The 47,460-nt window shown below is 73.9% G+C and carries 45 protein-coding genes; 19 read left to right on the forward strand and 26 right to left on the reverse strand.

Features of this window, described 5'->3' with window-relative positions; translation table 11 throughout:
- Window positions 1-385: 385 nt before the first annotated feature.
- From tyrS to argC, 10 genes are read right to left on the reverse strand one after another with little or no spacing between them, the layout of a single operon-like run.
- Window positions 386-1,660, reverse strand: coding sequence for a tyrosine--tRNA ligase (tyrS, locus tag FVA95_RS15690; protein ID WP_161992323.1), 1,275 nt, complete (start codon window positions 1,658-1,660; stop codon window positions 386-388).
- A 46-nt stretch (window positions 1,661-1,706) separates the two neighbouring features.
- Window positions 1,707-2,378, reverse strand: a complete 672-nt coding sequence (locus FVA95_RS15695; protein WP_149664902.1) for a DNA-3-methyladenine glycosylase — start codon at window positions 2,376-2,378, stop codon at window positions 1,707-1,709.
- Window positions 2,378-3,601 carry an aminotransferase class I/II-fold pyridoxal phosphate-dependent enzyme gene (locus tag FVA95_RS15700; protein WP_149664903.1) on the reverse strand — a complete coding sequence of 408 codons (1,224 nt, stop codon included), beginning with the start codon at window positions 3,599-3,601 and terminating at the stop codon, window positions 2,378-2,380. Before FVA95_RS15700 ends, FVA95_RS15695 begins: the two co-directional genes overlap by 1 nt.
- Window positions 3,598-5,043: an argininosuccinate lyase gene (argH, locus tag FVA95_RS15705; RefSeq protein WP_149664904.1), complete on the reverse strand. Its 1,446-nt coding sequence runs from the start codon at window positions 5,041-5,043 to the stop codon at window positions 3,598-3,600. Before argH ends, FVA95_RS15700 begins: the two co-directional genes overlap by 4 nt.
- Complete coding sequence (locus tag FVA95_RS15710; protein WP_020623717.1) at window positions 5,040-5,597, reverse strand: arginine repressor; 558 nt, start codon at window positions 5,595-5,597, stop codon at window positions 5,040-5,042. Before FVA95_RS15710 ends, argH begins: the two co-directional genes overlap by 4 nt.
- Window positions 5,590-6,513 (reverse strand): ornithine carbamoyltransferase, encoded by a 924-nt coding sequence (gene argF / locus FVA95_RS15715; protein ID WP_149664905.1) that lies wholly within the window; start codon window positions 6,511-6,513, stop codon window positions 5,590-5,592. Before argF ends, FVA95_RS15710 begins: the two co-directional genes overlap by 8 nt.
- Window positions 6,513-7,706 carry an acetylornithine transaminase gene (locus tag FVA95_RS15720; RefSeq protein WP_149664906.1) on the reverse strand — a complete coding sequence of 398 codons (1,194 nt, stop codon included), beginning with the start codon at window positions 7,704-7,706 and terminating at the stop codon, window positions 6,513-6,515. Before FVA95_RS15720 ends, argF begins: the two co-directional genes overlap by 1 nt.
- The gene (argB, locus tag FVA95_RS15725) at window positions 7,703-8,632 is read right to left on the reverse strand and encodes an acetylglutamate kinase (protein ID WP_043278065.1); all 930 of its coding nucleotides are present in this window, start codon (window positions 8,630-8,632) and stop codon (window positions 7,703-7,705) included. Before argB ends, FVA95_RS15720 begins: the two co-directional genes overlap by 4 nt.
- 34 nt (window positions 8,633-8,666) lie before the next feature.
- The gene (gene argJ / locus FVA95_RS15730) at window positions 8,667-9,839 is read right to left on the reverse strand and encodes a bifunctional glutamate N-acetyltransferase/amino-acid acetyltransferase ArgJ (protein WP_164514868.1); all 1,173 of its coding nucleotides are present in this window, start codon (window positions 9,837-9,839) and stop codon (window positions 8,667-8,669) included.
- Complete coding sequence (gene argC, locus FVA95_RS15735; protein ID WP_161992325.1) at window positions 9,836-10,870, reverse strand: N-acetyl-gamma-glutamyl-phosphate reductase; 1,035 nt, start codon at window positions 10,868-10,870, stop codon at window positions 9,836-9,838. The genes argJ and argC overlap by 4 nt, the downstream gene beginning before the upstream one ends.
- A gap of 116 nt (window positions 10,871-10,986) precedes the next feature.
- Here argC and FVA95_RS15740 point away from each other — a divergent pair, with 116 nt between their 5' ends.
- Window positions 10,987-11,874, forward strand: a complete 888-nt coding sequence (locus tag FVA95_RS15740; protein ID WP_149664908.1) for a hypothetical protein — start codon at window positions 10,987-10,989, stop codon at window positions 11,872-11,874.
- Between the two features lie 37 nt (window positions 11,875-11,911).
- Here the strand turns inward: FVA95_RS15740 and pheT are convergent, their stop codons facing one another.
- From pheT to uvrA, 7 genes are all read right to left on the reverse strand, one after another.
- Complete coding sequence (gene pheT / locus FVA95_RS15745) at window positions 11,912-14,428, reverse strand: phenylalanine--tRNA ligase subunit beta (protein ID WP_149664909.1); 2,517 nt, start codon at window positions 14,426-14,428, stop codon at window positions 11,912-11,914.
- A 38-nt stretch (window positions 14,429-14,466) separates the two neighbouring features.
- A complete protein-coding gene (gene pheS / locus FVA95_RS15750) occupies window positions 14,467-15,522 on the reverse strand; it encodes a phenylalanine--tRNA ligase subunit alpha (protein WP_149664910.1) in 1,056 nt (351 codons plus the stop codon).
- 37 nt (window positions 15,523-15,559) lie between these two features.
- Window positions 15,560-16,441, reverse strand: coding sequence for a TrmH family RNA methyltransferase (locus FVA95_RS15755; RefSeq protein ID WP_368667329.1), 882 nt, complete (start codon window positions 16,439-16,441; stop codon window positions 15,560-15,562).
- A gap of 1 nt (window position 16,442) precedes the next feature.
- Window positions 16,443-16,826 carry a 50S ribosomal protein L20 gene (rplT, locus tag FVA95_RS15760; protein ID WP_020623392.1) on the reverse strand — a complete coding sequence of 128 codons (384 nt, stop codon included), beginning with the start codon at window positions 16,824-16,826 and terminating at the stop codon, window positions 16,443-16,445.
- Between the two features lie 76 nt (window positions 16,827-16,902).
- The gene (rpmI, locus tag FVA95_RS15765; RefSeq protein ID WP_020623393.1) at window positions 16,903-17,097 is read right to left on the reverse strand and encodes a 50S ribosomal protein L35; all 195 of its coding nucleotides are present in this window, start codon (window positions 17,095-17,097) and stop codon (window positions 16,903-16,905) included.
- A 101-nt stretch (window positions 17,098-17,198) separates the two neighbouring features.
- Window positions 17,199-17,735, reverse strand: a complete 537-nt coding sequence (gene infC / locus FVA95_RS15770; RefSeq protein ID WP_020623394.1) for a translation initiation factor IF-3 — start codon at window positions 17,733-17,735, stop codon at window positions 17,199-17,201.
- Between the two features lie 320 nt (window positions 17,736-18,055).
- On the reverse strand, window positions 18,056-21,070 hold the full coding sequence (gene uvrA / locus FVA95_RS15775; RefSeq protein ID WP_149664931.1) for an excinuclease ABC subunit UvrA: 3,015 nt from the start codon (window positions 21,068-21,070) through the stop codon (window positions 18,056-18,058).
- Between the two features lie 367 nt (window positions 21,071-21,437).
- On the opposite strand from uvrA, the gene FVA95_RS15780 reads away from it, so the two are divergent.
- Window positions 21,438-22,112 (forward strand): MBL fold metallo-hydrolase, encoded by a 675-nt coding sequence (locus tag FVA95_RS15780; protein WP_149664911.1) that lies wholly within the window; start codon window positions 21,438-21,440, stop codon window positions 22,110-22,112.
- Window positions 22,113-22,121: 9 nt separating this feature from the next.
- Here FVA95_RS15780 and FVA95_RS15785 read toward each other — a convergent pair whose 3' ends face one another.
- Window positions 22,122-22,958 (reverse strand): AraC family transcriptional regulator, encoded by an 837-nt coding sequence (locus FVA95_RS15785; RefSeq protein ID WP_149664912.1) that lies wholly within the window; start codon window positions 22,956-22,958, stop codon window positions 22,122-22,124.
- A 50-nt stretch (window positions 22,959-23,008) separates the two neighbouring features.
- Here FVA95_RS15785 and FVA95_RS15790 point away from each other — a divergent pair, with 50 nt between their 5' ends.
- Window positions 23,009-23,452, forward strand: a complete 444-nt coding sequence (locus FVA95_RS15790; protein ID WP_240051529.1) for a DUF2000 domain-containing protein — start codon at window positions 23,009-23,011, stop codon at window positions 23,450-23,452.
- Here FVA95_RS15790 and FVA95_RS15795 read toward each other — a convergent pair.
- Both FVA95_RS15795 and FVA95_RS15800 read right to left on the reverse strand, forming a co-directional pair.
- On the reverse strand, window positions 23,427-23,726 hold the full coding sequence (locus FVA95_RS15795; protein ID WP_149664913.1) for a hypothetical protein: 300 nt from the start codon (window positions 23,724-23,726) through the stop codon (window positions 23,427-23,429). The genes FVA95_RS15790 and FVA95_RS15795 overlap by 26 nt on opposite strands.
- A 17-nt stretch (window positions 23,727-23,743) precedes the next feature.
- Window positions 23,744-25,150 carry an MFS transporter gene (locus FVA95_RS15800; protein ID WP_240051530.1) on the reverse strand — a complete coding sequence of 469 codons (1,407 nt, stop codon included), beginning with the start codon at window positions 25,148-25,150 and terminating at the stop codon, window positions 23,744-23,746.
- A gap of 188 nt (window positions 25,151-25,338) precedes the next feature.
- Here FVA95_RS15800 and FVA95_RS15805 point away from each other — a divergent pair, with 188 nt between their 5' ends.
- The 12 genes from FVA95_RS15805 to pqqE all read left to right on the forward strand — a co-directional run bounded on the left by FVA95_RS15805 (window position 25,339) and on the right by pqqE (window position 36,352).
- A complete protein-coding gene (locus FVA95_RS15805; protein ID WP_149664914.1) occupies window positions 25,339-26,529 on the forward strand; it encodes a hypothetical protein in 1,191 nt (396 codons plus the stop codon).
- A 74-nt stretch (window positions 26,530-26,603) separates the two neighbouring features.
- Window positions 26,604-27,044, forward strand: a complete 441-nt coding sequence (rnhA, locus tag FVA95_RS15810) for a ribonuclease HI (protein ID WP_149664934.1) — start codon at window positions 26,604-26,606, stop codon at window positions 27,042-27,044.
- A gap of 24 nt (window positions 27,045-27,068) precedes the next feature.
- Window positions 27,069-29,165 carry a DPP IV N-terminal domain-containing protein gene (locus FVA95_RS15815; RefSeq protein ID WP_149664915.1) on the forward strand — a complete coding sequence of 699 codons (2,097 nt, stop codon included), beginning with the start codon at window positions 27,069-27,071 and terminating at the stop codon, window positions 29,163-29,165.
- A gap of 259 nt (window positions 29,166-29,424) precedes the next feature.
- Window positions 29,425-29,631 (forward strand): rubredoxin, encoded by a 207-nt coding sequence (locus FVA95_RS15820; RefSeq protein ID WP_075311660.1) that lies wholly within the window; start codon window positions 29,425-29,427, stop codon window positions 29,629-29,631.
- 19 nt (window positions 29,632-29,650) lie between these two features.
- A complete protein-coding gene (locus FVA95_RS15825; RefSeq protein WP_240051531.1) occupies window positions 29,651-30,412 on the forward strand; it encodes a ribonucleotide reductase in 762 nt (253 codons plus the stop codon).
- Between the two features lie 532 nt (window positions 30,413-30,944).
- Window positions 30,945-31,427, forward strand: coding sequence for an MSMEG_3727 family PQQ-associated protein (locus FVA95_RS15830; RefSeq protein ID WP_368667330.1), 483 nt, complete (start codon window positions 30,945-30,947; stop codon window positions 31,425-31,427).
- Window positions 31,424-33,112, forward strand: coding sequence for a PQQ-dependent dehydrogenase, methanol/ethanol family (locus tag FVA95_RS15835; protein WP_149664917.1), 1,689 nt, complete (start codon window positions 31,424-31,426; stop codon window positions 33,110-33,112). The genes FVA95_RS15830 and FVA95_RS15835 overlap by 4 nt, the downstream gene beginning before the upstream one ends.
- Window positions 33,113-33,161: 49 nt before the next feature.
- On the forward strand, window positions 33,162-33,254 hold the full coding sequence (gene pqqA, locus FVA95_RS15840) for a pyrroloquinoline quinone precursor peptide PqqA (RefSeq protein ID WP_060712366.1): 93 nt from the start codon (window positions 33,162-33,164) through the stop codon (window positions 33,252-33,254).
- A gap of 67 nt (window positions 33,255-33,321) precedes the next feature.
- Complete coding sequence (gene pqqB, locus FVA95_RS15845; RefSeq protein ID WP_149664918.1) at window positions 33,322-34,215, forward strand: pyrroloquinoline quinone biosynthesis protein PqqB; 894 nt, start codon at window positions 33,322-33,324, stop codon at window positions 34,213-34,215.
- A 1-nt stretch (window position 34,216) separates the two neighbouring features.
- Window positions 34,217-34,924 (forward strand): pyrroloquinoline-quinone synthase PqqC, encoded by a 708-nt coding sequence (gene pqqC, locus FVA95_RS15850; protein ID WP_149664919.1) that lies wholly within the window; start codon window positions 34,217-34,219, stop codon window positions 34,922-34,924.
- Window positions 34,911-35,273 (forward strand): pyrroloquinoline quinone biosynthesis peptide chaperone PqqD, encoded by a 363-nt coding sequence (gene pqqD, locus FVA95_RS15855; RefSeq protein WP_149664920.1) that lies wholly within the window; start codon window positions 34,911-34,913, stop codon window positions 35,271-35,273. Before pqqC ends, pqqD begins: the two co-directional genes overlap by 14 nt.
- Window positions 35,270-36,352, forward strand: coding sequence for a pyrroloquinoline quinone biosynthesis protein PqqE (gene pqqE, locus FVA95_RS15860; RefSeq protein WP_149664921.1), 1,083 nt, complete (start codon window positions 35,270-35,272; stop codon window positions 36,350-36,352). The genes pqqD and pqqE overlap by 4 nt, the downstream gene beginning before the upstream one ends.
- A gap of 11 nt (window positions 36,353-36,363) precedes the next feature.
- Here the strand turns inward: pqqE and FVA95_RS15865 are convergent, their stop codons facing one another.
- Entirely contained in the window at window positions 36,364-37,020 is a 657-nt protein-coding gene (locus tag FVA95_RS15865) for an SMI1/KNR4 family protein (protein ID WP_161992324.1), read from the reverse strand.
- A 118-nt stretch (window positions 37,021-37,138) separates the two neighbouring features.
- Here FVA95_RS15865 and FVA95_RS15870 point away from each other — a divergent pair, with 118 nt between their 5' ends.
- Together FVA95_RS15870 and FVA95_RS15875 are read left to right on the forward strand one after the other, a co-directional pair.
- Complete coding sequence (locus FVA95_RS15870; protein WP_020626759.1) at window positions 37,139-37,516, forward strand: FKBP-type peptidyl-prolyl cis-trans isomerase; 378 nt, start codon at window positions 37,139-37,141, stop codon at window positions 37,514-37,516.
- A complete protein-coding gene (locus FVA95_RS15875) occupies window positions 37,513-38,016 on the forward strand; it encodes a metallophosphoesterase (protein WP_149664923.1) in 504 nt (167 codons plus the stop codon). The genes FVA95_RS15870 and FVA95_RS15875 overlap by 4 nt, the downstream gene beginning before the upstream one ends.
- A gap of 6 nt (window positions 38,017-38,022) precedes the next feature.
- Here the strand turns inward: FVA95_RS15875 and FVA95_RS15880 are convergent, their stop codons facing one another.
- The 4 genes from FVA95_RS15880 to FVA95_RS15895 all read right to left on the reverse strand — a co-directional run bounded on the left by FVA95_RS15880 (window position 38,023) and on the right by FVA95_RS15895 (window position 42,622).
- On the reverse strand, window positions 38,023-38,259 hold the full coding sequence (locus FVA95_RS15880; RefSeq protein WP_149664924.1) for a hypothetical protein: 237 nt from the start codon (window positions 38,257-38,259) through the stop codon (window positions 38,023-38,025).
- Between the two features lie 19 nt (window positions 38,260-38,278).
- The gene (locus FVA95_RS15885; RefSeq protein WP_149664925.1) at window positions 38,279-39,379 is read right to left on the reverse strand and encodes a sodium:calcium antiporter; all 1,101 of its coding nucleotides are present in this window, start codon (window positions 39,377-39,379) and stop codon (window positions 38,279-38,281) included.
- A 193-nt stretch (window positions 39,380-39,572) separates the two neighbouring features.
- Window positions 39,573-40,667 carry a TerC family protein gene (locus FVA95_RS15890; protein WP_149664926.1) on the reverse strand — a complete coding sequence of 365 codons (1,095 nt, stop codon included), beginning with the start codon at window positions 40,665-40,667 and terminating at the stop codon, window positions 39,573-39,575.
- 260 nt (window positions 40,668-40,927) lie between these two features.
- On the reverse strand, window positions 40,928-42,622 hold the full coding sequence (locus tag FVA95_RS15895; RefSeq protein WP_205015874.1) for a metallophosphoesterase: 1,695 nt from the start codon (window positions 42,620-42,622) through the stop codon (window positions 40,928-40,930).
- A gap of 234 nt (window positions 42,623-42,856) precedes the next feature.
- Here FVA95_RS15895 and FVA95_RS15900 point away from each other — a divergent pair, with 234 nt between their 5' ends.
- The gene (locus tag FVA95_RS15900; RefSeq protein ID WP_149664927.1) at window positions 42,857-45,988 is read left to right on the forward strand and encodes an alpha/beta fold hydrolase; all 3,132 of its coding nucleotides are present in this window, start codon (window positions 42,857-42,859) and stop codon (window positions 45,986-45,988) included.
- 89 nt (window positions 45,989-46,077) lie between these two features.
- On the forward strand, window positions 46,078-46,881 hold the full coding sequence (locus FVA95_RS15905) for an ABC transporter permease (protein ID WP_240051533.1): 804 nt from the start codon (window positions 46,078-46,080) through the stop codon (window positions 46,879-46,881).
- A gap of 46 nt (window positions 46,882-46,927) precedes the next feature.
- Here the strand turns inward: FVA95_RS15905 and FVA95_RS15910 are convergent, their stop codons facing one another.
- The gene (locus FVA95_RS15910) at window positions 46,928-47,389 is read right to left on the reverse strand and encodes an SDR family oxidoreductase (RefSeq protein ID WP_240051532.1); all 462 of its coding nucleotides are present in this window, start codon (window positions 47,387-47,389) and stop codon (window positions 46,928-46,930) included.
- Window positions 47,390-47,460: the final 71 nt, after the last annotated feature.

A 47,460-nucleotide genomic window follows, 5' to 3' on the forward strand; every position in this document is an offset into this window, starting at 1 on the left:
TGCTGCAACCAAACAAACAAATTTGGCACAAAACGCCAAACCGATTATATAGCTCGACACACTGTTGAGTTCTCAAAGGACACCCGCGCTCGGGGACCGGGCCTGATGGCCGTCGCCCCAGGGCGTCAGAGTCGGCCTCACGAGGAGGCAACTCTCTTATGCTACGTGTACCGGAGAGCGGCGTCAAGCCTTACTCCGGGCGGCCGGATCTCCACCGAAGTGAAGTTCCTGGGCCGTCGCCCCCGGTCCGGATCCGCGTCCCTGGCCTGTCGGCCGGTCTCGCTCTCGTCCGTCCCGTCCTGGCGACATCGAGAAAGTTACAGGATGCTCCGGGGGCGTTTCACAGGGGGGTGCCCTTCCGGTGTTCTTGCAGGTCAACGGCCGATCAGGCCGCTCGGACCCGCACACCGGCCAGGTTGCGCTTCCCCCGGCGCACCACCAGCCAGCCGCCGTCGAGGACGTCACCGGCACCCGGTACCCACTCCTCGTCGACGATCTTGACGTTGTTGACGTACGCGCCGCCCTCCTTCACCGCGCGACGCGCGGCGCCCTTGCTGTCGGTCAGGCCGGTGGCGACGAGCAGGTCGACGATCGTGTCGGCCGGGCCGCCGTCGGCCGTCGGCACCTCGGCGAGCGCGGCGCCGAGGGTGGCCGCGTCCAGGTCGGTGAGCTCCGCCCGGCCGAACAGGGCCTGGCTCGCGGTCGTCACTTGCCTCGTCTGCTCCTCGCCGTGCACCAACGTCGTCAGCTCGGCGGCGAGACGCCGTTGCGCGCCACGCAGGTGCGGCTTCTCGGCCAGCTCGGTCTCCAGCGCTTCGATCTCGGCGCGGTCGAGGAAGGTGAAGAGCTTCAGGTAGGTGATCGCGTCGGCGTCGGCGACGTTCACGAAGTACTGGTACCAGGCGTACGGCGAGGTGCGGTCCGGGTCGAGCCAGACGTTGCCGCCCCCGGTCGACTTGCCGAACTTGCGGCCCTCGGAGTCGGTGACCAGCCGCAGGGTCAGCGCGTGGACGTGGTCACCGGTCACCCGACGGATGAGGTCGACACCGCCGACGATGTTGCCCCACTGGTCGGACCCACCGATCTGCAGCCGCACCCCGAGCTCGCGGTAGAGGTGCAGGTAGTCCTGGGCCTGCAGCAGCAGGTAGCTGAACTCGGTGTAGGATATCCCGTCGCCGGCGAGGCGACGCTTCACCGTGTCCCGCGAGATCATCGTGCTGACCGGGAAGTGCTTGCCGAGGTCGCGCAGGAACTCCAGGACCGTCTGCTGCCCGGTCCAGTCCAGGTTGTTGACGGCGGTGGCGCCGGTCGGCCCGTCGTCGAAGGAGACGAAGCGCTCCAGCTGTCCGCGGATCAGGTTCGTCCAGTCGGCCACGGTCGCGGCGTCGTTGAGCGTCCGCTCCCCCACGTCACGCGGGTCGCCGATCATGCCGGTCGCACCGCCCGCGAGGATCACCGGCCGGTGGCCGGCCTCCTGGAACCGGCGCAGCGTCAGCATCGGGATCAGGTGCCCGGCGTGCAGGCTGGACGCGGTCGGGTCGAACCCGGCATAGATCGACACCGGGTCGCCGGCGGCGAGCTCCTTCGCGAGCGCGTCGCGGTCGGTGCTCTGCGCGATCAGGCCGCGCCACTCCAGGTCGTCGAGGATGTCGGTACCCACGGTGCCCATCTTGGTCGGGCCGCCGCGGCGCGTGCACGCGGGTTCCTCAGGCGCTGCGACGACGGCGCGTCCCGGCCCGGTACGGGCTGACCGCGGGCGAGCCGTCGACCCAGTACCGCCACGGCAGCTCGGCCGCCGCGGCGACGCCCACCCGGGGTCCGGACCGGACGAGATCCGGACCGAGCGGGGTCCCCACTCGGAGCCGTACCCGGGAGGCCGGGTCGGTGACGTCGGTCCCGTCGTCCTCGCGACGCAGCCCGAGGAGCGCGGCCAGCCGTGCGGGTCCGCGGGCCAGGTCGGCGTCGCGACGGGCGGTGGGCCGGCGTTCCCGGGCCACCCCCGGGTCGGTGAGCAGCTCGCCGGCGCGCAGCAGCACCGCGCCCGGCTCGCCGTCGGGCAGGCAGGACACGTTCGCGCAGAAGTGCATGCCGTAGACGAAGTAGACGTACAGGTGGCCGGGCGGGCCGAACATCACCGCGTTGCGCGGGGTCCGGCCGCGGTAGCAGTGCGACGCGGGGTCGTCGCGGCCCCGGTAGGCCTCCACCTCGACCAGCCGCACCGCGACCGTGCCGTCGGGGGTGTCGGCCTCGAGGACGCAGCCGAGCAGGCGTCGCGCGGCGGGCAGGACGTCGACGGCCAGGGCGGACCGGTCCAGCAGACCGGCGGGGCCCGGCCGGTCGTCCCGGCCGGGCCCCGCCGTGTGGTCGTCGTCCGCCATCAGCGGCGCGCGAGCGCCAGCTGCATGCAGGTCACGACACCGGCCATGGCCTTCTCGACCTCGTCGAGCGGGGGCAGGGTCGGGGCGAGACGGATGGTCGCGTCCTGCGGGTCCTTGCCGTAGGGGTGCGTCGCACCGGCCGGGGTCAGGACGATGCCCGCCTCCTTGGCCAGGCGCACGACCTCCGAGGCGAGGCCGTCCGGGACGGTCAGGCTCACGAAGTAGCCGCCCTTCGGCTTCGTCCAGGACACGCCGTCGACGTCGGCGAACGCCTCGGTCAGCAGACGGTCGACCGCGGCGAACTTCGGGGCGATCAACTCGCGGTGCGCGGCCATGTGCGCACGCAGCCCGGCGGCGTCCTTCAGGAACAGCGCATGGCGGAGGTGGTTGACCTTGTCCGGGCCGATCGTCTTCTTCGACGCCAGCTTCAGCCACCAGTCGACGTTCGCCTGCGAGGCACCGAAGAACGCGACGCCCGCACCGGCGAGGGTGATCTTCGAGGTGGACCCGAAGACGAACGGCCGGTCCGGGTTGCCCGCCTCGGCCGCGAGCGCGAGGACGTCGGCGATCTCGATCTCCTCGGTGGTCAGGTGGTGCACCGCGTAGGCGTTGTCCCACATGATCCGGAAGTCCGGGGCGGCCGTCGGCATGGTGGCCAACCGGCGCACGACCTCGTCGGAGTAGACGACGCCGTCGGGGTTCGAGTACTTCGGCACGCACCAGATGCCCTTGATCGACGGGTCCTCGGCGACGAGCCGCTCGACCTCGTCCATGTCGGGGCCGTCGGCGGTCATACCGACGGTGACCAGGTCGATCCCCAGGCGCTCGCACACGCCGTAGTGCCGGTCGTAGCCGGGGACCGGGGCGATGAACGCCACGCGGCCGGCGTCGACCCAGCGGGTCGGGGCGCCGGGCAGCGCGGTCAGCAGCGCGTGCACGAGTGTGTCGTGCATGAGCTCGAGGCTGGAGTTGTTCGCCGCCACCAGCTGCCCGACCGGGACCTGGAGCGACGGCGCGAAGATCTCGCGCAGCTCGGGCAGACCCTGGCCGCCGCCGTAGTTGCGGGTGTCGGTGCCGTCGGCCGCGCGGAACTGTCCCGCGCCCGGCAGGCCGAGCAGCTCGTGGGACAGGTCCAGCTGCTGCGCGGACGGCTTGCCCCGCGTCAGGTCGAGCTTCAGGCCGGCGGCCTTGAGCTCCTCGTAGGCTGCGGCAGGGTCGGTCATGCGGTTCCTCCGGTGAACTCTCGCGCTGCTCCGACCGCGGTACGCAGGTCGGTGAGCTGCTCGGCGACCCGGTCGCCGGCCGTCCCACCGCGGGCGTTCCGCGACGCGATGGAGCCTTCCACGGTCAGTACGTCGCGGACACTCGGGTCCAGTGCCGGGTGCACGGCGGCCAGCTCGGCGTCGGTCAGGTCCTCCAGTCCGACGCCGCGGGCCTCGGCGGCGCGGACGCAGCCGCCCGCGGCCTCGTGGGCCACCCGGAACGGCACACCCTGCCGGACGAGCCACTCGGCGACGTCGGTGGCCAGGGTGAACCCGGCCGGGGCCAGCTCGGCGAGCCGCTCGGTGTGGAAGGTCAGGGTGGCCACCATCCCGGCGACCGCGGGGAGCAGGAGCTCCAGCTGCGCGACCGAGTCGAACAGCGGCTCCTTGTCCTCCTGCAGGTCCCGGTTGTAGGCCAGCGGGAGCCCCTTGAGGGTGGTCATGAGCCCGGCGAGGTTGCCGACCAGCCGGCCGGACTTCCCGCGCGCCAGCTCGGCGACGTCGGGGTTCTTCTTCTGCGGCATGATCGAGCTGCCGGTGGAGAACGCGTCGTCGAGGGTGACGTAGCCGAACTCGGCCGTCGCCCAGAGGATGATCTCCTCCGACAGCCGCGACAGGTCGACGCCGATCATCGCGAGGACGAACGCGGCCTCGGCGGCGAAGTCGCGCGCGGCGGTCCCGTCGATCGAGTTGGCCGAGGACCCGGTGAAGCCGAGCTCCGCGGCGACGGCCTCCGGGTCGAGCCCGAGCGAGGAACCGGCGAGCGCGCCCGAGCCGTACGGCGACCAGGCGCTGCGCCGGTCCCAGTCGGCCAGCCGGTCGACGTCGCGCAGCAGGGCCTGGGCGTGCGCGGCGAGCTGGTGGCCGAGCAGCACCGGCTGCGCGTGCTGCAGGTGCGTGCGGCCGGGCATCGGCGCGTCGGGGTGGGCCTGCGCCTGGTCGGCGAGTGCGTCGACGACGTCGAGCACGCCGGAGCCGACCCGCCGCACGGCGTCGCGCAGCCACATCCGGAACTGGGTGGCCACCTGGTCGTTGCGCGAGCGACCGGCCCGCAGCTTGCCGCCCAGGTCGGCCCCCGCCCGCTCGATCAGGCCGCGCTCCAGCGCGGTGTGCACGTCCTCGTCGCCCGGGTCGGGGCCGAACGCCCCGGAGGCGACGTCGGCGGCGAGCTCGTCGAGTGCCTTGTGCATCCCCGACAGCTCCTCGTCGGTCAGCAGACCGGCGCGGTGCAGGACCCGGGCGTGCGCCTTCGAGCCGCGGATGTCATAGGGGGCCAGTGCCCAGTCGAAATGGGTGGACTTCGACAGCGCCGCGAGCGCATCGGCCGGACCGGACGCGAACCGGCCACCCCACAGCGCTCCGCCTCCGGCGACCGCGCCCCGTCGGGGGTCCGCGTCGGTCATGTCGGGTCTCCTTCTCGTTCGTCGTGCGCCCCGGTGGCCGCGTGGGCCCTCCGGGACAGGTCCTGCAGCCGCTCGGCCAGCTCCGCCCCGGTGAGGGGCTCACGGGCGACGACGATGACCGTGTCGTCCCCGGCGATGGTGCCGACGACGTCGTGCAGTGCGGCCCGGTCGAGTGCGCTCGCGAGGTAGTGCGCCGCGCCCGGCGGGGTACGCAGGACGGCCAGGTTCCCACTCGCGTCGGCGGACACGAGCAGCTCCCCCAGCAACCGGGCCACCCGGCCGGTGCCGCCCTCGACCCCGCGCACCGGGCTGCCGTCCTCGGGGATGCGGTAGACCGGCTGCCCGCCGTCGGCGCCGCGCAGCTTCACCGCACCGAGCTCGTCGAGGTCCCGCGACAGCGTGGCCTGGGTCGTCTCGATGCCGTGCCGCTCGTGGAGCAGCCCGATGATCTCGACCTGGCTGCTCAGCTGGTGGTTCCAGATCACGTCGATGACGGCGGCCTGCCGTCGGGCCCGGTTGACCGGGTTCCTCCGGTCGCGGTCGGTCTCACCCATGCCGCAGGAGCCAGGCGAGCAGCGCCTTCTGCGCGTGCAGCCGGTTCTCGGCCTCGTCCCAGACGGCGCTGGCCGGGCCGTCGAGGACCTCGTCGGTGATCTCGTCGCCGCGGTGGGCCGGCAGGCAGTGCAGCACGATCGCGTCCGGTGCGGCGTGCTCCAGCAGGGCGGCGTTGACCTGGTACGGCCGGAACGGCGCGACCCGGTCCAGGCCGTCGTCCTCCTGGCCCATCGAGGTCCAGGTGTCGGTGACGACGACCTGGGCCCCCGCCACGGCGGCCACCGGCTCGGCGACGAGCGCGACCGAACCGCCGGTCTGCTCGGCCCGGGCCTTCGCGTCGCGCAGCACGTCGTCGTCGGGGGTGAACCCGGCGGGTGCGGCGATCCGCACGTGCAGCCCCGCGGTGGCCCCGCCGAGCAGCAGCGAGTGCGCGATGTTGTTCGCGCCGTCGCCGAGGTAGGTCAGGGTGAGCCCGGCGAGGCGGCCGAACCGCTCCCGCACGGTCTGCAGGTCCGCCAGGATCTGGCACGGGTGGAACGTGTCGGTCAGTGCGTTGACCACCGGCACGGTCGCCGCGGCGGCCATCTCCTCGATCCGCTCCTGGCCGCTGGTGCGCCACACGATCGCGTCGAGGTAGCGCGACAGCACCCGGGAGGTGTCGGAGATGGTCTCGCCGCGCCCGAGCTGGCTGGTGGTGCCGTCGAGGATGATCGCGGTACCGCCGAGCTGGGTGATCCCGGCCTCGAACGACACCCGGGTGCGGGTGGAGGACTTGTCGAACACGACCCCCACCGCGCGCGGACCGGCCAGCGGGCGCTCGGCGAAGAGGTCGGCCTTGAGCCGGTCGGCGAGATCGAGGACCTCGGCCTGCTCGGCCGGGGTCAGGTCGTCGTCCCGCAGCAGGTGGCGGACCATCAGCTCCCCTGCCCCTCGTGCTGGGCCGCGGCGGCGTCGAGGACCGCCGGGAAGGCCGTCAGGAACTCCTCGGCCTCGTCGTCGGTGAGGGTCAGGGCCGGGGCCAGCCGGAGCCGGTCCGGGGTGGCGTTGTTGATCAGGATCCCGGCGTCGCGGGCGGCCGCGGCGGTCTGCGCGGCGACCGGCGCGGTGAGGCCGATGCCGATGTGCAGGCCGGCGCCGGAGACGTCGCCGACGAGGGGGTGGCCAAGACCGTCGAGCCGGCTGCGGATCTCCTTGCCGAGCCGGTCGACGTGGCCGAGCAGACCCTCGGCCGCGACCGTGTCGAGCACGGCGAGCGCCGCGGCGCACGTCACCGGGTTGCCACCGAAGGTGGTGCCGTGCTGACCGGGCTCGAGCAGGGCGGCGGCGTCGCCGAGCCCGATGCAGGCGCCGATCGGGAGGCCGCCACCGAGGCCCTTGGCCAGGGTGACCACGTCCGGGAGGACGCCGTGCGCCTGGTGGGCGAACCAGTACCCGGTGCGGCCGATGCCGGTCTGCACCTCGTCGAGGACGAGCAGCGCGCCGCGCTCGGCGGTGATCCGCCGGGCCTGCGCCAGGTATCCCTCCGGCGGCACGATCACGCCGGCCTCGCCGAGGATCGGCTCCAGGAACACCGCGGCGGTCCGCTCGGTGACGGCGGCGTCGAGTGCGGCGACGTCACCGAACGGGACGTGCGTCACCCCGGCGGGCATCGGCTCGAACGGGGCCCGCTTGGCGGGCTGCCCGGTCAGCGCGAGCGCACCCATCGTGCGGCCGTGGAACGCGCCCTCACAGGCGATGATCTCCGGCCTGCCCGTCCGGCGGGCGATCTTGAAGGCGGCCTCGTTGGCCTCGGTGCCGGAGTTGCAGAGCAGGGTGCGGGCGTCGTCGCGGCCGAGCAGGGCCTGCAGCCGCTCCGCGAGCTGCAGCGCGGGCTCGGTGATGAAGAAGTTCGAGGTGTGGCCGAGGGTGCGGACCTGCTCGGACACCGCCTCGACGACGGCCGGGTGCGCATGCCCGAGCGCGTTGACCGCGATCCCGGCATACAGGTCCAGGTAAGCGCGACCCTCGGCGTCCCACACCCGGGCGCCCTCGCCGCGGACCAGGGTCAGCGGCGGGATCCCGTAGTTGTTCATCAGGGCGGCCTGCCACCGCTGCGCGTGCGTGCTCATGTCGTTCCCCCAGCCGTGGCACCGGGCGCGTCCGGCAGCACCATCGTGCCGACGCCCTCGTGCGTGAACACCTCGAGCAGGACCGAGTGCGGCACCCGCCCGTCGATCACATGGGCCTGTCCGACGCCCGAGCGCACGGCGCGCAGGCAGGCCTCCATCTTCGGGGCCATGCCGCTCTCCAGGCGGGGCAGCATCGGCTCCAGCTGGTCCGCCGTCAGCGAGGTGATGATCGACTCCGGGTCGGGGTAGTTCGCGTAGAGACCCTCGACGTCGGTGAGCACCACGAGCTTCGCGGCGTCCAGCGCACCGGCCAGCGCCGCGGCGGCGCTGTCGGCGTTGATGTTGTGGACCTGGCCGTCGGCGTCCGGCGCGACCCCCGCGACGACCGGGATGCGGCCTGCGGCGATGATGTCGAGCACCGCGTCCGGGTTGACCTTCGTGACGTCGCCGACCAGGCCGATGTCGACGGGCTCGCCGCCAACCAGCGCGGTGCGCTTCTCGGCGGTGAACAGTCCTGCGTCCTCCCCGGACAGGCCGACGGCGAACGGCCCGTGGACGTTGATCAGCCCGACGAGCTCCCGCCCGACCTGGCCGAACAGCACCATCCGGACGATCTCCATCGTCTCCGGGGTGGTGACGCGCAGGCCTCCGCGGAACTCGCCGGGCATGCCGAGCCGCTTCAGCATGGCCGAGATCTGCGGCCCGCCGCCGTGCACGACGACCGGGTGGATGCCGGCGAGCCGCAGGAACACCATGTCCCGGGCGAAGGCCTGTTTCAGCTCCTCGTCGATCATGGCGTTCCCGCCGTACTTGACGACGACGATCCGGCCGTGGAACCGCTGCAGCCAGGGCAGCGCCTCGGCGAGCACGCCCGCCTTCTCCCCCGCCCGCTTCAGCCGGGCCGGGGTCTCCGGGGACGGCGCGATCTGCGGCTGGGGCAGCGCGTCCGGGGCGACCGGCTCAGGAGGAGTAGGCACTGTTCTCCTCCACGTAGGCGTGTGACAGGTCGGTGGTCCTGATCTCGGCGGTGTGCCCCTCGGCCCCGCCGGACAGGCCCAGCCCGACCTCGATCAGGATGTCCTTCCCGGACAGGTCGCAGTCGGCCCGGTCCCCGGCCACGGCCGCGCCCTTGCACAGCAGCACGCCGTTGATCGTGACGTCGAGGTGCTCGGGGTCGATCTCGGCGTCGGCGTACCCGGCGGCGGCCGCGACCCGGCCCCAGTTGGGGTCGGATCCGAACATCGCGGTCTTCACCAGGGAGTCGCGGGCGATCGTGCGGGCGACGGTCACCGCGTCGTCCTCGGACGCGGCGCCGGTGACCCGCACGGTGATGCGCTTGGTGACACCCTCGGCGTCGGCCTGCATCTGCTCGGCGAGGTCACGGCACACGCGGGTGAGCGCGGCGGTGAACACCGCCGGGTCGGCCTCGACGCCGGACGCGCCGGAGGCCAGCACCAGCACGGTGTCGTTGGTGGACATCGAGCCGTCGACGTCGAGCCGGTCGAAGCTGTAGCGGACGGCCTCGCGCAGCGCGGCGTCGAGCGTCGCCCGGTCGAGCACCGCGTCGGTGGTGAGCACGCTGAGCATGGTCGCCATCGACGGGGCGATCATCCCGGCGCCCTTGGTCGTACCCCCGACGGTCCAGCCGGCCGGATCGGTGACGACGGACTCCTTCGGGACGGTGTCGGTCGTCATGATCGCGCCGGCGACGGCGGACCCGGCCTCGGGCCCCGCCGCCAGCTCCCCGGCCGCCGTCCGGACCCCGGCGAGCAGGGTCTCCCTCGGGAGCTGCTCGCCGATCAGGCCGGTGGAGCACACGGCGACGTCGATCGCGCCGCAGCCGAGCACCCCGGCGGCCTCCTCCGCGGTGGCGTGCGCCGTCTGGAAGCCCTCGGCCCCGGTGCAGGCGTTCGCCCCGCCGGAGTTGAGGACGACCGCGCGCAGCGAGCCGGTGGTCAGCACCTGCTGCGACCACAGGACGGGAGCGGCCTTGACCTTGTTGCGGGTGAAGACCCCGGCGGCCTCGGTGCGCGGGCCGTCGTTCACCACGAGCGCCAGGTCGGCCCGCCCGGACTTCTTGATCCCGGCGGCGATCCCGGCGGCCCGGAAGCCCTTCGCTGCGGTCACGCTCACGGTGCCACTCCCGTCGTCGGCAGGCCGGTGGTCTCGGGCAGACCGAGGGCCAGGTTCATGCACTGGACGGCGCCGCCCGCGGTGCCCTTGGTCAGATTGTCGATCGCGGAGACGACGACGAGGCGGCCCGCGTCGGCGTCGACGGTGACCTGCAGCGCGACGTTGTTGGAGCCCAGCGTCTGCGCGGTGGTGGGCCACTGGCCCTCCGGCAGCAGGTGCACGAACGGCTCGTCGGCGTAGGCCTTCTCGTAGACCGACCGGACCGCGGCCGCATCGGTCGCCGGGTCGGCCAGCAGGGCCGAGCAGGAGGCGAGGATGCCGCGCGGCAGCGGCGCGAGCACCGGGGTGAAGCTGACCGAGACGGGCGAGCCGAGCGCGGTGGACAGGTTCTGCGCGATCTCGGGAGTGTGCCGGTGCACGCCGCCGACGCCGTACGCCGACAGCGACCCCATGACCTCCGCGCCCAGCAGGTGCGGCTTGACCGACTTGCCCGCACCGGAGATGCCGGTGACCGCGGTGATCACGACCTCGGGGGTGACCAGGCCGGCGACCAGCGCGGGGACCAGCGCGAGGCTGGTCCCGGTCGGGTAGCAGCCGGGCACCGCGACGCGCCGGGTGCCGGTCAGCGCCGCCCGGGCGCCGGGCAGCTCGGGCAGCCCGTAGGGCCAGTGCCCGGCGTGCTCGCCGCCGTACCACCGGTCCCAGGCGGCCGGGTCGGTCAGGCGGTGGTCCGCCCCGCAGTCCACGACGAGCGTGTCCGGCCCCAGCTGCGCCGCCAGCTCGGCGGACTTGCCGTGCGGCAGGGCCAGGAACACCGCGTCGTGTCCGGCGAGGTTCTCCGCCGTGCTCTCGCCCAGGACGCGGTCCGCGAGCGGGGTCAGGTGCGGCTGGTGCTCGCCCAGACGCGTGCCCGCGTTCCCGCCGGCCGTGAGGGCGCCGATCTCCACCTCGGGATGTGCGAGCAGCAGCCGGAGGAGCTCTCCCCCGGCGTAGCCACTGGCTCCCGCCACTGCGATGCGTACCACGTGGATGAGTATGCACGGCCACGCAAAGCCATGCAATCGGGATTCGCGATCGCGACCGAGCGGGGCGGAACCGGGCCCGGCCAGCGTGTGCGACGCCTAGTTTCCCGCGGGTGCGGCGACGGGTGACACGCGGGGTGGGACCGGGCGCGGGCACGCCTGCCCGGGAACGGTCGGCGACCCTGACGGCGGCGGTCACCGGGGTGGTCACGGCGGTGCTCGCGGGGCTGCTCGGCGGGTGCGCGTCGACCGTGGCCGGGACGCCGTGGCCCACCGGGCAGGGGCCGGCGCTGCCCTCGACCGCGGCGGCGCCGGTGGAGCCCACGCGGCGGCCGCCGACGTCGTTCACGGTGCCGGGGCCGCTGTCGAACGGGCCGCTCGCCGCCCCGACCACCGACGGCCGTCCGATGACGACGGTCCCGCCCGTGCCGGTTCCGCCCTCGTCCGGTCTCCCCGACGGCGGGGACGGGACGGCCCGCACGGTGCCGCCCGTGCCGGTCGGGGACGGTGCGTCCCGCGTCCCGGACGGCCGGCCCCGGCCCGCACCGGACGCGGCGCGCGCCGCTCCCACGCGGGCCGCCGCGCCGGCCGCCGCACCGGCCCCGCTGACCTCCGACGTGGTGGCCGACGAGTGCCTGCTCGACCGTGCGGCGCTGACCGGGTTGCTGGGCGGCCCACCGGTCGCGCCGGCGACGAACGCCGTGGTCACCCGCACCGACGGCACCCGCACCCGGGCCTGTTTCGCGCTCGCCGACGGCGTGACGGTGTCGGTGAACGCCTACACGACCAACCGGAGCACGCCCGCCGGCTACGTCGCCGCCGCTCGGCACGGCAGCGCGGTGACCGGGCTCCCGGCGGGGACCTCGGCGACGGTGCTCGACACCGTCGCCGGGCCGACCCTGCAGCTGGCCACCGCCCGGTACCTGGTGACGGTGGCGGTCGCGGGGCGGACCCCGTCCCGGGACCAGTGGCGGGCCGCGGCGGTCGCCGCCGCCGCGGCGGTCCCGCGCTGAGCCGGCCGGGGCCGGCTCGGCACGGACCGCTGCGGGCTCAGCGCAGCGCGGCCCCGTGCCGGGCCGTGGCCTCGGCGACCGCCGCGTCGCGGGCGGCGTTCGCCTCCTCGCTGGTCAGCGTGCGGTCCGAGGCGCGCAGGCGCAGCGAGAACGCCAGTGAACGGCGCCCCTGTCCGACCTGGTCACCGGTGTAGACGTCGAACAGCCGCACCGACTCCAGCAGCTCCCCCGCGCCCGCGGTGAGCGCGTCGGCGAGGTCCGCCGCCGGGACCGCCTCGTCGGCGACCAGCGCGACGTCCACCGCGACCGGCGGGAACGCCGACACCCGCGGCACGGGCAGGTTCTCCCGCAGCGGGATCGCGTCGAGGTCGATCTCGGCCGCGGCGGTGCGGGCCGGCAGCCCCAGCGCCTCGACGACCTTGGGGTGCAGCTCACCGGCGTACCCGACGACGGTGTCGGTCCCGGCCGCGTCGACCAGGACGAGCTCGGCGCATCGGCCGGGGTGCCACGGTGCCCGCTCGGCGCGGCGCGGCCGCAGCTCCACCCCGGCGGCGGCGCCGGTCAGCCGGGCCGCCTCGACGGCGTCGGACCAGGACGCCGGACGACCCGGGCCCCACCAGCCACGCGGCTCACGGTTCCCGGCGAGGACGATCCCGACGTGCACGGGCTGGTCGGGCAGCGCGGCGCGCAGGGCCGCGTACTCGTCGTCGGAGGGACGGCCGGTGACGGCCGGGTCGGGCATCGCGGGGGTGGTCTCCCCCGGCTGCACGACCTGCGCGATCGCGTACAGCGCGAGGTCCTCGGCTCCGCGGGAACGGTTGCGCACCAGCATGTCGAGCAGGCCGGGGAGCAGGGTCGTCGCGAGCCGGGACCGCTCGGCGTCGAGCGGGTTGGTGACGGCGACGGTGCGGCGACGCTCGTCGTCGGCGGCCAGGCCCAGGTCGTCCCAGACGCTGTCGGAGACGAACGGGAACGGCAGCACCTCGACGTGGCCCGCCTCGGCGAGGGCTCGCGACACCGCGCGACGGCGCTGCTGGGCGGCGGTCAGGCCACGCCCGGCCGGGGCGGCGGGCAGCACCGACGGGATGGCGTCGTAGCCCTCCAGCCGCAGTACCTCCTCCACCAGGTCGGCGGCCATGGTGAGGTCCGGGCGCCAGGTCGGCGGGGTCGCGACGACGACGCCCTCCCCGCCGGCGCCGGTGTCCAGGGAGATCGCGCAGCCGACCTGGGTCAGGCGCCGCACGGTGGCCCCGCGCGGGTACTCCACCCCGGCGACGCGGTCGGGCATCGACAGCGGCATCCGCACGCTCGCGACGGCGGGGACACCACCGGAGTCGGTGCGCCCGTCGGCGAGGGTCCCGCCGCCGAGCTCGACGAGCAGCTGGGCGGCGCGCTCGGCCGCGACCGGCGGCAGCGCCGGGTCCACGACCCGCTCGAACCGTTTGGACGCCTCGCTGGGCAGCTTGTGCCGGCGCGCGGCGCGCGCGATCACCGGCGGCGAGAAGTGCGCGGCCTCCAGCAGGACGTCGACCCGGGCGCCGTCGGCGAGGTCCTCGGGCGCGGGGATCTCGGTGGACGCCCCGCCCATCACGCCGGCGAGCCCGATCGGGCCGGAGTCGTCGGTGATGAGCAGGTCGTCGGGGTCCAGGGTGCGGGTCTGGCCGTCGAGGGTCTGCAGCTTCTCCCCCGTCGTCGCGCGGCGGACCTCGATGGCGCCGCTCAGCCGGGACGCGTCGTAGGCGTGCAGCGGCTGGCCGAGGTCGAGCATCACGAAGTTGGTGACGTCGACGACCAGCGAGATCGGACGCATTCCGGCCGAGAGCAGTGCACGCTGCATCCACCACGGGCTGGGCGCGGCCGGGTCGACGCCGTCGACCCGCCGCGCGACGAACCGCGGGCAGGCGTCGGTGTCGGCGAGCCGGACCGGCCAGGCGTCGCCGGTGGCGTCCGGGACGGCGACCCGGGTGACCGGGTCGGTGTAGTCGGCGTCGAGCGAGGTCGCGAGCTCGCGGGCGAGGCCGCGGACGGCGAAGCAGTAGCCCCGGTCCGGGGTGACGGCGAGCTCGACGACGGGCTCGGTGAGCCCGAGGACCTCCAGCGCGTCGTCGCCGGGCTCGGCGGTGCCCGGCGGGAGCACGAGGATGCCGCCGGTGTCGGCGCCGAGGCCGAGCTCCTTCGCCGAGGCGATCATGCCGTCGGAGACCTTGCCGTAGGTCGTCCGCTGGGCGATCGCGAAGTCGCCGGGGAGCACGGCGCCCGGCTCGGTGACGACGACGAGGTCGCCGACGGCGAAGTTTCGGGCACCGCACACCACGTAGCGGTGACGTGCTCCTTCGAAGCCCACCCGGCAGTACCGGATCGGCTTCTTGAACTCGGTGAGCTCCTCGATCTCCTGCACGCGGGCGACGGTCACCGGCCCGGTGATCGCGGGGGCCGGGTGGATGTCCTCGACCTCCAGCCCGACCCGGACGAAGGCGTCGCCGATCGCCTCGGGCCCGGCGGGCAGCGCCGCCGGGTCGATGTGCCGGGCGAGCCAGGACGCGGACACTCGCACTGCTCAGAACTCCTCGTGTGGAAGCGGGGTGGGCCGGGTCAGACGCCGAACGCGGTCGAGAAGCGGACGTCGCCCTCGACCATGTCCCGCATGTCCGGGATGCCGTTGCGGAACATGAGGGTCCGCTCGATGCCCATGCCGACGGCGAACCCGGAGTACACCTCGGTGTCGACGCCGCAGGCGCGCAGGACGTTCGGGTTGACCATGCCGCAGCCGCCCCACTCGACCCAGCCGGGGCCGCCCTTCTTCTGCGGGAACCACAGGTCCACCTCGGCCGAGGGCTCGGTGAACGGGAAGTACGACGGTCGCATGCGGGTCCCGGCCTCGGGGCCGAACACCGCGCGGGCGAACGCGTCGAGCGTCCCCTTGAGGTGGGCCATCGTCAGCCCGCGGTCGACGGCGAGGCCCTCGACCTGGTGGAACACCGGGGTGTGGGTGGCGTCGAGCTCGTCGGTGCGGAAGGTCCGGCCCGGGCAGGCGACGTAGACCGGCAGTTCGCGCTCCAGCAGCGACCGGACCTGGACCGGCGAGGTGTGCGTGCGCAGCACCGTGCCCGAGTCCTGCCCGCGCTCGGGGTCACCCAGGTAGAAGGTGTCCTGCATGGTGCGGGCCGGGTGGTCCTTGCCGAAGTTCAGCGCGTCGAAGTTCAGCCACGACGCCTCGACCTCGGGGCCCTCGGCGACCTCCCAGCCCATCCCGACGAAAATGTCGGCGATCCGCTCGGACAGCTGGGTGATGGGGTGGCGCGCGCCGGGCGGGCGGCGGTCCCAGGGCAGGGTGACGTCGACGGTCTCCTCGGCCAGCACCCGGGAGTCGCGCTCGGCGAGCAGGACCTCGCGGCGCGCGTCGAACGCGGCCTGGGCCTCCACGCGGGCGGCGTTGACCCGCTTGCCGGCGTCGGCGCGTTCGGGACCGGGCAGCTGCCCCAGCGACCGGCGCGCCATCGGGATCGGGGCGCGGTCGCCGAGGTGCGCGGGCTTCACCGCGGCCAGCGCGTCGAGGTCGCCCGCCTCGTCGAACGCCGTGCGGGCGGCCTCCACCGCGGCCTTCAGTACATCCGGGTCGAGAGGGCTCGCCGTGTCGTTCTCACTCATGGTGCCCACGATCGTAGAGGGCGGCCGCGAGCGGGTTTCAGCCGCGCGCCGGGGGCAGCTGCGGGGCGACGCCCGCGCGGGCCGCGACCGTCGCGTACAGGCAGATCGCCGCGGCGGTGGCGAGGTTCAGCGACTCGGCCCGGCCGTGGATCGGGACGCGGACCCGGTGGTCGGCGGCGTCGTGCACCTCGGCCGACGGACCGTGCGCCTCGCTGCCGAGGATCCAGGCGACCGGCCCGGCGAGGGTCGGGGTGACGGCGGGGTCGTGCAGGTCCACCTCGCCGTGCCCGTCGGCGACGAGCGTGGTCAGCCCGGCCGCCCGGCACATCTCGACGACGGCGGGGGCGTCCCGGTCGCGGGCCAGCGGCAGGTGGAACACGCTGCCGGTGGAGGCCCGGACGGCCTTCCCGTTGTGCGGGTCGACGGTGTCCCCGGCGAGGAGGACCGCGTCGCAGCCGGCTGCGTCGGCGACCCGGATCACGGTGCCGACGTTGCCGGGGTCGGAGATGCCGTCGCAGACGGTGACGAAGCCGGGGACCCCGGCCAGCGCGGCGGACACCGGCACGTCGAGCAGGTCGCAGACGGCGACGAGCCCCTGCGGGGTGACCGTCTCCGACAGTGCCGCGGCGGCCTTCTCGGTCACCGGGGACACCCGGGCGCCGGAGCGCTCCGCGGCCTCGACCAGCTCGGGGTGACGCGCGGCGGCGACGGCGGTGACGAACAGCTCGTGCACCGTGACGGCGTCGAGGGCCTCACGGACGGCCTGGGCCCCCTCGACGAGGAAACGCCCGGCCCGATCGCGCCCCGCGCGTCGCAGCAGCTTGCGTGCCGCTGCGACGCGGGGAGTGCGTTCGGTACCGGGCGTGGAGTCCGCGGAGCGCTCACCGGCGCTGCGCGACTCGATGTCGCCCCGGGTCACCTCAGGCCGCGGAGCCCTGCTCGGTGCCGACCGGCAGGTTCTCCTTCGCCACCGCGACGAGCGCGGCGAAGGCGGCCGGGTCGCTCACGGCGATCTCGGCGAGGTTCTTGCGGTCGACCTCGACACCGGCGGCCTTGAGGCCCTGGATGAACCGGTTGTAGGTCATGTCGTTCGCGCGGGCCGCGGCGTTGATGCGGGTGATCCACAGCTGCCGGAAGTCGCCCTTGCGCGCGCGACGGTCCCGGTAGGCGTAGTTCATCGAGTGGAGCATCTGCTCCTTGGCCTTGCGGTACAGCCGCGAGCGCTGCCCGCGGTAGCCGGCGGCCGACTCGAGCGTGGTGCGGCGCTTCTTCTGGGCGTTCACGGAGCGCTTCACGCGTGCCATGGGGTATCTCCTGGGGCTTCTCCGGCACTACCGCGGTGGGGGTGCGGCGTGCCGGGTTCGTGAAAGGGGCGGAAGGTCAGTGACCGAGCAGCTTCTTGACGCGCTTCACATCGGCCTTGGCGAGCTCGACGGTGCCCGACAGGTCACGCTTCTCCTTGCGCGACTTGACCTCGAGACGGTGCCGCAGCCCGGCCTGCTGGCGCATGAGCTTGCCGCCACCGGTGATGCGGACGCGCTTCGCGGTCCCCTTGTGCGTCTTGTTCTTCGGCATGACGTATCCGTTCGATGTCGGCCCCCGAGGTTCCGGGGGGTCGGTGCGGGTACTGCGTGTCCCTCCCGTGCCCGGCGGCGGCCGGACACGGGAGTGGGACCTCACGCCTCGGCGTCTGCCGGGGCGTCGGAGCTGGCTGCGGCCGTCGTCTTGCGCGAGACCGGCTTCTTCGTCGGCGCCAGCACCATCGTCATGTTGCGGCCGTCCTGTTTCGGAGCGGCCTCGACGACGGCCATGTCACCGATGTCCTCGGCCAGGCGCTGGAGCAGGCGGTAGCCCAGCTCGGGACGCGACTGCTCGCGACCACGGAACATGATCGTGACCTTGACCTTGTTGCCGCCTTCGAGGAAGCGGATGACGTGACCGCGCTTCGTCTCGTAGTCGTGCTTGTCGATCTTCGGCCGGAGCTTCTGCTCCTTGATCACGGTGAGCTGCTGGTTGCGCCGGGACTCCCGGGCCTTCTGCGCGCTCTCGTACTTGAACTTTCCGTAGTCCATGAGCTTGCAGACCGGCGGGCGGGCCTGGCCGGCGACCTCGACGAGGTCGAGGTCGGCGTCCTGGGCCAGCTTGAGGGCGTCCTCGATGCGCACGATCCCGACCTGCTCGCCGTTCGGGCCCACGAGGCGGACCTCGGGCACGCGGATGCGGTCGTTGATGCGGGGCTCTGTGCTGATGGGGTCTCCTGAGTGACTCGCTGTGTCGCTACTACCTGCTGCGCCGGCGACGACAAGCGAAGACCCGTTGATCGGCCCGTGGCAGAATTCTGCCGCGAAGCCGGACCATGGACCCGGACACCGTCACAATCACGGCGCGGGTGGGAGCGGGGCTCCACTTGACGCCCGGAACACACGTGACAACGCGATCCCGGGTGGTCGCATTCCCGAGGGTAACAGGCCGCCGGTGCGCCGGGAACGCGGGGTCGGGCCGGGACCTGCGCGGACCCGACCCGGGGCGGGGCTCAGCCCGCGCTGGCCGCCTTGGCCCGGCTGCGCCGTGCGGTCGTCGACCGGCCCGCGCCCGCAGTCCCCGTGCCGCTTCCGTTGCCCTTCGACGACGCGGCCCGCCGCCGGGCCGGCGTGACCGGCGTGTGGTCCGGGGTGACCAGGTCACGCAGGAACCGGCCGGTGTGGCTGTCGGGGTGCGCCGCGATCTGCTCCGGTGTCCCCTGCGCCACCACGGTGCCACCGCCGGAGCCGCCCTCCGGGCCCATGTCGATGACCCAGTCCGAGGTCTTGATGACGTCGAGGTTGTGCTCGATCACGATCACCGTGTTGCCCTTGTCCGCCAGCCCCTGGATGACGGCGAGGAGCTTGCGGATGTCCTCGAAGTGCAGGCCGGTGGTCGGCTCGTCGAGGATGCAGACGGTGCGGCCGTTGCTGCGCTTCTGCAGCTCGCTGGCGAGCTTGACCCGCTGGGCCTCACCGCCGGACAGCGTCGGCGCAGGCTGCCCGAGCCGGACGTAGCCGAGACCGACGTCGACCAGGGTCCGCAGGTAGCGGGCGATCGAGGTGATCGGTTCGAAGAACTCGGCGGCCTCCTCGATCGGCATGTCCAGGACGTCGGCGACGGTCTTGCCCTTGTAGTGGACCTCCAGGGTCTCCCTGTTGTACCGGGCGCCCTTGCAGACCTCGCACGGCACGTAGACGTCCGGCAGGAAGTTCATCTCGATCTTGATCGTGCCGTCGCCGGTGCATGCCTCGCAGCGGCCACCCTTGACGTTGAAGGAGAAGCGACCCTCGGCGTAGCCGCGGACCTTCGCCTCGGTGGTCGCGGCGAACAGCTTGCGGACCTTGTCCCACACGCCGGTGTAGGTCGCCGGGTTGGACCGCGGGGTCCGACCGATCGGCGACTGGTCGACCCGGACGAGCTTGTCGAGCTCGTCGACGCCGTTGATCCGGGTGTGCCTGCCGGGGACCTGGCGGGCGCCGTTGAGCCGGTTCGCCAGCACCGTGGCGAGGATGTCGTTGATCAGCGTCGACTTGCCGGACCCGGAGACCCCGGTGATCGACACCAGGCCGCCGAGCGGGATGTCGACGTCGATGCCGCGCAGGTTGTGCTCCCGGGCACCGACGATGGTCAGCCTGCGGTCGTGGTCGAGCACGCGGCGCTCGGGCAGCGGGATCGACTTGCGCCCGGACAGGTAGGCGCCGGTCAGCGAGGTGTCGTGCGACTCCAGGTCGGCGATGGTGCCCGAGTGCACGACGCGGCCGCCGTGCTCGCCGGCGCCGGGGCCGATGTCCACCGCCCAGTCCGAGGCGCGGATGGTGTCCTCGTCGTGCTCGACGACGATCAGCGTGTTCCCCAGCTCCTTGAGCCGGGTCAACGTGTCGATCAGCCGCCGGTTGTCGCGCTGGTGCAGCCCGATCGACGGCTCGTCGAGCACGTAGAGGACCCCGACCAGGCCGGAGCCGATCTGGGTGGCCAGCCGGATGCGCTGCGCCTCGCCACCGGACAGCGTGCCCGCGGCGCGGTCCAGCGACAGGTAGTCCAGCCCGACGTCGAGCAGGAAGCCCAGCCGGGCCTGCACCTCCTTGAGCACCGCACCGGCGATCACCGCCTGCCGGTCGTCGAGCACCATGCCGTTCAGGAACCGTGAGCACTCGGCCACCGACATGTTCGACACCTGTGCGATCGACCGCTCCCCCAGGTCGCGGTGCGGCAGGGTCACCGACAGCACCTCGGGACGCAGCCGGGCGCCGTTGCAGGCCGGGCAGGGGATGTCGCGCATGTAGCCCTCGTAGCGCTCCCGCTGCGACTCGGACTCGGTCTGCTCCAGGCGACGCTCGAGGAACGGCATCACGCCCTCGAAGTTGGCGTAGTACGAGCGCTCGCGGCCGTAGCGGTTGCGGTAGCGCACGTGGACCTGGTCGTCGCTGCCGTGCAGGACCGCCTTCTGCGCGGCGGCGGGGAGCTTGCGCCAGGGGGTGTCCATCCGGAACCCGACCGCGGTGGCCAGGCCGGACAGCAGCCGGCCGAAGTACTCCGCGTTGTGCCCGGACGACCAGGGCGCGATGGCGCCGTCGCCGAGGGACAGGTCCGGGTCGGGGACGACCAGCTCCGGGTCGACCTCCTTCTTGATGCCGATGCCGGAGCAGGCCGGGCAGGCGCCGTAGGGCGAGTTGAAGGAGAAGGTGCGGGGCTCGAGGTCGTCGACGGCGAGGGTGTGCCCGTTCGGGCAGGCCATCTTCTCGGAGAAGCGGCGCTCGCGCTGCGGGTCGTCGTCGGGCAGGTCCACGAAGTCCAGCACGACCAGGCCGTCGGCCAGCCGCAGCGCGGTCTCCACCGAGTCGGTGAGGCGCTGCTTGGCCGTCGCCTTCACCGAGAGCCGGTCGACGACGACGGCGATGTCGTGCTTCTCCTGCTTCTTCAGCTTCGGCGGGTCCGACAGCGGGTGGACCGTGCCGTCGACGAGGACGCGGGAGTAGCCCTGGGCCTGCAGGTTCCCGAACAGGTCGACGAACTCGCCCTTGCGGGTCCGCACGACCGGCGCGAGCACCTGGAAGCGGCTGCCCTGCTCCATCTCCAGCACCTGGTCGACGATCTGCTGCGGGGTCTGCTTCTCGATCCGCTCGCCGCAGGTCGGGCAGTGTGGGATGCCGGCGCGCGCGTAGAGCAACCGCAGGTAGTCGTGGATCTCGGTGATCGTGCCGACCGTCGAGCGCGGGTTGCGGTTGGTCGACTTCTGGTCGATCGAGACCGCCGGGGACAGGCCCTCGATGAAGTCCACGTCGGGCTTGTCCATCTGCCCGAGGAACTGGCGCGCGTACGCCGAGAGGGACTCGACGTAGCGCCGCTGCCCCTCCGCGAAGATCGTGTCGAACGCGAGGCTGGACTTGCCCGACCCGGACAGCCCGGTGAAGACGATCATGCTGTCGCGGGGCAGGTCGATGTCGATGCCCTGCAGGTTGTGCTCGCGCGCGCCGCGCACGACCAGCTTCGGCCCCTCCGGGACCGGCGACGCGCCCGGGGACAGGGCGGTGCCGGCGTCGCGGCGGTCGGTGCTGTGGTCGCTCACGTTGCGCGCCTCCTGGGGTGGCGGTGCCGTCCGGGTCGGACCCGGTTGTGACGCCCGCGGGCTGACGGACATTCCCGGACCGGGCACCCGTGGCCGGTGAGGTTCGTCCCCTCGTCCGCCGTCGATGCTAGGTGCGGCCCCCGACAGGAACCCGGTGAGCGGGGCCCGGCGGTGGTCCGGCGCGGTGGATGCACCTCGGTACGCGCCGGTCGGTCCACCGCGCACGGTACTCGCACGCCTGTTCGATCCGTCAGCGGCCCCGTGCGTGCGACCGGCGGGTTCTCCCCACCGCGGGATGTCGGGGCAGGCCGCTACCCTCCCGCTCGTGGACGTCCTGGAGAACTACACTGGTCACACCGACCCGGGCGGCGCGGCCATCCGCCGCGACCTCGAGCGGCTGAGCATCAGCAAGATCTCGGTCGGCGAGATGGACAACAACGCCTACCTGCTCGTGTGCAAGCAGAGCAACGAGGCACTGCTGATCGACGCGGCGGCCGAGCCGACCCGCATCGCCGACCTCATCGGCGCCGCGGACGAGCGCCCGGACCTGCGCCACCTGGTCACCACCCACCGCCACGCCGACCACTGGCAGGCGCTGGGCGCGATCGCGGGCATGTTCGAGCCACGGCTGATCGCCCACCCGCTGGACGCCCCGGAGCTCCCCGCCCCGATGGACGAGTTCGTCGAGCACGGCGACACGATCGCCTTCGGTGAGATCGAGCTGGAGGTCATCCACCTGCGCGGGCACACGCCGGGCTCGGTGGCGCTGCTCTACCGCGGGGAGGACCGGCCGCACCTGTTCACCGGGGACAGCCTGTTCCCGGGCGGGCCGGGCAAGACCTGGTCGGCGGAGGACAACACGCAGCTGATCAGTGACCTCGAGGAGCGGGTGTTCGACCGGCTCGACGACGACACCTGGTTCTACCCGGGCCACGGTGACGACTCGACGCTCGGGGCGGAGCGGCCGAGCATCCCCGAGTGGCGGTCACGGGGCTGGTGACCCTCGGGGTCACGCCGGGCCGCTGCGGGCGTAGCGGCCCGGTGTGACACCGACCAACCGCACGAACCGGCGGTGCAGGTGGGCCTGGTCGTGGAACCCCACCGCCGCGGCGGCCGCGGCCGGCGGCGTCCCGTCCAGCAGCAGCGCCCGCGCCCGCTCGACGCGGCGGGCGTCGAGGTAGCGGTGCGGCGGGAGCCCGAAGCGGCGCGAGAAGGTGCGTACCAGGTGGCCGGGGTGGGCGTGCAGCAGCCGCCCGGCCTCGGCGAGGGTCACGCCGTCGACGAGCCGGGAGTCGAGCAGGTCCCGCAGCCGGCCGGCCAGGTCCGTCGGCGGCACCGGGCCGGGCCCGGCGGTCGGGTCCAGGTGCCGGGCGAGACGTTCGGCGACGAGTGCGAGACGGCTCTCGGCGTGCAGCTCCTCCCCAGGTACCGCCAGCGCGCGGTGCAGCTCGTCGAGCCTGCGGCGCAGGAGGGGGTCGGCCACCCCCGGCCGGTCGACCGCGGGGCCGACCAGCCCGTCCGTCCCGGACGCCCCCGGGTCGAGCGCGGCGGGGTCGAGGTAGAGGACCCGCTTGCGGAAACCGGAGCCGCCCGCCGCGCGTCCGTCGTGCGCGACCAGCGGCGGCAGCAGCGTCACCGGGGCCTCCTCGGTCCCGTGCGGTCGCCGGTCCAGGTCGTAGCGCACGGCGCCGTCGTCGACGATCAGGACCGTCCACGTGGAGTGCGTGTGCAGCGGGTACCGGTGCCGAACGAAGCGAGCGTGCAGCACCTCCGTGATGCCCGGCACGCGCTGCGGCCGCCAGGCGGTGACGGCCTCGCCCACCGCCCGCGAACCGGTTCCGGACATGTGCGGAACGTACAAGAGTGCGGGGGTCCTGCCGTCCGAGGATCGACGGCGTGACCGAGACCGCCCTGCTCCCCGCCTCCCCCGCCCGCCCCGCCACCAAGATCGCCGTTGTGCTGCGTGACGACCTGCTCGGCTGGCAGGTCGCGAACGTGACGGCCTTCCTCGCCGCCGGGGTCGCCGCGGGCGTCCCCGAGCTGATCGGCGAGCCCTACACCGATGCCGACGGCACCGCCTACCTGCCGACCCTCGGTCTGCCGGTGCTCGTGCGCGCCGGGGACGCGACGACGCTCGCGACCTGCCGGGCCCGGGCGGTCGGCCGCGGACTGCCGGTGGCGGTGTTCACCTCCGCGATGTTCGGCACCGGCAACGACCACGACAACCGTGCGGTGGTCGCGGCGGCCCGGGCCGAGGAGCTCGATCTGGTCGGGCTGGCGCTGCACGGGCCGCGCAACGCCGTCGACAAGATCCTCAAGGGGACGACGACCCATCCGTGACGGCCGGTGCGGCCAGCCCGGCGTCGTCGAACAGCTCCCGCCAGCGCGCCGCCGGCAGCCGGTCCAGCGGCCGGTCGGCCGACGCCCACGCCGCGGCGACCGCGTCGGGCAGCAGGTCCGCGCCGACCAGCCCGGCGTCGGTGAGCTCGGCGAGCAGCTGCGGCACGCGGTGCCCGCCCACCCGGGCGACGGCGGCGTCCCAGTCGGCGCGGGTGAGCGGACGGTCGCGGTCGAGCAGCGCGTTGACGGTGATCTCGTACAGGGCCTGGCTCACGTCGCCAGGATGCCCCCTCAGCCCAGCTCCTCCAGCGCGAGCCCGGTGGAGCGCGGGCCGAGCAGGCCGACGTCGAGGCAGAGCAGCACGATGAGCCCCGCGGCGCCGCCGAACACCGCGATCGGCCCGGCCGTGGCCAGCAGCGGGACGGCGACGAACGGGAGGAACGCCGACGTCGCGCGGGACAGCGAGTAGGCGATCCCGCCCGCGGTGGAGCGGATCGTCGTCGGGAAGATCTCGGCCTGGTAGATGTGGAACGCGTTGGAGAACACGTTGCTCACCGCGGTCAGCGCGAACCCGGAGCCGACGATCACCAGCGGGGTCACCCCGGCCGCGAACACGATGCCGAGCACTCCGATCGCCAGCGCCGAGGCGATGATCAGCCACTTCCGTTCGAACCGTTCGACCAGCGGGACCGAGGCGAGCGAGCCCAGCGGGTACCCGGCGAAGCTCAGCGCGGCGTAGCCGAGGGACTCGGTGACGTCGAAGCCCTTGGCCACCAGGACCAGCGGCGCGAGCGTGCCGAAACCGTAGTAGGCGACGGTCTGGAGCACCTGGAAGATCAGGAGCATCACCGTGCGGGTGCGGTAGACCCCGCTGAACGCGATCCGCAGCACCGCGACGGTCGAGCCGGCCCGCGGCTCCCCCGAGTCGGCCGTGGACACCTCCCCCTCGACCGGGGCGCCGGCCCGCCGGGCCACGTCCGCCGCGACGGCGGCGGCCTCCTCGCGCCGCCCGTGGGCGACCAGCCAGCGCGGGGACTCGGGCAGCACGAGGCGCAGCACCAGTACGAAGAACGCGCCCAGCCCCCCGGCGACGAGCAGCCAGCGCCAGCCGTCGACGCCCGCGATGGACTGCGCCGCGACGAGCCGGCCGCCGAGCAGCGCGGCCACCGGCACCCCGAGGAACCCGACGGTGTACGCCCACGCCGTCCAGCGGCCGCGCACCCGCCGGGGCAGGAACTCCGCCAGGTAGGTGTCCACGAGCACCAGCTCGGCGCCCAGCCCGAGGCCCGCGAGGAAGCGCAGGACCAGGAACGTCTCCAGGTTCGGGGAGAACGCCGCCGCCACCGAGAACAGCGAGTAGGTGAGCAGGTTCAGCAGGAACACGGTGCGCCGGCCGAACCGGTCGGCCGCGATCGACAGCAGGACCGCGCCGACGAACATCCCGAGGAAGCCCGACGACACCACCGCCGCCTTGCCGGCCGAGCCGAGTGCCCACTCGCGGGCGAGGATCGGGGCCAGCACGCCACCGAGGAACACCTCGTACAGGTCGAAGAACGACCCGATCCCCACCAGGACGACCAGCCGTCGGTGCCATCCCGACAGCGGCAGCGACTCCAGCACCGCCGCGGGTCCGCTCGTGGCCGTCCCGGGCCGGGCCTCCGTCATCGCTGCCCCCTCACCGTCGTTGGCCTTGCTCACCATTGCACATCGCAACGCCGTCGTGCGGTGACCGGTACAGGACGGGCGGCGTCCGGCAGGACCGCCGGGAGCAGCACGACCCACGGTGGCCGTGCACGGACGGTCACCGAGACGAGGCGACCGGCCGCCGTGACTGCCCCGAACGGCCGCTGTCCGGGGATGGTCGGCCCGCTTAGCGTCCCGGACCGATGAGCGCTCCCCACGCCGACGACCGCACCCCCGCGCGCCCGGACGGCCGCCGCAACGGGCATCCGACGACGCTGCTGACCGGCGCCGCGCCCGCCGACGGCCTCCCGGGCCCCGGTACCGCCGCGCCCACGACCGGGCCGGGCACACCCGGTCCCGTCCCCGCCCCGCGCGCCGGGGACGGGACCGGGGACCGTGCCGGGACGCAGCGGGAACCCGCGCCGGAGCCCACCGAGCTGACCGGACCGGTGGACGCCCGGAACCGGCGGGGCCCGCGGACCCCGCCGCTGCCCTGGCCCGCCGTCCCGGCCGAGGAGCGGTCGGTGGGCGGGGTCCCGGCGCAGCGGACCGGGCCGACCGTGGGCGCGCAGGCTCCGTGGACCGCAGGTCCGGTTCCGGGGTCCGGCCGCGCCCCGTTCGCGACCGCGCCCTGGGCGGCACCGGTCCCGCCCGGCCCGGTCCACGGCGGCGCGGTGCCCGGCGGCCCGGTCCACGGCGGCCCGATCCACGGCGGCCCGGTCCACGGCGGCCCGCGCGCGGCCGCCCCCGTGCCGGTCGTGTACCCGCCCGGCCACGCCGCGTCCGGGACCCCGGCCGGCCGGTGGGACGCCCTGCGCGACCGGCTGGCCGCGGCCCGGCTGCCCGACGGCGGGCTGTGCGACGCCGTCGGGCGCCGGACCGCCGCGATCGCCGTGGCCGCGACGCTCGTGCTGGCCGCGGCCGTGGTCGTCGCCGCCTACGTCGGCTCCGGGCGCACCGGCGATCCCGGCGCGCCGCAGGGCGCCGGCTCCGCTCCCGCACCGGTGGCGGCCCCGGCGGAGCTGGTCGCGGGCACCACCGCGGCCGACCCGGCCGCGTTCGGGTCGCCGGCGTCGTTCACCTCCCCGACCGGCAACATCTCCTGCCGGATCACCGGCGGCGCCGGGGACGGCGCCGTCCGCTGCGACGTCACCGCCCGCACCTGGTCGGCGGGTGACTGTCCGGACGCCGCGCTGGTCACCGGCGGACCGGCGGGCGCCCGCACCGAGTGCGGAGGGGCACCCGTCACGTCCGCCGCGGCGGTGCTCGACTACGGCACCCACCTCACCCAGGGCGACGTCACCTGCGTCAGCTCGCGGACCGGCGTCGAGTGCCGCGACGCCCGCACCGGCGCCGGGTTCGTCGCGGCCCGGGCGGCGTACCGGCTCTACTGACCCGCCCGCTACCGTCACCGGCCGTGAGCGCCGCCGACCCGCCCGGCCCCGGGTTCGGGACACAGGCACCGTCGGTGAAGATCTCGACGACAACGGGCGGGTGGGGCGCGGTGCTGCGGTACGGCAGCCACGAGCGTGAGCTGCACGGCGGCGAGCCGGAGCGCACGACGAACAACCGGATGGAGCTCACCGCCCCGATCCGCGCCCTGGACGCGCTGACCCGGCGCAGCGTCGTCCACCTGCACACCGACAGCACCTACGTGCGCAACGGCATCACCCAGTGGCTGCCGCGCTGGCAGGCCCGCGGCTGGCGGACCGCGGCCGGCGAGCCGGTCAAGAACGACGACCTGTGGCGCGAGCTCGACGCCGCCGTCCGCCGCCACGACGTCACCTGGTTCTGGGTGAAGGGGCACGCGGGGCACCCGGAGAACGAGCGTGCCGACCGGCTCGCCGCACGCGGCTGCGAGGAGGCGGGCGGGCGCGTGTCCGGGAAGCGGCCGTCCCGCACGCGGTGACGCCGGGGAGATAGCGTCGGCCCCGTGGCCGACTCGTTCCCCCGCCTGCACGCCCGCACCCGCCGCTTCACCCTCGGGGTCCCCCGCGGGTTCACCGTCGCCCCGGACGGGTCGCGGGCGGTGTTCCTGCGCAGCCGGTCCGGTACCGACCCGGTCACCTGCCTGTGGTCGGTCGACGCCGCGACGGGTGCCGAGCGGCTGCTCGTGGACCCGGCGTCGGTGCCCGGGCTGCCGGGCGAGGAGGACCTGCCCGCCGCCGAGCGGGCCCGCCGCGAGCGGGTCCGGGAGCAGGCGGGCGGCGTCGTCGGGTACACCACCGACGCCGCGGTCACCCGGGCCGTGTTCGCACTGTCCGGGCGGCCGTTCACCGTCGCCCTGACCGGGGAGCCGGACGTGCGGCCACTCGACGTCGGCGGGATCGAGGCCGTGGTGGACCCGCGGATCGACCCGAACGGCGCCCGGGTGGCCTTCGTCGCCGACCGCGCGCTGCACCTGCACGACCTCACGACCGGCAGGACGACCGCCCTGCTCACCCCCGACGGCGACGACGTCTCCTGGGGTCTGCCCGACTTCGCCGCGGCCGAGGAGATGGACCGCCACCGCGGGTTCTGGTGGTCCCCCGACGGCGACGCGCTGCTCGTCGCCCGGGTGGACGAGTCCCCGGTCGCCCGCTGGCACATCGCCGACCCGGCGCACCCCGACCGCGTCCCGACCACGGTCCGCTACCCCGCCGCCGGCACCCCGAACGCCCGCGTGGGGCTGGTCGTCGTCGCGCTGGACGGCACCCGCACCACCGTGACCTGGGACGACGAGACCTACGAGTACCTCGCCACCGCGGGCTGGGACGCCCACGGGCCGCTGCTGTCGGTCCAGCCGCGCGACCAGCGGGAGGTCCGCACCCTGGCCGTCGACCCCGCGACCGGTCGGACCACGACGCTGCACTCCCAGACCGACCCGGTGTGGGTGGAGAACGTTCCGGGTGTCCCCGCGCGCACCGCGTCCGGGGCGCTGGTGCGGGCCGAGGACTCCGGCGGGGCGCGTCGGCTCGTCGTCGGCGACACGTACCTGACCGGCCCGGAGCTGCAGGTGCGTGGGGTCGTCGGCATCGACGGCGAGACCGTCCTGTTCCGGGCCTCGACGGAGCCGACATCGGTGGCGGTCTACTCGGTGACCCCGGGGTCCGAGCCGGTCGCGGTGACGCCGACGACCGGGGTGCACGCCGTCGCCGCGGCGGGGGGCACCACCGTCCGCGTCTCCCAGGACCTCGCGACGGCGCCGCACGCGGCGCTCGTCACCGCCGGCGGGGCGGAGCACCCGGTCGCCGGGCACGCCGTCGACCCCGGGTTCGACCCGGCCCCGGTGCTGCACTCCTTCGGTGAGCGGGAGCTGCGCACCGCGGTGTTCCTGCCGTCGGGCCACGTGCCGGGCACTCCGCTGCCGGTGCTGCTCGACCCCTACGGCGGCCCGCACTCCCAGCGGGTGCTGCAGGCCCGCAACGCGCACCTGACCAGCCGCTGGTTCGCCGAGCAGGGCTTCGCCGTGCTGGTCACCGACGGTCGTGGCTCCCCCGGGCGCGGCCCGGAGTTCGAGCGCGCGATCCACGGCGATCTGGCGGGCCCGGTGCTGGAGGACCAGGTCGCGGCGCTGCACGCCGCCGCGGCGGCCCACCCCGACCTCGACCTGGGCCGGGTCGGGATCCGCGGCTGGTCGTTCGGCGGATACCTGTCCGCGCTCGCGGTGCTGCGGCGGCCCGACGTCTTCCACGCCGGCATCGCCGGAGCCCCGGTCACCGACTGGACGCTCTACGACACCCACTACACCGAGCGCTACCTCGGGATGCCGGGCGGCGAGCCGTACACCCGCTCGTCGATCATAGACGACGCCGCGACGCCGCCGACCCCGGAGCGGCCGCACCGCCCGCTGATGGTCGTGCACGGTCTCGCCGACGACAACGTCGTCGCCGCGCACACCCTGCGGCTGTCCTCGGCGCTGCTCGCGGCCGGCCGCGCGCACCAGGTGCTGCCGCTGTCCGGGGTCACCCACATGACGCCGCAGGAGGTCGTCGCCGAGAACCTGCTGCTCCTGCAGGTCGAGTTCCTCCGGGACGCGCTCGGCGCCTGAGCGCGAACACGTGTTTCACCGATTCCGACGATCACCGGCGCCGGCCGGACCTGATCTCCGGGCACCGCGTCGTCGCAGGTGAGAGCGCCGCGCGTCCGGCCACGACCGGATGCGCGGCCGTCGCCGGTCCCCACGGGAGGGCCCCGGGCCCGCTTGCGACCCCGCTCACACTGTGGCTCCCTGGGCCTCAGGGATCACCTCCGCCGGGCTCGGTCGCGGGCGGCCGGCGGGCGTGGGCGACGACGCCGTGGGGAGCAGCATGACGATGTCCGGCCGGGCCACGCGGTCCCTGTGGATCTGCGAGCCGTGCGGCTTCGTCTACGACCCCGAGGAGGGCGACCCGGACGGCGGCGTCGAGCCGGGCACCCCCTTCGAGGACATCCCGGACGACTGGATGTGCCCGATCTGCGGCGCCGCCAAGTCCGACTTCCGCCCGTTGGAGCCGGGAGAACAGTTCCCGGGGTGAGGACACCGAGACCATGGTCATGATCGCCGGATACGACCACTTCGTCCAGCTGGCCGAGTCGCTGCAGTGGGACGAGACCGACCTCGACCTGGGTCCGGACCGCGACGCGTGGACCCGGCTCGCGCCGGACGAGGCGGCGACCGTGCGTGGGCTGGTCGCCGGGTTCGCCGTCGCCGAGGCCTCGGTGGCCGGGCAGCTCGGCTCGTACCAGGCCGCGGCGCTCGACGACACCATGCAGGCCGCGTTCCGCGCCCAGGCCCGTGACGAGGCGCGGCACGCCCGGTTCTTCGACCTGGTCGCCGCGCAGGTGCTGGGGGTCCCCGGCGTCACCCCGGCCGACCGGCTGGACGTGCTGCGACGCGAGGTGGGCTCGGGGCTCGTCGACCTGTTCGAGCACCGGCTGCCGTCGACCGCCCGCCGGCTCGCCGACGACCACACGGGACTGACCGGGGCGGTCGGGCTCTACCACATGGTCATCGAGGGCGTGGTGCTGCTGCCCGGCCAGCACGCGATGCTCCAGGCCCTGGACCGGCTGTCCGTCCCGCTGCCGAGCGTGCGCCGCGGGACCGAGCTGGTCCTGCGCGACGAGCGCTGGCACATCGGCTTCGGCTCGCGGGTCGTGCAGAGCGCCGAGCTGGGAGGCGAGGAAGCCGACGCGCTGCTCGAGCAGGGCGAGACCGCGGCGAAGGTCTGGGGCGGGCTCATCACCCCCGACGCGATCGCGCTCGCGGTGAAGCAGCACCGCCGTCGCCTCAAGGCGGCGGGCATCAAGTTCTGGTGACACCCCCTTTCGAGAAACATGTGTTTCATTCCTGCAGGCCTGCGGTCCGACCTGCGCGGAATGGACGCGGACGGTTCCGGGAGCGAGGCGCGCAGGCGTCCACACCGGAGCCCGTGGCGCCGCCCGGGTTGCGATGTCGCACGTCACGACGGGGACGGACACCTCACCCCCGTGCGGGTGCGTGCACTGCACCGATATCACCGACCTCTGGCGGCCACGATTCCCGGAGCCGCCGAACGCGATTAACCACCGTTTCCGGAATCCCCCTCGCACGGCTCGAACAAATACTCCGGAGGTCCCCGGAGAATCGTCGTCCAGTCGTGGGACCGAAACCACACAGGCAGATCTGACCTGCTGGAAGATCGTCCGAGCCGAGCCCCGGTCGCCGCGGGAGATCGTTTCGCACACCAGCCCGAGCATTCATGATCGTCGGCGCAGAATCGGGTGCGCGCGCAGGGTTGACGCTTACCACCGCGCAGTGTGAAAGTGATCACGTACCCACCGACGAATTGCGCTCGGGAGGAAAGTGTCAATGACGACCACCGACAACGAACGCGCCGAACAGCTGGAGACCGCGGGTCTCGGCGGGCAGAACCGGCTGGCGCTCGGCCGGCTGCTCGGCAGCGGGACCATCGGGTACGCCGAGGAGGGACCCGACGGCGTCCTCCGGGCGACGATCCGGATCCCCGAGGACGAGATCTGCTACGAGCCCGGGATCCTCATCCTCCCGCACGGCGGTGACATCGAGCTGACCCTGATCAACGACGACAAGAACACCCACTGCGCGGTGCTGCCCAGCAACGGTGACCCGAAGTTCATCTGGCTGGTGAACCACTCCAAGGGCACCGCGAAGATCAACCTCGACGGGCCGGGAACGTACTACTACGGCTCCGCGAGCGGCAACGACGAGGGCCGCGGTCTCACCGGCTCGATCGTCATCGGGGGGCGAGGTACCCGACCACGCCAAGCTCGACCGTCCCCCGCAGCCGCGACCGTAGGAAGGATCCCGAGATGACCGACTACGTCGACGCGGGCGAAGCGATCCCGCACGTACAGCTCACCAACGTCCGGGGCGAAGCCCCGGCCACCTCCACCGTGGACTACGACCGCATCCGCGGAGCGCGCTCCGAGCCGCAGAACTGGCTGACCTACTACGGCACCTACGACGGCCAGCGCTACAGCGAGCTCGACCAGATCGACAAGGACTCCGTCCGCCGGTTGTCCCCCGCCTGGGTCTTCCAGGCCGGGGCCGTCGGCATGCAGTCCGGTGCGTCGACCTACTCGTTCGAGGCGTCACCGATCGTCGTCGAGGGCGTCATGTACGTCTCCGGCCCGGACGGCCGCGCCTGGGCGATCGACGCGAGGACCGGCGAGGAGCTGTGGCGGTACAAGCACGCCTCGCCCTACGACGTGTCCCTGTGCTGCGGCAACGTCAACCGCGGGCTCGCCGTCGGGCACGGCAAGGTCTACCTGTACACCCTCAACGCGCACATCGTCGCGCTCGACGCGACGACCGGGAAGGTCGTGTGGGACACCGTCAACGGTGACGTCCGCGCCGGCGAGAGCGGCTCGGTCGCGCCGCTGATCGTCAAGGACCTGGTGATCGTCGGGAGCGCCGGCGGGGAGTTCGGCGTCCGCGGACACCTCGACGCGTTCGACGCGCACACCGGTGAGCGGCGCTGGCGCTGCTACACCGTCCCGAAGCCGGGCGAGCCCGGCTCGGAGACCTGGCCCGACGACGGCGAGGCCTGGCAACGCGGCGGCGGGAACTGCTGGGTGACACCCACCTACGACCCGGAGCTGGAGCTGCTGTTCCAGGGCACCGGGAACCCCGCGCCGGACTTCGACGGCGGCATCCGGCCGGGCGACAACCTCTACACCGACTCGACGATCGCGGTGGACGTCAACACCGGCGAGATCCGGTGGCACTACCAGTTCACCCCGCACGACCTGTGGGACTACGACTCCACGATGGAGAACGTGCTGTTCGACGCACCGGACGGGCGCAAGCTGCTCGCCCACGCGGACAAGAACGGCTACTTCTTCGTGCTCGACCGGACCAACGGCGAGCTCGTGCGCGTGTTCCCGTTCGTCGACCGGATCACCTGGGGAGAGATCACGCCGGACGGCACGGTGACGCCGAAGATCTACCCCGACGAGGAGGGCGTCCCGGTGCACTTCTGGCCGGGCCCGGCGGGTGGCAAGGAATGGACGCACATGTCCTACAACCCGCAGACCGGGTTGATGTACGTGCCCGTCCAGGAGGTCGGGGCGACCGCCACCCGGCGCCGCCGCGAGTTCAAGGAGTCCATCCCCTACTGGGGTGCCGGCGTTGCCGTCGACATCGAGGACTTCTACGGGTTCGTCGCCGCCATCGACCCGCTCACCGGCGAGGAGAAGTGGCGCTGGAACAACGAGTACCCGATGTGCGCCTCGACGCTGACCACCGCGGGCGGCCTGGTCTTCCAGGGCACCCCGACCGGTGAGTTCGTCGCGCTCGACGCCTCGACCGGGGAGAAGCTCTGGTCGTTCCAGTGCGGGAGCGGGCACCACTCCAGCCCGACCACCTTCGAGGTCGACGGCAGGCAGTTCGTCGCCGTGCCGACCGGGTGGGGCGGCTGGGTCGAGGGGTTCCTGCCGGGTCTGCTCGGTGCGGCCGCGGGTGACGCGTTGTTCTGCTTCGCGCTGCCCGAGCAGTAGGACCCGCCGTTCCCGGGAACCCGGACGTCGTGAGGAGGGAGGTGATCGCATGGAGTCGACCACCGAGTGGGAGGCGCCGGAGTTCGAGGAGATCGGCTGCGCGCCCGAGGTGACGATGTACATCGCCCGTACCGAGGCGTGAGGTGGCCGACGGCCGGGGGTGCGCGAACGGCGCGCCCCCGGCCGTCGCCGTGGAACAAGGGGGTGCCATGAGGATCCGGGTCCTCGGCTCGGCGGCGGGTGGCGGGTTCCCGCAGTGGAACTGCGGCTGTCCGGGCTGCCGGGCGGTGCGCGACGGCTCGCGGCCGGTGACGCCGCGCACCCAGTCCTCGATCGCCGTCTCCCCCGACGGCAGGCGGTGGTGGCTGGTCAACGCCTCCCCCGACATCCGCACCCAGCTCGCCGACACGCCCGCGCTGCACCCCACCGGCGACCGGACGACCCCGCTGCAGGGGGTGCTGCTCACCGACGCCGAGATCGACCACACCCTGGGGCTGGTGCTGCTGCGCGAGGGCCGCGGGGTGTCGCTGCACGCGACCGCGGCGACCGAGCGCACCCTGCGTGCGGGCTCGGGGCTGCTGGCCACCCTGGAGCGGTTCTGCCCGGTGACCTGGACCGAGGTCGTCCCGGGGACGGACCACGACCTCGGCGGCCTGGCCTACCGCGCGTTCGAGGCACTGACCGGTAAGCACGACAGGTTCGGTGTGGCCGAGGGCCTGCCCGGGCGCGTCGTCGGGTACCGGTTCACCGACACCGCGTCCGGCCGGTACGCCGTGTACCTGCCCGGCGTCCAGGAGCTGACCCCCGCGGTGCAGGACGAGATCGACGGCGCGGACCTGCTGCTCGTCGACGGCACGACCTGGCACGACGACGAGCTGGTGCGGCTCGGGCTGGCCGCGAAGACCGCGCACGACATGGGACACCTGCACATCGGCGGCCGTGGTGGCAGCCTGGAGGTGCTCACCGCCCTCGGTGTGCCCCGGATCGTCTACGTGCACGTCAACAACACCAACCCCGTCCTGCTGGAGGACTCCGCCGAACGCGCCGCGGTCACCGCCGCCGGGGTCGTCGTCGGGTTCGACGGACTGGAACTGGAGGTCTGACATGACCGCTCCGGACACCGCGCTGGTGCGACGCCTGCGGGCGCACGCCGCGCAGTACCACTCGGCGCACCCGTTCCACGTCCGCATGAACGACGGCACCCTCACCCCCGACCAGATCCGCGGATGGGTCGCGAACCGGTTCGCCTACCAGGAGGCCATCCCGGTCAAGGACGCGGCGATCCTGTCGAACTGCCCCGATGTCGGGGTCCGTCGGCGGTGGATCCGCCGGATCACTGATCATGATGGAGTCCACGACGGCCGGGAACCGGGCAGCGGGAACTCCGGACAGGGGGGTATCGAGGCGTGGCTGCGGCTCGGCGAGGCGTGCGGGCTGAGCCGGTCGGAGATCCTCGACCACCGGCACGTCCGGCCCGGGGTGCGGTTCGCCGTCGACGCCTACGTCGGCTTCGCCCGCACGAGGCCGTGGGTCGAGGCGGTCGCGTCGTCGCTGACCGAGCTGTTCGCCCCGGACCTGATGGCCGAGCGGCTGGCGGCGTTCGAGAAGTACTACACCTGGATCGACCCGGACGGGCTGCAGTACTTCCGCAACCGCCTGGTCCAGGCCCCGCGGGACTCCGAGCACGCGCTGGAGGTCGTCGTCGCGCACTGCCGCACGCCTGCCGAGCAGGACGCCGCCGAGGCCGCGCTGTCGTTCAAGTGCGACGTGCTGTGGGCGATCATGGATGCGATCGACCATGCCTACACGTGACGGGTCGACGGCCGCCGGTGCGGCGCGGGTGCCGGCACCGCGGCGCGGCGAGCGGGCCGCCCGCGCGGCCACGGTGACCGGGGACTCCCGGCCCCGGCTGGGCCGGCACGTGCGGATGCGCCCGGACCGCCCGACCGACGGCTGGGTGCTGCTCGGGCCGGAGACCGTCGTCGTGCTGAACCGGACCGGGCACGCGGTGCTGCGCCTGTGCGACGGCGAGCGCACCGTCGACGACATCGTCGCCGCGCTGGTCGCGGACTTCGACGAGGCCGACGAGCTGGTCGTCGGGGAGCAGGTGCGGGACTACCTGGCCCGGCTCGTCGACCGGAACCTGGTGGCGCTCGGATGACCGCCCCGCGCCCGTTCGGGCTGCTCGCCGAGCTCACCTACCGCTGCCCGCTGGCGTGCGCCTACTGCTCGAACCCGATCGAGCTGTCCCGCTACGACGACGAGCTGTCCACCGCCGACTGGCAGCGCGTGTTCGGCGAGGCCGCGGCCATGGGCGTGCTGCAGTGCCACCTGTCCGGTGGGGAGCCGCTGCTGCGCAGGGACCTGCCCGAGCTGGTCCGCACCGCCGCCGAGCTGGGCATGTACACCAACCTGGTGACCAGCGCGATGGGCCTGTCCCGCCCGCGGGCCGAGGCACTGCGCGCGGCGGGCCTGGACCACGTGCAGGTCAGCGTGCAGGCCGACGAGCCCGCCACCTCCGACCGGATCGCCGGGATCCGGTCGTTCGAGCGGAAGCTGGAGGCGTGCGCGCTGGTGCGCGAGCTGGACTGGCCGCTCACGGTCAACGTGGTCCTGCACCGCGGCAACATCGACCGGGTCGGCGCGATCGTCGACCTCGTGGAGCGCCTCGGCGCGGACCGGGTGGAGCTCGCCAACACCCAGTACTACGGCTGGGCGTGGCGCAACCGGCCGTCGCTGCTGCCGACGGCTGCGCAGCTCGACCGGGCCGAGGAGGTCGTCACCGCCGCCCGGGCCCGGCTGGCCGGGTCGATGGAGGTCGTGCACGTGCTGCCCGACTACTACTCCCGCCACCCCAAGCCGTGCATGGGGGGCTGGGCACAGCGCCAGCTCACCGTCGCCCCGAACGGCGACGCGCTGCCCTGCCCGGCGGCGCAGACCCTGCCGCTGCCGCGGGCCTCGGTCCACGACACGGGCCTGGCCGAGATCTGGGCCTCGGCGCCGTTGTTCACCGCCTACCGCGGCGAGGACTGGATGCAGGAGCCGTGCCGGACCTGCGAGCGGCGCGAGATCGACCTGGGCGGGTGCCGCTGCCAGGCGTTCCAGCTCACCGGCGACGCCGCGGCCACCGACCCGGTGTGCCACCTGTCGCCCGAGCACGGACTCGTCGAGGACGTGGTGGGCGAGGCCAACCGGCCGGAGCGGGTCGACCTGGAGCTCGCCCCCCGCCCGCACCGCTGAGCCCGACCGGGTCAGCGCAGATGCGCGACGTCCCAGAAGCGGTACGAACGGTCCGCGGGGTCGACGACCGCGTCGTCGACCTGCGGTCCGGCGGCGATCAGCCGACGCAGGTAGTCCCCCACACCCGTCCCGACCACGCGGCGCTCGTCCTCGTCCGGCCCGGCGACGACGATCTGCCCCACGGTGCCGCCTGGCTCCGGGACGGTGTCGACGACCAGGGCGTTCCCGCCGCCGTCGACGGCCAGCGGCCACCAGCCCGCGTCCCAGTAGCGGGCGCGCACGGGGTCGCCCGCGCGCACGGTCACGAAGTCGCTCCCCACGGTGGCGACGGCATCGACCCAGACGCGGTACTCCCGGGTCGCCTCGGCCAGCGGGACGAAGCGGTAGGTCGCGGGGAACAGGCTCGTCGCGACCTCCGGGTGCGGACCGGGTGCGCGCGGGTGGTCGGCCAGCTGGCCGTCGGCGAGCGCGTAGAGCGCCCGCAGCGCGGCCGGGAACCCCCGGCCGAACACGGCCTCGGCGTCGGCGACCGCGCCCGGCTCCGCGGGCCCGCGGAGGTTGGACGAGGCCGGGATCCCGGCCCGTTCCAGCACGTCGAGCCAGCGGGGCCAGTCGGTCACGACGCCGTCGTCGGGAGCCCCGCCGGAGAGGTCACGGTCACCGGTCACGTGTGCACCCTGCCACGACGGGCGGGCCCGGGACGCACCCGCCGACGGGTTCTGGCAGGGTCGTCGCACACCCCAGGCCCGCCCCCGTGGGCCGTCCCCGTCCGTGAGGAGCACGTCCGTGTCCGCACCGCAGAAGCCCGCCGTCGAGATCGTCGACGGCCCGCTGCCCACCGACCTCGTGACCGAGGACCTCTCCGTCGGCGACGGCCAGGAGGCCAAGCCCGGTGACACCGTCGCCGTGCACTACGTCGGGGTCTCGCAGTCCACCGGCCGCGAGTTCGACAACTCCTACGACCGCGGCCAGCCGCTGCAGTTCGGGCTCGGCGCCGGGCAGGTCATCTCCGGCTGGGACAACGGCGTCGCCGGGATGAAGGTCGGCGGCCGCCGCCGGCTCGTGATCCCGCCGCACCTGGGATACGGCGCCCAGGGGGCGGGCGGCGTCATCGCCCCGAACGAGACCCTGATCTTCGTCTGCGACCTGGTGGGCGTGCGCTGACCGCACTCCTGCTGATCTCCGACACCCACCACCCGAGCCGCGGGGCCGCCCACTCCGGTGGGCTCCCCGGGCCGGTGTGGGACGCCGTCGACGCCGCCGACGTCGTGGTGCACGCCGGTGACTGGTGCTCGGTGGAGCTGCTCGACCGGGTCGCGGGCCGCGCGGCCCGGCTGCTCGCCTGCTGGGGCAACAACGACGGCGACGACGTGCGCGCCCGGCTGCCGGAGACGGCCCGGGCGAGGATCGACGGGGTCCGGGTCGCGGTCACCCACGAGACCGGTCCGAAACAGGGCCGTGAGCGCCGTGCCCTCGCCGCGCACCCCGGCACCGACCTGCTGGTGTTCGGGCACTCGCACATCCCGTGGGACTCCGCCGCGGACGGGCTGCGCCTGCTCAACCCGGGGTCGCCGACCGACCGGCGCCGGATGCCGACCCACACCTGGATGACGCTGACCCTGCACGACGGCCGGATCGACGACGTCGTGCTGCACCACCTCTGACGCCGCTCAGCCGTCGTCGTCATCGTCGTCGGGCTGCTGTTGCTGCTGCCCCGGCGCCCGGTCCTGCGGGGCCGGAGCGGCCGGGGCCCGCCGGTCGTCGTCGTCCACCCGGGTGGCCGACGGCGGGCCGACCGCCGGGGCGTCGTCGTCGCGGGCGCCCTCGCCCGTGCCGAACACGAGCACGAGGCCGACCAGCGCGGCCACGACGACGAGCGCCGCGGCCATCCGGTCCTTCGTGAGCATCGGGTCTCCCTGCAGGTGCTCAGTCGTCGACGGGGACGCCGCCGAAGACGGTGAGGCTGACGACGAAGTAGGCGGCGTAGAGCACGAGCAGCACCACGCCGTGCCAGCGGCGGATCCGCCCGGTGCCGAGGAACACCGCAGAGAGCACCGTGAGCCCGAGCAGCACCGGCAGGTGCCAGACCAGGGCCGTCGGGTCGACCACGATCGACCCGCCGACCAGCAGGATCACGCCGAGCTTGCCGGTGACCGAGAACACGACGCTGCCGAGCACGTTCGCGACGGCGATCTCGGGTGCGCCGCGCCGGGCCGGCTCGACGGTGATGAGGATGTCCTCGAGCGACAGCGCGAGCGTCGCGATGGTGACCCCGAAGACCGTCCCGCTGATCGCCCAGGTCTCGAGGATGCCCTCGGTGCCCTGTCCGGCGACGAGTGCACCGACGACGAGCCCGATCAGCGCGATGACGGCGAACAGGACGGTCCGCCCGGGCGGCTGGGACCGTGCCTTCAGGAACCCGTCGTCGACGCGCAGGTCCTCGGGCAGCCGGAACCCGGGGCTGCTGCCGTCCGCCGTCCCGCTCCGGGGCGGGCCGCTCGTCGCGACCGTCGCCGTCGTGCTCCCGCCCGCGCCGCCCCCGGCCCGCTCCAGCTGCTCGTACACCTCGGCGTTGCGCCAGACGGGCCGTCGGGCGGAGTACTCGCGATAGGCGATCCAGCCGACGAAGGCGACGAACAGCAGGATCAGCACGACGCCGGTCCCGGCGGTGAGCAGGCCGCCGAGCGCCAGCAGGAACATCACCACCGGAGCGGCGACGTAGAGCGCGAGGTAGTCGCGCGGGACCTCGACCCGGGTCGGCGCGATGATCGCGGCGAGCGCCAGCACGATGCCGGTCAGCGCGATCGTGGTGCCGATGACGGTGCCGAGCGCGACGTCGCTGAGGTCCTCCATGTTGAGGACGACGCCGAACGCGAGGTCGTCGAACTCGATGCCGGTGAAGACGACGGCGATCAGGAACAGCGAGATCGCCCAGCGGCTCGCCACCCCGACCAGGTAACCGATGAGCTTCTCCGCGCTGTAGACCAGCACTGCGACGCCCAGGACGAACTCGATCACCGGGATCATGCGTCAGCCCCTCGCTACGCTGCCAGGATCACTCGATAGTGACCTGGGCCACGTGGCGATGCAACACTTGACACCGCGAGCGCGAACGTCTCGGCAGGTCAGGGGCGGTGCCGGCGAACGAGGCGGACACGGAGCCGCCCCGGTGTCCGATGCGGACGCCGGGGCGGAGAAAGCCCGTCGGGGACGGCGGGGCTCAGTCGCGCGGGGGCGCGCTGACGCGGTGGTCGGCCTGCTCGTCGCGGGCCTCGATCTGCGCGGCCTCCTCCTTGGTGCGGGCCAGCAGCGGCGCGGTGATCCCGCTGCCCTGCTCGGCCAGCTCGGGCTTCATCCGGACCGCGACGAGGCTGGCGATCGTGGTGATCGCGAGGACGCCGACGATGACGCCGAGCGAGAGCCCGATCCCGACCTCGGGGACCGGGACCGGCTGCCCGCCGTTGATGAAGGGCAGCTCGTTCTCGTGCAGGGCGTGCAGGGCGAGCTTGACGCCGATGAAGGCGAGCAGCACTGCCAGGCCGTAGGACAGGAAGACCAGCTTGTTGAGCAGCCCGCCGAGCAGGAAGTAGAGCTGACGCAGCCCCATCAGCGCGAACGCGTTCGCGGTGAAGACGAGGTAGGGCTCCTGGGTGAGCCCGAAGATCGCCGGGATCGAGTCCAGGGCGAACATGATGTCGGTGACGCCGATGGCGATCATCACGATCAGCATCGGGGTCAGCCAGCGCTTGCCGTCGATCTTCACCGTGGTCTTGGCGCCGTGGTAGTCGTCGGTGACCGGGAAGGCCTTGCGGACCCACTTCAGGACCCGGCCTTCCTTCCACTCCTCGTCGTCGCCGCCGGCGGCCTGCTTGACCAGCGAGACCGCGGTGTAGATGAGGAACGCGGCGAAGAGGAAGAACACCCAGCTGAAGCGGTCGATGACCGCCGCGCCCGCGGCGATGAAGATGCTGCGCATGATCAGCGCGATCACGATGCCGACCAGCAGCACCCGGTGCTGGTGGAGGACCGGGACCTTGAACGCGGACATGATGATGAGGAAGACGAACAGGTTGTCGACCGACAACGAGTACTCGGTCAGGTAGCCGGCGAAGAACTCGCCTGCGTAGGTGCCGCCGGAGAAGAACCAGACCCCGCAGCCGAACGCGACGGCCAGCGCCACGTAGAAGACGACCCAGCGGGTGACCTCGCCCAGGGTCACGGCGTGCGGCTTGTGGTCGTTGAGCCACAGGTCCGCGCCGATCACCAGCACGAACCCGACGATGGTGACCAACCAGACCCACAGGGGTACGTTCACGGACTTCCTCCAGACCAGGGCAGCATCAGACAGCCCGAGGTCTCTCCCGCCACGGCGCCCCGGTCCTGCGACTGCCGAGCGTGGCCGGTGGTGCCGGGTCCGCGCGCGAGCCACGCTCACGACGACACCGTGCTGACGACACCACCGCGGTAGGGATACTCCCCTGCGGTAGGTGAAGTGTCCTCCCTGCACCGTTGCGTGGCGAGTCGGGGTGACCCAGTGCACCCGGTCGGTGACCCGCTTCGTCCGTACTGTCCGGTTCAGCGGCGCGCTGGACGGCTGAGCCGGACCTTGTCGATCTCCTCGCCGAGGTCGGTGATCGCATGCACGACGAGCTGGGAGTCGGTGCCGTGGGAGCCGGGCACCACCGAGCAGCGCAGATAGGCGTAGCCGAGGTACCGGGTCCGCGACCAGGTGACGGTCTCGGCCTGCTTCTGGTCGTCGGGTCCCGCCACGAAGCTCGTGACCGGCGCCTGCTCGGTCTCCTGGCCACGGTGGCTGTCGGTCTCGCCGGGCTGCCAGCGGTAGCGGGGCCGCCCGCCGGAGCCGACGCAGACGTAGGTGGTGCCGTCGGTCTCCGGGTGGACGGTCGAGCGGTCCGGGGCCGGGCGGGTGGGACGGCCGTCACGGATGGGGTCGGTGCGCTCGTACTGGTGGTTGTGGCCCTGCACGCACAGGTCGACCCGGTAGCGGTCGCACAGGGGCGCCAACGCCCGTCGCACCCCGGCGTCGGAGGCGTGCGCGCCGGAGGTGGCGAAGGCGCAGTGGTGGAAGAACAACACGATCCACTCGATGGCCGGGTCGGCGCGCCAGCCGGCCAGGGTCTGCTCCAGCCAGGCCAGCTGGGTGCCGCCGGAGTAGCCGGCGTTGGTCGGGATCTCGGTGGACAGGTCGTTGGCGTCGACGCTGGCGACCCCGACGGTGCCGTGGGTGAACGCGTACACCGAGGGGCAGCCGCGGGGGCCGGTCCCGGGCAGCGACAGCCGGGCCGCGTGCCCGGCGTAGCCGTGCGCGGGGCCGTCGGCCCGGTTCAGGTCGTAGAGCGCCTCCATATCGTGGTTGCCGGTGGCGAACATCCACGGGGTCGACGCGGCCGAGCGTTCGATCGCGGCGAGGTAGGTGCTCCAGACCGTGGGGTCGAAGCTGTCGTGGGCCTCGTCGTCGTGCCCCGCGCCGTTGAGGGCGGGCTTCCCGGCACCGGAGGGGTCGGCGTAGCAGATGTCGCCGGCGAGCAGGTGGAACGCGGGCTGCTCGGCCGCGACGAGCGCGGTCAGCGCCTCCGACGGCATCGGACTGCGGTGGGTGTCGTCGGCCTTGTAGAGATTCGGCTCGGCGCCGGTGCTGACACCCTGGTCGGCGAACGCGGTGAAGGTGAACCGGTGCCGGGTGCCGCGCGGCGCGGCCGTGCGGAACGTGCTGGTCGCGGTGGTCGTCGCGGTGCCGTCCGCACCCTCCAGCCGGAACCGGTAGACGTAGCGGCTGCCGGGGGTCAGACCGTCGGCGCGGGCATGGACGAACCACTGCCGGGTGCCCCGGATGCCGCCGTCGGCCTGCGGGACCAGGCTCTCCAGCGGACGGACCTGCACCGGGAGGGTGAGACCGAACCCGGAGTCGGTACCGACGTCGACGACCATCCGGCCGGGCGGCGGGGCCGCGGTCAGCTCCCCGGAGAACGACATCGACCGGGCCGGGTCCGGCCCGTAGGCCAGGTGCCGTCCGACGACGGTGACCGGCGCGGGTCCGGCGGCCGCGGCGACCCCGCGTGCCCACGGTGACCCGGACGCGGCGAGCGTGGCCAGCACGCCGGCGCCGCCGCGCAGCGCGGTGCGCCGGCTGACGGGGTGCCGACGCAGGAACGCGGCCAGCCAGTCCTGCTGGTCGGCGATCGTCATGTCGACGGCGAGTGCCCGCGGGACACCGACGCCGGGGGTCTCTCCGGTGGGGTTGACGCTCACACCCGGTGACGGTGCCGGGTCGCGGCTTCCGGTCGGCGTTGCACGGCGGAACAGAAGGTGAACGGACGACGACACCCGGGGGTCGCGCGCCGTTGGTGCGGAGTTCATCCCGCGGCGGCCGGTTCCCGCGGCACCGGCGCGGGGACGGTCCGGTGGACGGGAACGGACGGGACGTGGTGGGGCGCACGCACCGCCCGGCGACGCGGCCGCAGGGATCTGCGTAGTTTCGACGAGGTGCACGTGCTCCCCCGGGCCCGGTGGGTCCGTACCCCGATCGTGGCGGCGACGGTCACCGCTCTGGTGCTGGCGTTCGCCCCCGCCGCGGCGGCCGCCCCCGGTGTCCCGGTCGCGACGGCGGCACCCGCCGCGGCGGCCGCCGACGACGGCGGGTCGGTCGCGGTCACCGCCGAGCGGGTCGCCGTCCCGGCCGGCCCCGGACAGCCGGGCACGATCGACCTGGACGCCTCGCTCTACGTCCCCGCCTCGGCGACCGCGGCCTCCCCCGCCCCCGCGGTGCTGGTCGCGCACGGCTTCGGCGGGAGCAAGGACTCGGTCGACTCCGACGCCCGCGAGCTCGCCGCCCGCGGGTACGTCGTGCAGACCTGGACCGCGCGCGGTTTCGGCGCCTCGGGTGGCAGCATCGGGCTCGACGACCCGGATCGCGAGGTGGCCGACGCCTCCCGGCTGGTGGACCGGTTGTCCCGGCGCGCGGACGTGCAGCAGGACGGCCCCGGTGACCCCCGCGTCGGGGTGACCGGCGGTTCCTACGGCGGCGGCCTCGCCCTGCTGCTGGCCGGCTACGACCGGCGGATCGACGCGATCGTCCCGGTGATCACCTGGAACGACCTCGGGCAGGCGCTGTTCCCGAACAACGCCGTCCCCACCGGTACGGGCGCACCCGCCACCCCCGCCGCGGGAGCGGGCGCCGGCGACGGGGTGTTCAAGAGCGGCTGGGCCGGGGTGTTCTTCGGCTCCGGAGGCCGGGTCCCCGCGGGCGGCGACACCGCATCCGGGGCCGGGTCGGGCTCCGGCGACGAGTCCGGCGGCGGCTTCGGCGGGTCGGGCGGGACCGGCGGCGGGGCCGACGGAGACGGCGGTGTCGGCTCCGGGAACGGGGCCGTCGACGCCGGGACTTCGGCAGGCGGGCCGGGGAGCCCCGGCCCGGCCGGCCCCGGCACGTCCGCGGGCAGCAGCCCCGGTGCGGCGCCCGGCGCCCCCTCGGACCCGGTCTGCGGCCGCTTCGCCCGCGACGTCTGCGCCGCCTACGGCGAGGCCGCCCGCACCGGCCGCGTCTCCCCGGAGCTCGCCCAGCTGCTGCGCCGCTCCTCCCCCGCGACCGTCACCGACCGGATCACCGCGCCGACGCTGCTCGTCCAGGGCGAGCAGGACACCCTGTTCGGTCTCGACCAGGCCGACGCGAACGCCCGCCAGATCGCCGCGAACGGCACCCCCGTGTCGGTGCTGTGGTTCGCGGGCGGCCACGACGGCGGCGGCCCCGACTCCGAGGTCCGCGCCCGCATCGCCGACTGGTTCGACCAGCACCTGCGGGGCCTGCCCGCCGCCGAGGGCACCACCGGCGGCCTCGCCGAGGCCCCCTTCGCCTACCAGGTCCGCAGCACCGTCCGCGCCCGCGACGACACCCCCACCGGCCGGACCGTCCTGGCCGACGCCTACCCCGGCCTGACGGCGGGCTCCGCTCCCGCACCGACCACCGCGCTGCCGCTGGAGGGCGGCGAGCAGACCGTCGTCCACCCGCCGGGCGGGAACCCCTCGGCGCTCACCTCGTTGCCGGGGCTCGGCTCGGCGCTCGGGTCGCTGGGCTCGCTGGGCGGCCTGTCCGGCCTGACGACCCCGGGCCAGTCCGCCCGGTTCCTCACCGCGCCCGTCGCCGACGCGATGCAGCCGTCGGGGGCACCGCGGGTGACGGTGCGCGTCGCGCGGGTCGCCGGACAGCCCGCCCCGGACACCGCGGTGCTGTTCGCCTCGCTCACCACGCTCGGCCCGGACGGGCGCAGCACGCTGCTGGGCAACGCCGTCGCGCCCCTGCGGATCGCCGTCCCCGCCGACGGGTCCCCGGCCGAGACCACGGTGACGCTGCCCGGCGTCGTCGCACCGGTGCAGGCCGGCAGCCGCCTGCTGGTGCAGTTGTCGACGACCGACCAGGGCTACGACTCCGGCGCCGACCCGGCCGTGTGGCGGGTCGGGCTCGCCGGGGACACCGCACTGTCGGTGCCCCAGGTGCCCGGCCGCACCGAGTCGGCGGGGACGGTCCCCCTGTGGCCGGTGCTCGGGATCGCCGCCGTGCTGGCCGCGGCACTCGTGGCGTGGCTGGTGGCGCGGCTGCGGTTGCGCCGGGCCGACCCCTCCGACGACGACGTGCCCGACGACGCGGCGCCGCTGGTCGTCGGCGGGCTGGCGAAGACCTACCGCAACGGGTTCGCCGCGGTGTCCGACGTGTCGTTCACGGTGCCGCGCGGCGCGGTGCTCGGCCTGCTCGGCCCGAACGGCGCCGGCAAGACGACCGTGCTGCGCATGCTCATGGGTCTGATCGCGCCCACCGCCGGGACGATGACCGCGTTCGGCCGCCCGATCCGGCCCGGCGCGGCGGTGCTGTCGCGGATCGGCGCCTTCGTCGAGGGCCCCGGGTTCCTGCCGCACCTGTCGGGCGCGGAGAACCTGCGCCTGTACTGGGAGGCCACCGGACGCCCACCGGAGCAGGCCCGGATGACCGAGACGCTGGAGATCGCCGGTCTCGGCGACTCGGTGCACCGCCGCGTCGGCACCTACTCCCAGGGCATGCGGCAGCGCCTCGCGATCGCGCAGGCGATGCTGGGCCTGCCCGAGCTGCTCATCCTCGACGAGCCCACCAACGGGCTCGACCCGCCCCAGATCCACGCGATGCGCGAGCTGCTGCGCCGCTACGCCGCGGGCGGCCGGACCGTGCTCGTGTCCAGCCACCTGCTGTCGGAGGTCGAGCAGACCTGCTCGGAGGTCATAGTCATGCACCGCGGCACGGTCGTCGCCGCGGGGACGGTCGCCGAGCTGATGGCGGCCGGGGGCGGCTCGTCGTTCACCGTGGACGACACCGGCCGGGCCGCGGCGGTGCTGGCCGGCCTCGACGGCGTCACCGACGTCGTCACCGGGGACGAGCCGGGCGTCGTGCACGCCCACACGGGCGACACCGCCCGCGCCGACGCCGTCGCCGCGCTGGTGTCCGGCGGGGTCGCGGTCAGCGCGGCCGGGCCGCGCGGCCGGCTGGAGGACGCGTTCCTGGAACTGGTGGGCCCCGAGGGCCGTGACGTCGGAGCCCCGCAGGGGCAGGACGTGGGAGCCCCGCAGGGGCAGGACGCCGGAGGTACCCCGTGAGTGACGACCGTCAGCTCTCGACCCGTCGCGGGCACGTCGGCGACCTCGTGACCGGCCGGGCCGCGCCGCCCGCCGTCCCGGGACGCACGATGCCGCTGCGCACCGAGCTGGTCCGCCAGCTCCAGCGCCGTCGCACCCAGGTCGCGTTCGCGCTGGTCGTGGCCATGCCGATCATCCTGTGGGCGGCGTTCTCCCTCGGCGACGACGACCCCGGCGCCCGCGGCCCGAGCCTGGTCGACCTGGCGTCGGGCAGCGCCGCGAACTTCGCAGTGTTCACGTTGTTCGCCTCGGCGAGCTTCCTGCTGGTGGTGCTGGTCGCGCTGTTCTTCGGCGACACCGTGGCCTCGGAGGCGTCGTGGTCGTCGCTGCGCTACCTGCTGGCCGTCCCGGTGCCGCGGGCGCGGCTGCTCCGGCAGAAGGCCGTCGTCGCGGGGGTGCTGTCGGTCGCGGCGCTGCTGCTGCTCCCGGTCGCCTCGCTGGTGGTGGGCGCGCTCGCCTACGGCACCGGGGACCTGGTCTCGCCGATCGGGGAGTCGCTGCCGTTCTGGAGTGCGGTCGGGCGGGTGATGCTCGGCGCGCTGTACGTGACCGTGCAGCTGAGCTGGGTGGCCGGACTGGCGTTGCTGCTGTCGGTGAGCACCGACGCCCCGCTGGGCGCGGTGGGCGGCGCGGTGATGGCCTCGATCGTTTCCCAGATCATCGACCAGATCGAGGACCTGGGGGTCATCCGGGACTTCCTCCCGACCCACTACGGAGATGCCTGGTCAGCGCTGCTGGCGACCGATGTCGACTGGTCGGACATGACCTACGGCGCGTTCTCCGCGGTCTGCTACGCCACCGTGTTCCTGGGGCTCGCGGCGTGGCGGTTCCGCACCAAGGACATCACCAGCTGACCGCGGTGCCGGGCCGCCCCGCGTGGCCCGGCACCCGGCGCGTCGCTCAGACCATGACCACCCCGCCGTCGATCACGACGGCCTGGCCGGTCATGTAGTCGGAGTCCGGGCCGGCGAGGTAGGAGACGAAGGCGGCGACGTCGTCGGCGGTCTGCACCCGGCCCAGCGGGATCCCGGCCGCGTACTGCTTCAGCGTCTCGCCCTTGGCGGCGCCGCTGCGGGCGCCCATCTGCTCGTCGATCAGGTCCCACATGTCGGTGCCGACGATCCCCGGGCAGTACGCGTTCACGGTGATCCGGTGCGGCGCCAGCTCCTTCGCCGCGGCCTGGGTGAGGGCGCGGACGGCGAACTTCGTCGCCGAGTAGTGCCCCAGGAGCTCGAAGCCCTGGTGCCCGGCGATCGACGCGGCACTGATGATCTTCCCGCCGGTCCCGCGGTCGATCATCACGCGGGCCGCGGCCTGCAGGCAGTGGACGACGCCGAACACGTTGACGTCGAAGATTGTCAACGGCGGGTTGGGAGTAACCCCGTAACGACGGATTGGGACTGACCCCCTTGTCGGGTGTTCAGTCGTTGCTG

Origin of the sequence: Pseudonocardia sp. EV170527-09 (assembly GCF_008369905.1) — a bacterium.
Lineage (GTDB): Bacteria > Actinomycetota > Actinomycetes > Mycobacteriales > Pseudonocardiaceae > Pseudonocardia.

Coding starts and splice junctions, on each gene's coding strand:
- FVA95_RS15695 (WP_149664902.1), bottom strand. CDS start 2,378: ATGGCGGACGACGACCACACGGCGGGGCCCGGCCGGGACGACCGGCCG.
- FVA95_RS15700 (WP_149664903.1), bottom strand. CDS start 3,601: ATGACCGACCCTGCCGCAGCCTACGAGGAGCTCAAGGCCGCCGGCCTG.
- argH (WP_149664904.1), bottom strand. CDS start 5,043: ATGACCGACGCGGACCCCCGACGGGGCGCGGTCGCCGGAGGCGGAGCG.
- FVA95_RS15710 (WP_020623717.1), bottom strand. CDS start 5,597: ATGGGTGAGACCGACCGCGACCGGAGGAACCCGGTCAACCGGGCCCGA.
- argF (WP_149664905.1), bottom strand. CDS start 6,513: ATGGTCCGCCACCTGCTGCGGGACGACGACCTGACCCCGGCCGAGCAG.
- FVA95_RS15720 (WP_149664906.1), bottom strand. CDS start 7,706: ATGAGCACGCACGCGCAGCGGTGGCAGGCCGCCCTGATGAACAACTAC.
- pheS (WP_149664910.1), bottom strand. CDS start 15,522: ATGAGTGAGAACGACACGGCGAGCCCTCTCGACCCGGATGTACTGAAG.
- rplT (WP_020623392.1), bottom strand. CDS start 16,826: ATGGCACGCGTGAAGCGCTCCGTGAACGCCCAGAAGAAGCGCCGCACC.
- rpmI (WP_020623393.1), bottom strand. CDS start 17,097: ATGCCGAAGAACAAGACGCACAAGGGGACCGCGAAGCGCGTCCGCATC.
- FVA95_RS15785 (WP_149664912.1), bottom strand. CDS start 22,958: ATGTCCGGAACCGGTTCGCGGGCGGTGGGCGAGGCCGTCACCGCCTGG.
- FVA95_RS15805 (WP_149664914.1), top strand. CDS start 25,339: ATGAGCGCTCCCCACGCCGACGACCGCACCCCCGCGCGCCCGGACGGC.
- FVA95_RS15820 (WP_075311660.1), top strand. CDS start 29,425: ATGACGATGTCCGGCCGGGCCACGCGGTCCCTGTGGATCTGCGAGCCG.
- FVA95_RS15825 (WP_240051531.1), top strand. CDS start 29,651: ATGATCGCCGGATACGACCACTTCGTCCAGCTGGCCGAGTCGCTGCAG.
- FVA95_RS15830 (WP_368667330.1), top strand. CDS start 30,945: ATGACGACCACCGACAACGAACGCGCCGAACAGCTGGAGACCGCGGGT.
- FVA95_RS15835 (WP_149664917.1), top strand. CDS start 31,424: ATGACCGACTACGTCGACGCGGGCGAAGCGATCCCGCACGTACAGCTC.
- pqqA (WP_060712366.1), top strand. CDS start 33,162: ATGGAGTCGACCACCGAGTGGGAGGCGCCGGAGTTCGAGGAGATCGGC.
- pqqB (WP_149664918.1), top strand. CDS start 33,322: ATGAGGATCCGGGTCCTCGGCTCGGCGGCGGGTGGCGGGTTCCCGCAG.
- pqqC (WP_149664919.1), top strand. CDS start 34,217: ATGACCGCTCCGGACACCGCGCTGGTGCGACGCCTGCGGGCGCACGCC.
- pqqD (WP_149664920.1), top strand. CDS start 34,911: ATGCCTACACGTGACGGGTCGACGGCCGCCGGTGCGGCGCGGGTGCCG.
- pqqE (WP_149664921.1), top strand. CDS start 35,270: ATGACCGCCCCGCGCCCGTTCGGGCTGCTCGCCGAGCTCACCTACCGC.
- FVA95_RS15880 (WP_149664924.1), bottom strand. CDS start 38,259: ATGCTCACGAAGGACCGGATGGCCGCGGCGCTCGTCGTCGTGGCCGCG.
- FVA95_RS15885 (WP_149664925.1), bottom strand. CDS start 39,379: ATGATCCCGGTGATCGAGTTCGTCCTGGGCGTCGCAGTGCTGGTCTAC.
- FVA95_RS15905 (WP_240051533.1), top strand. CDS start 46,078: ATGCCGCTGCGCACCGAGCTGGTCCGCCAGCTCCAGCGCCGTCGCACC.